Source organism: Microbulbifer elongatus, assembly GCF_020524885.1.
Classification (GTDB): domain Bacteria; phylum Pseudomonadota; class Gammaproteobacteria; order Pseudomonadales; family Cellvibrionaceae; genus Microbulbifer; species Microbulbifer elongatus_A.
This window is the reverse complement of sequence record NZ_JAIVKJ010000003.1, coordinates 222,844-280,514: the sequence shown is the minus strand read 5'-3', so window position 1 is coordinate 280,514 and position 57,671 is coordinate 222,844. Positions and strand designations below refer to the sequence as shown.

General features: G+C 57.4%; 50 protein-coding genes and 3 tRNA genes (1 of these 53 running past the window's edge). 14 read left to right on the top strand and 39 right to left on the bottom strand.

Annotated features, from left to right (window positions below; all coding sequences use genetic code 11):
• Positions 1 to 115 precede the first annotated feature (115 nt).
• Positions 116 to 580 (top strand): FKBP-type peptidyl-prolyl cis-trans isomerase, encoded by a 465-nt coding sequence (locus LC059_RS13200; RefSeq protein WP_226704338.1) that lies wholly within the window; start codon positions 116 to 118, stop codon positions 578 to 580.
• Positions 581 to 707: 127 nt separating this feature from the next.
• On the top strand, positions 708 to 1,508 hold the full coding sequence (gene tcdA / locus LC059_RS13195; RefSeq protein WP_226704337.1) for a tRNA cyclic N6-threonylcarbamoyladenosine(37) synthase TcdA: 801 nt from the start codon (positions 708 to 710) through the stop codon (positions 1,506 to 1,508).
• A 29-nt stretch (positions 1,509 to 1,537) separates the two neighbouring features.
• Here tcdA and LC059_RS13190 read toward each other — a convergent pair whose 3' ends face one another.
• From LC059_RS13190 to LC059_RS13165, 6 genes are all read right to left on the bottom strand, one after another.
• On the bottom strand, positions 1,538 to 3,205 hold the full coding sequence (locus LC059_RS13190; protein WP_226704336.1) for an aminotransferase class V-fold PLP-dependent enzyme: 1,668 nt from the start codon (positions 3,203 to 3,205) through the stop codon (positions 1,538 to 1,540).
• Between the two features lie 32 nt (positions 3,206 to 3,237).
• Complete coding sequence (locus LC059_RS13185; RefSeq protein WP_226704335.1) at positions 3,238 to 4,026, bottom strand: TatD family hydrolase; 789 nt, start codon at positions 4,024 to 4,026, stop codon at positions 3,238 to 3,240.
• 212 nt (positions 4,027 to 4,238) lie between these two features.
• Positions 4,239 to 5,102 (bottom strand): SDR family NAD(P)-dependent oxidoreductase, encoded by an 864-nt coding sequence (locus LC059_RS13180; RefSeq protein WP_226704334.1) that lies wholly within the window; start codon positions 5,100 to 5,102, stop codon positions 4,239 to 4,241.
• Positions 5,099 to 6,103, bottom strand: a complete 1,005-nt coding sequence (locus LC059_RS13175) for an SDR family oxidoreductase (protein WP_226704333.1) — start codon at positions 6,101 to 6,103, stop codon at positions 5,099 to 5,101. The genes LC059_RS13180 and LC059_RS13175 overlap by 4 nt, the downstream gene beginning before the upstream one ends.
• 49 nt (positions 6,104 to 6,152) lie before the next feature.
• The gene (locus LC059_RS13170; RefSeq protein ID WP_226704332.1) at positions 6,153 to 7,112 is read right to left on the bottom strand and encodes a bile acid:sodium symporter family protein; all 960 of its coding nucleotides are present in this window, start codon (positions 7,110 to 7,112) and stop codon (positions 6,153 to 6,155) included.
• Positions 7,113 to 7,125: 13 nt separating this feature from the next.
• On the bottom strand, positions 7,126 to 8,472 hold the full coding sequence (locus tag LC059_RS13165; RefSeq protein ID WP_226704331.1) for a flavin-containing monooxygenase: 1,347 nt from the start codon (positions 8,470 to 8,472) through the stop codon (positions 7,126 to 7,128).
• Positions 8,473 to 8,684: 212 nt separating this feature from the next.
• Between LC059_RS13165 and LC059_RS13160 the strand changes: the two genes are divergently transcribed.
• A complete protein-coding gene (locus LC059_RS13160; protein WP_226704330.1) occupies positions 8,685 to 9,680 on the top strand; it encodes a helix-turn-helix domain-containing protein in 996 nt (331 codons plus the stop codon).
• Between the two features lie 168 nt (positions 9,681 to 9,848).
• Here the strand turns inward: LC059_RS13160 and LC059_RS13155 are convergent, their stop codons facing one another.
• Positions 9,849 to 10,760 carry a heme-dependent oxidative N-demethylase family protein gene (locus tag LC059_RS13155; RefSeq protein ID WP_226704329.1) on the bottom strand — a complete coding sequence of 304 codons (912 nt, stop codon included), beginning with the start codon at positions 10,758 to 10,760 and terminating at the stop codon, positions 9,849 to 9,851.
• 42 nt (positions 10,761 to 10,802) lie between these two features.
• A complete protein-coding gene (locus LC059_RS13150) occupies positions 10,803 to 11,336 on the bottom strand; it encodes a hypothetical protein (protein ID WP_226704328.1) in 534 nt (177 codons plus the stop codon).
• A 235-nt stretch (positions 11,337 to 11,571) separates the two neighbouring features.
• Here LC059_RS13150 and LC059_RS13145 point away from each other — a divergent pair, with 235 nt between their 5' ends.
• The 3 genes from LC059_RS13145 to LC059_RS13135 all read left to right on the top strand — a co-directional run bounded on the left by LC059_RS13145 (position 11,572) and on the right by LC059_RS13135 (position 15,692).
• Complete coding sequence (locus LC059_RS13145; protein ID WP_226704327.1) at positions 11,572 to 12,147, top strand: hypothetical protein; 576 nt, start codon at positions 11,572 to 11,574, stop codon at positions 12,145 to 12,147.
• A gap of 525 nt (positions 12,148 to 12,672) precedes the next feature.
• The gene (locus LC059_RS13140; protein WP_226704326.1) at positions 12,673 to 13,803 is read left to right on the top strand and encodes a M14-type cytosolic carboxypeptidase; all 1,131 of its coding nucleotides are present in this window, start codon (positions 12,673 to 12,675) and stop codon (positions 13,801 to 13,803) included.
• 68 nt (positions 13,804 to 13,871) lie between these two features.
• A complete protein-coding gene (locus LC059_RS13135) occupies positions 13,872 to 15,692 on the top strand; it encodes a M28 family metallopeptidase (RefSeq protein WP_226704325.1) in 1,821 nt (606 codons plus the stop codon).
• An 85-nt stretch (positions 15,693 to 15,777) separates the two neighbouring features.
• On the opposite strand, the gene LC059_RS13130 is transcribed toward LC059_RS13135, so the two are convergent.
• The 6 genes from LC059_RS13130 to LC059_RS13105 all read right to left on the bottom strand — a co-directional run bounded on the left by LC059_RS13130 (position 15,778) and on the right by LC059_RS13105 (position 22,295).
• Positions 15,778 to 16,305 (bottom strand): phosphate-starvation-inducible PsiE family protein, encoded by a 528-nt coding sequence (locus tag LC059_RS13130; protein ID WP_226704324.1) that lies wholly within the window; start codon positions 16,303 to 16,305, stop codon positions 15,778 to 15,780.
• A 179-nt stretch (positions 16,306 to 16,484) separates the two neighbouring features.
• Entirely contained in the window at positions 16,485 to 18,182 is a 1,698-nt protein-coding gene (locus LC059_RS13125) for an AMP-binding protein (RefSeq protein WP_413231567.1), read from the bottom strand.
• A gap of 282 nt (positions 18,183 to 18,464) precedes the next feature.
• A complete protein-coding gene (locus LC059_RS13120) occupies positions 18,465 to 18,809 on the bottom strand; it encodes an SCP2 sterol-binding domain-containing protein (RefSeq protein ID WP_226704322.1) in 345 nt (114 codons plus the stop codon).
• Between the two features lie 103 nt (positions 18,810 to 18,912).
• Positions 18,913 to 20,706: an acyl-CoA dehydrogenase C-terminal domain-containing protein gene (locus tag LC059_RS13115; RefSeq protein WP_226704321.1), complete on the bottom strand. Its 1,794-nt coding sequence runs from the start codon at positions 20,704 to 20,706 to the stop codon at positions 18,913 to 18,915.
• A gap of 285 nt (positions 20,707 to 20,991) precedes the next feature.
• Complete coding sequence (locus LC059_RS13110; RefSeq protein WP_226704320.1) at positions 20,992 to 22,056, bottom strand: AraC family transcriptional regulator; 1,065 nt, start codon at positions 22,054 to 22,056, stop codon at positions 20,992 to 20,994.
• 32 nt (positions 22,057 to 22,088) lie between these two features.
• Complete coding sequence (locus tag LC059_RS13105) at positions 22,089 to 22,295, bottom strand: hypothetical protein (RefSeq protein ID WP_226704319.1); 207 nt, start codon at positions 22,293 to 22,295, stop codon at positions 22,089 to 22,091.
• A gap of 250 nt (positions 22,296 to 22,545) precedes the next feature.
• Between LC059_RS13105 and LC059_RS18005 the strand changes: the two genes are divergently transcribed.
• Positions 22,546 to 22,668 carry a hypothetical protein gene (locus tag LC059_RS18005; RefSeq protein ID WP_264189600.1) on the top strand — a complete coding sequence of 41 codons (123 nt, stop codon included), beginning with the start codon at positions 22,546 to 22,548 and terminating at the stop codon, positions 22,666 to 22,668.
• 49 nt (positions 22,669 to 22,717) lie between these two features.
• Here the strand turns inward: LC059_RS18005 and LC059_RS13100 are convergent, their stop codons facing one another.
• From LC059_RS13100 to LC059_RS13070, 7 genes are all read right to left on the bottom strand, one after another.
• Positions 22,718 to 24,154: a class II fumarate hydratase gene (locus tag LC059_RS13100; protein ID WP_226704318.1), complete on the bottom strand. Its 1,437-nt coding sequence runs from the start codon at positions 24,152 to 24,154 to the stop codon at positions 22,718 to 22,720.
• A 119-nt stretch (positions 24,155 to 24,273) separates the two neighbouring features.
• Complete coding sequence (locus tag LC059_RS13095; protein WP_226704317.1) at positions 24,274 to 24,708, bottom strand: hypothetical protein; 435 nt, start codon at positions 24,706 to 24,708, stop codon at positions 24,274 to 24,276.
• 226 nt (positions 24,709 to 24,934) lie between these two features.
• On the bottom strand, positions 24,935 to 26,971 hold the full coding sequence (gene ligA, locus LC059_RS13090) for an NAD-dependent DNA ligase LigA (protein WP_226704316.1): 2,037 nt from the start codon (positions 26,969 to 26,971) through the stop codon (positions 24,935 to 24,937).
• Between the two features lie 144 nt (positions 26,972 to 27,115).
• Complete coding sequence (zipA, locus tag LC059_RS13085; RefSeq protein ID WP_226704315.1) at positions 27,116 to 28,507, bottom strand: cell division protein ZipA; 1,392 nt, start codon at positions 28,505 to 28,507, stop codon at positions 27,116 to 27,118.
• A gap of 117 nt (positions 28,508 to 28,624) precedes the next feature.
• The gene (smc, locus tag LC059_RS13080; protein ID WP_226704314.1) at positions 28,625 to 32,128 is read right to left on the bottom strand and encodes a chromosome segregation protein SMC; all 3,504 of its coding nucleotides are present in this window, start codon (positions 32,126 to 32,128) and stop codon (positions 28,625 to 28,627) included.
• Positions 32,129 to 32,383: 255 nt separating this feature from the next.
• Positions 32,384 to 33,703 carry a c-type cytochrome biogenesis protein CcmI gene (gene ccmI / locus LC059_RS13075; RefSeq protein ID WP_226704313.1) on the bottom strand — a complete coding sequence of 440 codons (1,320 nt, stop codon included), beginning with the start codon at positions 33,701 to 33,703 and terminating at the stop codon, positions 32,384 to 32,386.
• Complete coding sequence (locus LC059_RS13070) at positions 33,696 to 34,226, bottom strand: cytochrome c-type biogenesis protein CcmH (RefSeq protein WP_226704312.1); 531 nt, start codon at positions 34,224 to 34,226, stop codon at positions 33,696 to 33,698. The genes ccmI and LC059_RS13070 overlap by 8 nt, the downstream gene beginning before the upstream one ends.
• Before the next feature lie 186 nt (positions 34,227 to 34,412).
• On the opposite strand from LC059_RS13070, the gene LC059_RS13065 reads away from it, so the two are divergent.
• The 3 genes from LC059_RS13065 to LC059_RS13055 all read left to right on the top strand — a co-directional run bounded on the left by LC059_RS13065 (position 34,413) and on the right by LC059_RS13055 (position 35,831).
• Positions 34,413 to 34,488 (top strand) — tRNA-Val (locus LC059_RS13065).
• Positions 34,489 to 34,536: 48 nt separating this feature from the next.
• Positions 34,537 to 34,613, top strand: a tRNA-Asp gene (locus LC059_RS13060).
• A 129-nt stretch (positions 34,614 to 34,742) separates the two neighbouring features.
• Entirely contained in the window at positions 34,743 to 35,831 is a 1,089-nt protein-coding gene (locus LC059_RS13055) for a PaaI family thioesterase (RefSeq protein WP_226704311.1), read from the top strand.
• 2 nt (positions 35,832 to 35,833) lie between these two features.
• Here the strand turns inward: LC059_RS13055 and LC059_RS18070 are convergent, their stop codons facing one another.
• From LC059_RS18070 to LC059_RS13000, 11 genes are all read right to left on the bottom strand, one after another.
• The gene (locus LC059_RS18070; RefSeq protein ID WP_226704310.1) at positions 35,834 to 36,433 is read right to left on the bottom strand and encodes an IMPACT family protein; all 600 of its coding nucleotides are present in this window, start codon (positions 36,431 to 36,433) and stop codon (positions 35,834 to 35,836) included.
• Positions 36,396 to 36,977, bottom strand: a complete 582-nt coding sequence (locus LC059_RS13045; protein WP_226704309.1) for a DsbE family thiol:disulfide interchange protein — start codon at positions 36,975 to 36,977, stop codon at positions 36,396 to 36,398. Before LC059_RS13045 ends, LC059_RS18070 begins: the two co-directional genes overlap by 38 nt.
• A 73-nt stretch (positions 36,978 to 37,050) precedes the next feature.
• A complete protein-coding gene (locus LC059_RS13040) occupies positions 37,051 to 39,054 on the bottom strand; it encodes a heme lyase CcmF/NrfE family subunit (RefSeq protein ID WP_226704308.1) in 2,004 nt (667 codons plus the stop codon).
• On the bottom strand, positions 39,051 to 39,500 hold the full coding sequence (locus LC059_RS13035) for a cytochrome c maturation protein CcmE (RefSeq protein ID WP_226704307.1): 450 nt from the start codon (positions 39,498 to 39,500) through the stop codon (positions 39,051 to 39,053). Before LC059_RS13035 ends, LC059_RS13040 begins: the two co-directional genes overlap by 4 nt.
• A 49-nt stretch (positions 39,501 to 39,549) precedes the next feature.
• Positions 39,550 to 39,783 carry a heme exporter protein CcmD gene (ccmD, locus tag LC059_RS13030; protein WP_226704306.1) on the bottom strand — a complete coding sequence of 78 codons (234 nt, stop codon included), beginning with the start codon at positions 39,781 to 39,783 and terminating at the stop codon, positions 39,550 to 39,552.
• 11 nt (positions 39,784 to 39,794) lie between these two features.
• Positions 39,795 to 40,553: a heme ABC transporter permease gene (locus tag LC059_RS13025; protein WP_319005114.1), complete on the bottom strand. Its 759-nt coding sequence runs from the start codon at positions 40,551 to 40,553 to the stop codon at positions 39,795 to 39,797.
• Between the two features lie 68 nt (positions 40,554 to 40,621).
• Complete coding sequence (gene ccmB, locus LC059_RS13020; protein ID WP_226704305.1) at positions 40,622 to 41,311, bottom strand: heme exporter protein CcmB; 690 nt, start codon at positions 41,309 to 41,311, stop codon at positions 40,622 to 40,624.
• Between the two features lie 49 nt (positions 41,312 to 41,360).
• Positions 41,361 to 41,993: a cytochrome c biogenesis heme-transporting ATPase CcmA gene (gene ccmA, locus LC059_RS13015; RefSeq protein ID WP_226704304.1), complete on the bottom strand. Its 633-nt coding sequence runs from the start codon at positions 41,991 to 41,993 to the stop codon at positions 41,361 to 41,363.
• 90 nt (positions 41,994 to 42,083) lie between these two features.
• Positions 42,084 to 43,862 carry an ATP-binding SpoIIE family protein phosphatase gene (locus tag LC059_RS13010; RefSeq protein ID WP_226704303.1) on the bottom strand — a complete coding sequence of 593 codons (1,779 nt, stop codon included), beginning with the start codon at positions 43,860 to 43,862 and terminating at the stop codon, positions 42,084 to 42,086.
• A 15-nt stretch (positions 43,863 to 43,877) separates the two neighbouring features.
• Positions 43,878 to 44,222 (bottom strand): STAS domain-containing protein, encoded by a 345-nt coding sequence (locus tag LC059_RS13005; protein WP_226704302.1) that lies wholly within the window; start codon positions 44,220 to 44,222, stop codon positions 43,878 to 43,880.
• 282 nt (positions 44,223 to 44,504) lie between these two features.
• The gene (locus tag LC059_RS13000; RefSeq protein ID WP_226704301.1) at positions 44,505 to 44,678 is read right to left on the bottom strand and encodes a PA3496 family putative envelope integrity protein; all 174 of its coding nucleotides are present in this window, start codon (positions 44,676 to 44,678) and stop codon (positions 44,505 to 44,507) included.
• Between the two features lie 465 nt (positions 44,679 to 45,143).
• On the opposite strand from LC059_RS13000, the gene LC059_RS12995 reads away from it, so the two are divergent.
• Positions 45,144 to 45,219, top strand: a tRNA-Arg gene (locus LC059_RS12995).
• A 32-nt stretch (positions 45,220 to 45,251) separates the two neighbouring features.
• Here the strand turns inward: LC059_RS12995 and LC059_RS12990 are convergent.
• Complete coding sequence (locus LC059_RS12990) at positions 45,252 to 46,280, bottom strand: isoaspartyl peptidase/L-asparaginase family protein (protein WP_226704300.1); 1,029 nt, start codon at positions 46,278 to 46,280, stop codon at positions 45,252 to 45,254.
• A gap of 92 nt (positions 46,281 to 46,372) precedes the next feature.
• A complete protein-coding gene (locus tag LC059_RS12985) occupies positions 46,373 to 47,269 on the bottom strand; it encodes a LysR family transcriptional regulator (protein ID WP_226704299.1) in 897 nt (298 codons plus the stop codon).
• Positions 47,270 to 47,408: 139 nt separating this feature from the next.
• On the opposite strand from LC059_RS12985, the gene LC059_RS12980 reads away from it, so the two are divergent.
• Entirely contained in the window at positions 47,409 to 48,629 is a 1,221-nt protein-coding gene (locus LC059_RS12980) for an acyl-CoA dehydrogenase family protein (protein ID WP_226704298.1), read from the top strand.
• A 113-nt stretch (positions 48,630 to 48,742) separates the two neighbouring features.
• Here LC059_RS12980 and LC059_RS12975 read toward each other — a convergent pair whose 3' ends face one another.
• From LC059_RS12975 to LC059_RS12955, 5 genes are read right to left on the bottom strand one after another with little or no spacing between them, the layout of a single operon-like run.
• Positions 48,743 to 49,906 carry a CaiB/BaiF CoA transferase family protein gene (locus tag LC059_RS12975; RefSeq protein ID WP_226704297.1) on the bottom strand — a complete coding sequence of 388 codons (1,164 nt, stop codon included), beginning with the start codon at positions 49,904 to 49,906 and terminating at the stop codon, positions 48,743 to 48,745.
• A 25-nt stretch (positions 49,907 to 49,931) separates the two neighbouring features.
• Positions 49,932 to 50,702, bottom strand: a complete 771-nt coding sequence (locus tag LC059_RS12970; protein ID WP_226704296.1) for an SDR family NAD(P)-dependent oxidoreductase — start codon at positions 50,700 to 50,702, stop codon at positions 49,932 to 49,934.
• A gap of 14 nt (positions 50,703 to 50,716) precedes the next feature.
• A complete protein-coding gene (locus tag LC059_RS12965) occupies positions 50,717 to 51,889 on the bottom strand; it encodes an acyl-CoA dehydrogenase family protein (protein ID WP_226704295.1) in 1,173 nt (390 codons plus the stop codon).
• 10 nt (positions 51,890 to 51,899) lie between these two features.
• Positions 51,900 to 54,053 carry a 3-hydroxyacyl-CoA dehydrogenase NAD-binding domain-containing protein gene (locus LC059_RS12960; RefSeq protein WP_226704294.1) on the bottom strand — a complete coding sequence of 718 codons (2,154 nt, stop codon included), beginning with the start codon at positions 54,051 to 54,053 and terminating at the stop codon, positions 51,900 to 51,902.
• Positions 54,054 to 54,091: 38 nt separating this feature from the next.
• Positions 54,092 to 55,300 (bottom strand): acetyl-CoA C-acetyltransferase, encoded by a 1,209-nt coding sequence (locus LC059_RS12955; protein WP_226704293.1) that lies wholly within the window; start codon positions 55,298 to 55,300, stop codon positions 54,092 to 54,094.
• A 481-nt stretch (positions 55,301 to 55,781) separates the two neighbouring features.
• On the opposite strand from LC059_RS12955, the gene LC059_RS12950 reads away from it, so the two are divergent.
• Both LC059_RS12950 and LC059_RS12945 read left to right on the top strand, forming a co-directional pair.
• Positions 55,782 to 56,957 (top strand): efflux RND transporter periplasmic adaptor subunit, encoded by a 1,176-nt coding sequence (locus LC059_RS12950; RefSeq protein ID WP_226704292.1) that lies wholly within the window; start codon positions 55,782 to 55,784, stop codon positions 56,955 to 56,957.
• Positions 56,958 to 56,970: 13 nt separating this feature from the next.
• Positions 56,971 to 57,671, top strand: partial view of an efflux RND transporter permease subunit gene (locus LC059_RS12945; protein ID WP_226704291.1) — the beginning only. It continues 2,461 nt past the right edge of the window; 701 of the gene's 3,162 nt are visible here — the first part of the coding sequence; its start codon is at positions 56,971 to 56,973; its stop codon lies beyond the right edge, outside the window.

Genomic DNA, 57,671 nt, shown 5'->3' with positions numbered 1-57,671 from the left:
ACGACCGGAGACGCCCCATACAATGCACCCCTCACACAGCCGTTATCCCCCGTTTGCTTTTCCTTCCGTAAGCGGTAAGCGCTACAACTCACTCTCAAGATACAAGAGATTGCCAATGAAAATTGCTAACCACAGTGTGGTGGAGATCAACTACACCCTGAAAGATGCCGAAGGCACCGTGATCGACTCCTCCGAAGGTAGCCAGCCGCTGAAATACCTGCAGGGTGTAGGCAACATCATTCCCGGCCTGGAAAAGGAAATGCTGGACAAGAGCGCCGGCGACAAATTCACCGTAGTGATCGCCCCGGAAGAAGGTTACGGCCCGCAGAACCCGGAACTGATCCAGACTCTGCCGAGCAGTGCCTTCGGCGGCGTAGAGAAGCTGGAAGTGGGTATGGCATTCCGTGCCCAGAGCACCGAAGGTCAGCCCATTGAAGTCGAAATCATCGATATCGACGGCGATCAGGTAACCATCAATGGCAACCACCCACTCGCGGGCGTGGAACTGCACTTCAGCATCGAAGTGGTATCCGTGCGCGAAGCGACTCCGGAAGAAGTTGACCACGGCCACGTACACTAAGTGACCGATAGGCAGGGCCGCTGTGGCCCTGCCAGCTCCCATCCCCGCCCCTCCCCGCTTACACTATACCGAGCACAGTTACCCGTCTGTCGAACACGGACCACGCACGTATTACCGGAACAAGACCATGTCTCTCAGCGACTCCTACCTGCAACGTTTTGGTGGCATTGCACGGCTCTACGGTGAATCCGCACTGGCGGTTTTACAGCGGGCACACGCGGTGGTGATTGGAATTGGTGGCGTCGGCAGCTGGACCGCAGAGGCACTGGCACGCAGCGGGGTCGGCAAGATGACCCTGATCGATCTGGACGATATCTGCATTACCAACACCAATCGCCAAATTCATGCGCATGCAGACACGGTAGGCGAAATCAAGGTCGCGGTGATGGCGGAGCGACTGCGCGGGATCAATCCGGAGATCGAGGTCCGCACCCACGAGGACTTCATTGCCAGCGATAATTTTGCCGAGCTCCTCGACCCGCAAAATGAGAGTATCGATATTGTGGTCGATGCCATCGACAATGCGCGGGTGAAGGCCGCACTGATTGCCTACTGCAAGGCGCGCAAGATTCGCCTCATCACCGTGGGCTCTGCTGGCGGCAAGAAGAATCCGGCCGACATTACCTCCGCGGACCTCGGGCGCACAGTCAGTGACCCGATGCTGGCAAAGGTGCGACAGCACCTGTACCGCTTCCACAACTTCCAGAAATCCAGTAAACGTCAGTTCGGTATCGACGCCATTTATTCCACTGAAGCGATGGTGTATCCGCAGCCCGATGGCGAGGTATGCCAGCAGAAAAGCAGTATGCAGAACGGTGTGAAGCTGGACTGCAGCGGCGGCTTCGGCGCCGCCACCATGGTGACCGGCACCTTTGGTTTCGTGGCTGCCGCAAAGGCGGTGGAGCGCCTGTTAAAGCACACAAAATAATAGCGGTTAGATACTCAGGGACTGAAGCCTCAGGCGCCCATCAACTCGAAGGCCCGCTCCAGCAATGCGCGAAACCCGTTGCTGCGGGATTCACTCAGCTGTTGCGCCAATCCCAGCTCATCAAACACTTCCTGCACCTGCTCCCTTGAAACGCTGCCGGATGGCTTGCCGTCGAGCAATGTCAGCAGAAGTGCCCCCAACCCTTTCACTACCCGGCTGTCGCTGTCGATGGCAAAACGGTGCACCCCCCGCTCGCAGCGATGCACCAGCCAGGCACTGGATTCACACCCCCGCACCAGGTTCTCCGGGGAACGGATGCCGTCCTTGCGAGAAACAAACCTGGCCCACGCCATCAGGGAACGGTAGCGGTCCTGCCAGGATTTCTTATTGCGCAGCGCTGCTACATCTAGCGACGACAGATCATCCGGAGACCAACTGCCATCAGCAACGGGGGCATGAACTTCTCTCACCGGTACCGCATCTTCCACTTCCAGATGCGCCAGAAACTCCTGCACTGCGGCAACAAACCGCTCAATATCCTCATCACTATTGTAGGCGGCAACCGACGCCCGCAGCGTGGCCGTGTGTCCGGCCGCGCGCAACAGCGGCTGAGCGCAGTGGTGCCCGACACGCACGGCTATATCGCGCCCGTCCAACCACTGCGCCAGGTCGATAGCTGCGCAGCGAGGATGGGTGAAGGTGGCAATGCCGAGGTTGTGCTCGCCCCGGCTCAATAAATTCAGCCCGGGAATTTGCCCGAGCTTCTCATGCAGCGCATGCACCAGGGACTGCTCATGCATGGCCATAGCCACGCGATCCTGCTTTTCCAGAAAATCCATACAGGCGCCGAGTCCGGCAATAGATGCCAGTGACGAAGTACCCGCTTCAAACCGGTGCGGCAGTTCTGCGTATTCACTGGCCAACAGATCGACACTGGCGATCATCTCCCCGCCCCCCTGCCAGGGTGGCAATTCCTGTAACAACTCCTCGCGACCAAATACCAGACCGATACCGGTAGGCCCGTAGAATTTGTGCGCAGAACACACGAAAAAATCACAGCCGATCGACGCCACATCCACCCGGTCGTGCGCCGCCAGTTGAGCGCCATCCAATACCCAGAACAGATCCTGGCCGGACAGAGCCGCGCGCAGCGCTGGCAAGTCCGTGCGTAACCCCAGTGCGTTGGACCCGGCGGTGACAGAGACGATTTTTGTACGTGGAGAAAGCACCTCTGCGATACGCTCAAACTGCGGTATCCCTCCCGTATGCGGGACGAAGCGCAACTGCAAGCCGCGACTGGCGGCCTGCATCTGCCAGGGCACCAGATTGGCGTGGTGCTCCGCGGTAGACAGAAGAATTTCATCCCCCGGGGAGAGCCGGCTGCACAGGCTGTGCGCCAGCAGGTTTAAACCTTCCGTGGCACCGCGAGTGAAAATGATTTCCCGCGGTGAGGCAGTGCCGAGAAATCTCGCCGCATCCCGTCGCACCTTTTCGACCATCTCCGTCGCGCGCCGTGCCAGGCGATGACTGGAGCGGTGGGTATTGGCATTGGTGTGTAAGTAAAAATCACTAATAGCCTGAATCACACAGGCGGGTTTTTGCGTGGTTGCCGCGTTATCGAGGTACACCAGATCGCGGTTTTCAGGTTGCGCGAATAGTGGGAACTGCTGTTTGAAGTTGTCAGCGAAGAATTTCATTGCGCTATTTATCCTGCCATTAATCGTACAACTCACAGAGCAAAGAGCGACCGGGCATTTTTTTCAGTTTGTGCGATCACCGCGTCCACTGACTCTCCCCGCAGTGCCGCCAGAGTCTCCGCCAGCGACGGCAGATACTCCGGACTGTTGCGCTGGCCCTGGCGTCCGGCGTGAGGCATATCCGGCGCATCCGATTCCAGTAGTAGCCTCTCGAGGGAAACACTGGCCACGGTGCCGCGCGTTTTGGCAGCACGCTCGTACGTAATGGTGCCCCCTACCCCAAGATAAAACCCGAGCTCAATGTAAGTTTCGGCAATTTCCCGACTCCCGGAAAATGCGTGAATCACGCCGCCTTTTTTTGGACGGCTATTCTTGAGCGCGCGAATTACCTCGTTGTGCGCACGCACGCAGTGCACTAATACCGGCAGGGAAACGGTATTGGCCGCGTCCAGCTGAGCCTCAAACACCGCTATCTGTTGCTCCATGGGTGTTTCGATATTTGCGTCCAGGCCGCACTCCCCCACCGCAACACAGCGATTTTCGATGCCGCTGCGCTCACGCTCAACTCGCTCCACTACCGCGCGCGACAACTGGGCCGGGGCAATGGCCAGGTCCTTGACCCACCAGGGGTGTACACCCACAGCCCCAAACCAGCCGGGCTGGGTTTTTACCAGCGCAAACAGATGTCGCCACTGGGGGATACTCACCCCCGGAATAACCAGCGTGTTGACACCCCGCGATATACAACGCTTCCAGACCTCGGCGCGGTCCGGGGCAAAGGCATCAAAGTCAAAGTGGCAGTGGCTGTCGACCAGCGGCATTGTGATTACCCGGTTGGCGAATGAGACGCCGAAACTGGTTACTGCACAGGGCTCGACGATTCGGTCGCATTGTAGGGTCTGCTCGCCATAAATTCGACAGCAAACAAGGAGGTAGAAACTGGGATAGAGGGGAAATGGAATAGCTATCCGCCGGAGTGACCCGGCGGCTAGTTCGGATGACCAGTCCTTGTGACTAGTTTCGGGGATGAACGCTAGGGATTGGCCTGCTGCGCGAGCTTTCGGCCCGCCTCCAGCTCCACGCGAAAGTTTTTCACCATCTGGCGCAAAAAGAGACCCGGAGCCAACTTGTACAGATAGGCACCCAGCAGCGACTTATCACGCGGGAACAATCGCTCTTTGCCCGAGGCTTGTGCGGCGACAATTTTCTCCGCCATCCAGTCCGCACTGCGCACCACACCAATGGTGCTCTGCGCGTGTTGCGCGCGCCCGCCGTCACCGGATAGGGCATTGGCATCGATGTTGGTAGCCACAAAACTCGGGTACACCATCAGCACGCGGATTCCCTCCTCGCGCACTTCCTCGCGGAAGGTTTCAAAGTACTGGTGCAGCGCACTTTTTGCCGCGCAGTAACCGGCGCGTCCCAGCACCGGCATCCAACCCGCCATAGAGCTGATATTAATCACGCAGCCGGCGGCAGAACGCAACGGCGCTAGCAGCCCCTGCGCAAGCTCAACCGGCGCATGGTAATCCACCGCCATCACCCGCCGGATAACCGCGTTGGACGTCTGGCAAGCGAGACTGCGGTGGGTAATACCGGCATTATTTACCAGCAGGTCGACATGGGAGTAAAGGTCGCACAACCGCTCGCATACATTCGCTATAGACACTTCGCAGGACAGATCGGCCTCAAATACATCAGCGTCGATACCTTGCCGCTCCAGTTCGCGGCCGCGAGCTGCCAGTGCCTCGCCATTCACATCGATCAGAGCAAACCGCAGCGGCGCGTTGCCCGTGTGTGACTTGATAAACGCCTGTACCAGCGCCCATCCGAGTCCACCGGCAGCACCGGTCACGACGATTATCTTTACACGGCTTTTACACTCGGACTTGTTCACGCCGGCTGCCCCTCAACTACCGTCTCATCGGCTGTATCGGGATAACTGACCTGCGCAGCATCGGCCGTTACCGGGATGCCCAGGGCCTCGCTGGCAAAATACGCGAAAGCTTCTGCGGAAGTTTTCTTTGGCTGATAACCCAGCTCGGATTTCAGACGGGTATTCAAGAGCACTGGCCGGTACTGGAGAAACATCACCTGGGCCGGTTGCACATTGCCCAGATGCAGATTGAAACTGATTCCCAGCAGAGCTTTCAGCATCCATACCGGCGGGCGTCGCACGGGCTTGCCCAGGAGGCGTGCGATTTCTGCCGGGGTCAGCGCGCCGTCACCTGCCAGATTGTAAATCCCGCTGGCGCCTTGCTTGACGCCGTACTCGATCGCACCGATGACGTCTTCATCCCAGATGAATACAAACGGGGAGTTGTGGCCGCCCGGATCGAGAATACTGGTGCCGGCAAACAGGTTGCTGATCTTGCTGTTGGTGGTGGCACCGATGATGGAACAGGGGCGGAAAATCAGCTGCTTGAGCTGCGGGTGCCGCTCGCGATATTCCGCAAGCATTTCTTCCACCAGGCGCTTGTGATCAGAGTAGGCAAACTCCGGGTTGCCGCGCAGGGGGTCACCCTCTTTCAGCCAGGCCGGGTTGTCGGCATGGTAGCCGTAGGCGGCGCCGCTGCTGGTCAGGGTCAGGTGCTCGACACCCGCTGCGACACAGGCATCGAGAACGTTGCGGGTGCCTTCCACATCAATGCGGTATTCACGCGCACGGTCACGCCCGGGGGATACCACGGAAGCGAGATGCACAACATGGGTAATATTCTCTGCACGCATCAACTCAACGAGCGCGTCGTCACAGATGTCCATGACAAACAGGGGGAATGGTGTTTCCCGCTTCTGGATATCCACCCCAACAACCGTCATTTCTTTGCTCAGAAGCGCTCCGAGCTGGCCGCCCACATAACCAGCGGCGCCGGTAATCAAGACCCTTCTTTCACTCATTTTGATACAACTCTTATTGTTCTATTGGCTTTACAATCCGCGTAAAAATCTAACTGGAATAGTCTGCGGCATCCCCGATTGCCGCCGTCGCCCTGCGGCGCTGACTGAAATTCCAGTAACCGGCAAGACTGAGCCCAGAGACGAGGTGCCACACACCCCAGAAGCCGGCGATGACCAGCATCTCCCCCGCCTGCGGATAAAATGTAAACAAGATTGCCAGAGCCAGCCCCGAGTTCTGGATGCCAACCTCCATGGTGACCGCCCGCCTGTCCCCCTGCGGCAGCCGTGCTGCGCGGCTGGACAAATCCCCGATCAAGAACGCGATCGCGTTGTGGGCGACCACAAGCACCAGCACGGATCCAGCGATCTGCAACGCTGTCTCCCAGTGCTTGCTGAAAGAAATCACCACGAAAAGGAGGAACACCAGCAGAGAAGCGCTTCGGAAGTAGCGCTCGCTGCGCTCGGCAAATTTGGGGAAATGGGCACCCACGATCATCCCCAGGATCATCGGCACCGCCAGCACCAGCACTACCATCATCACCACATTTTCCGCCGGCAGGGCAATGGCCTGAAGGGCTTCGCGGGTGTTGGGGTTGAGGCTGCCGTAGAGGGCAAAATTGAATGGTGTCATGATCACGGCGGCGAGGCTCGAGACCGCGGTCATACTGACCGACGTAGCCACATTGGCGCGCCCGATCCAGGTCATCACATTGGAGAAGGTGCCTCCGGGGCAGCAGGACACCAGGATCATGCCCAGTGCCAGGCCGGGGCTGATATCCAGCGCCCAAGTGCCCAGGCAGGTGATGGCCGGCAGCAACAGAAACTGCGCTACCAGGCCGGTAACCGGCGCCACAGGGCGACTGAGCACACGTCGGAAATCCGCGGTACGCAGGCCCAGCGATACACCAAGCATCATAAACGCTAGCACCGCATTCAGTGCCACCAGTGCCGCGGGCGACATCTGGAAGCTTTCAACGGAGGCTGTGACTATAGGATTCAATTCATTCATGGTCTAAGCGACCTCAACGGGTCGCCGGGGCCGGATTGGATGAAAAGTGTCCAGTATCCGCAACCGGTAGGTCTTTGAGCAAGTCTTTGGTGTGACCGGCCAGTGCTTTCAGGTAGGTGTCTTTGTGGACGTAATAGGCCATCCGCTCCAGCTTCAGGTAGTTCATACCGCCGTCTGCCCGGTTGCCAGCCTGTGCCAGCTTGGTCTGCCTCAACTTCTGCGCGGATCCCGCGCCGGCGGCCAGCTGCTTGATATACAGCGCAACCATTTCCGCCTGCTTGTTCCGCCCTTCCCAACCGAGACCGGCCGCTTCCACCATTCCCATCAGGAACAGGTTGTCGTATTCCGGGTGGAACACATTGAGGTACAAGCGAGGCGCATACTCGTCCCAGTTCAGGTGCGCGCGATCGATGAACGGGTAGTGCAGTTTGTATCCCGTGGCCATCAGGATCATGTCGTACTCGCCGGTGGAGCCATCGGTGAACGTCACCTTGTGGCCGTCCACTTCAGCAACGTCCTTGCGCGCCTTGATATCCCCGTGACCGATATGGTGCAGGATCAGGGAGTTGATCACCGGGTGCGACTCGAACATCTTGTAATCGGGCTTGGGCAGTCCGTACTGCTCCGGCGTACCCAGCATCAATTTGGATATCGCCGCACTGATGCGCTGCTGGATAAAGCGCGGCAATTTGATACGTCCACCCAGAGCGTCTGTGGCCTTGCCGCCGATAAATTTCGGCAGGAAGTAGTAGCCCCGGCGCAGGCTGATATCCACATTTTTCGCGCGGTGCGCCGCATCCACCGCGATATCCGCACCGCTGTTACCACAGCCCACAAGCAGCACACGCTTGTCGTCAAAAATAGCCGGATCGCGGTAATCGCAGGAATGCAGTAATTCACCGGCGAATTCCCCTGGCAGGGACGGCATATTCGGGTGGTGCAAGGTACCGTTGGCGATCAGCAGGCCACCGAACACACGGGTCTGCTCTTCGCCGTTGCGACGGGTGGTAATCTGCCAGTCTTCCCCTACCCGCTCACAGCTGACCACTTCAGTCTCAAACTCGTAGTGACGGTAGAGATCAAACTCCCGCGCATAGGCACGGAAGTACTCGCGCAACTCGCTGTGATGTGGGAACAGCGCTACATCGTCGCCCATCGGGAATTCCGCGAACTCGGTCATTTTCTTCGACGAGATCAGGTGCGCCGATTCGTACATGGTGCTGGTGCTGCTGTCGATATCCCACAGGCCACCCACATCGCTGTGGATCTCAAAGCCCACACAGGGGATTCCATGTTTGGATAGATTGCGTACACTGCACAGTCCCATGGGACCGGCGCCAATAACAGCGAAGGGCTTCATTATTTTTCTCCGGATCTTCTCGCAGATCTTCGACTTAGAGGCACCCGGACCGGCATTCCGGACGGGGCGCTCAACTCTCGTTCACACTTGTTCGACGGCATGTGCTCGACGACATGCAAATTGCCAAATTTCGTTGGCAATCAATATAACGTGACATCAGGAGGCGCCGTCGTCATAATCGGGCAGTCTCTGGTTAATTTCGGACAGGCGTTTTGAACACGACAGACAGCAGAAGCGTAACTCTTAGCTATACACGCGCAATTATCAGTGCTCTGGATCAACTTCAGCTAAAGCTCCCCAAAGAAGCTCAGGCCCTTCTGACCGCCATTAACGAGGAAGAAAGAGTCCCCATGCAGGTTCAGGAGGAGATCTGGCTGGCGGTGCAGGCCGCTCACCCGGACCCCCTGCTCGGCATCAGGCTGGGCCAGGCCATGCAGGGCAGCCAGATGGGACTGGTGGGCTACCTGCTGATGACCCAGAAAAACCTCGGCGCCGCACTCGACCAACTGCTAATCTACCATCCGCTCCTGGGCGAAGGCGGCCAGTTTGAGATGCGCCGCGGCAGCTTTTACGTGGACTTCTGCTACCGCCCCAACTACCTGCGCTGCGCCCGCCTGCGCGTGGAGACGGTACTCTCCATCTGCCTGGCCCAGGCCCGCGCCATGACCGGCCGCGAATTCCAGCCCCAGAGCATACAGTTTGCCTACCCCACACCGTCACTGGCGGTGCAACAGCAGTATCAGCAGTTGCTGCAGGCACCAGTGCAATTCAATGCGGAGTCCTCTGGGATCCGCCTGCGCCCACAAGATCTCGAGATCCCGCTTGTCGCGGCCGACAGGCAAGTGATGGCGCGCCTGAAACCGGAGGCAGACGCCCTGCTCAAGGCGCTGACCAGCAAAAGTCTGCAACTGCGCGTTGCCCACCTTTTGCAGCAGGAACCTCAACTCAGCCGCGAGCAGGTTGCCGCACGGCTATGCATCAGCCCCCGCCATCTGGGGCGCAAGCTGCTTGAAGAAAACGCCAGTTTCCGTGCCATACAAGACGAGGTGCGCAGCCACTACGCATGCCAGTGGTTGCGCCAGGGAGAGAAAACCAACGTGGATATCGCAGCGGCACTGGGCTACTGCGACGAAAGCGCATTCGGCAAGGCCTTCCGGCGATGGACCGGGCTCTCACCCAAAGCCTTCAAGGCACATGGCGCGGAGTGAACGTTAGCTGGTGAGCACACAGCAGGTCGCAAGAAATAGAGAGGTGAATCAGTGCGTGTCGGCTCTTTTTGAAAAGACGCCGGCCGCACCGTTTTTTTTGGAAAGACACTGAAAAGTGCTTAAAGCGGCTAAAGGCGCTTAACGACGCTTAACGACGCTTAACGGCGCTCAAAGATACTTGCCGAAGAATGCATCCAACTCTGCGCGCAGAGGGGCAAGAGACTTGTAGCGCGACTCATCGGGTGACATCGCGGCAACGGCCCCCCTCAAACTTGCCAGAGCGCCCGGGACGTCCAACAGATCCGAAAGCGGGTTGGTCATCACCCGAATGGAAAACACCACCGCACCGGTTTCCGGCAGACGCCGCAGGGACTGACGCTCGATACGCAGATACAACCCACCAGGAGTTTCCTTCTCCGCCTCCCCGCGCTGCAACAGTTCCGGCGAATCCACCACCGACCAATTGCCACGCCACACGGGATACGCTGGCAACAGATGATCAAAAAAACGCGCCACCTGCTCTCCCAACTTTTCACGAAATCCGGGTACTGGCTGATGAATAGTACTTAGAGGGCGGCCAATTTTTTCTTCAAGGCGCCAGTAACTGGGAGCGGCCAGGGACGCCGCCACCAGCTCGTAGCCGCGCGCGCCCGGTAACAGGATACAGAGATCATCGGCAACCCAGAGGCTGGTCGCCCAGAGCGGTTCACCACTCTCTGCGGCGGCCTCGGCGCCGGGCCAGCGAAGCTCCTGCCCCGCCCCCCGCCAACAGATATCACTGTTTGCCAGAGCGGAATAACCATCGTGATCCCGCAGAAGGTGTTTCGCCATCAATCCGGCCAGCTCGCGCTGCGCCGGCAAGGATTTTGGCAAGTGCGCAAACACCCGGTCACCCAAGCGGTGCCGAGCAGAGAGTTTGTTGTGGTGATAATGAGAAAGGCGGGAGCAGCCTTGCAGCCACTGAGTGGAAGACAGGCGATTGAGCCCCATATGCACAATATGCGGCTCCCTCAAAAACGGCAGCACCGCCGTGGGCGCGTTCAGATCCTGGGAAAAGCGGCGCGGGTTGTGCTGTGCCACAGCCCGCGCACCGGATACCAGCTCCGCCCTTAAACTCACCCGTCAGCGGGCCGCGGTTGCCTGCTGCGCCGAGCGCGCCTGGGAAAGAGCTGCCAGATCCTGCACCCAAACGATATCGGATGCGGCCACCTGCTGCCCCGTGTACTCGCCCAGTGCAGCACGCACCTGTTCCATATTGGTCATGTCGGCATTTTTATCAGCAGACAGCGCGTCCAGTGGCAGCTCGACCCAAGCCTGCCCGTTCTGATCGATGACTGGCTTGCCCTTTTCCAGCAGCTGCGCCAGCTCCTCACCCTTTTCACCGTTATCTGCAGCACTGATATGACGGTCGATGGCTGAACTGCCACCCGAAGGCAGATAAATGGTGCCATTGGTAAAGTCCACAGCGAACGCCACTACACCCGGCAGAATACCGAACAAAAGACCTGCGCCATTCAGAATGACGACGACCGGGTCGACCCGTCCACCACTCTGCCCTTTGCGCTCAGGGTACAGAAAATAACCACATGCAGTCATGTTCAGTACCAGGGTAAGCAGGCAGGAAACGGCCATGCCGCGCTTGATGGATGTCTTCATGAGATTGACTCCTATTGGATCGGATCACCGAATATTTCAGGGTGGGAAGAATACCTATTCAGCGACCGTACCGGAAGTGGCGTAAATTGAATCTTTGTGCGCCAGGTCTCAGGCATACCGAAACTTCGTCGCTATTCTGCGGATCATCAGTGCAGATATCGTCAATTCAGAACTGCATGGAATACACAACAAGCCCAACAATCCGCCCGACACGGGCAGAAATGGAGAAACCACTATGCCAGTCCATCTGAAACACGGCGGTGCACTGCTGCTAATCGCTTTCTCGCTGATTCTTAGCGCCTGCGCCGCACCCGGCCAGACACGGGACGACCAGCGGCAACACATCCAGCAAACCGAGCGCGAAGTCCTCAATGAGCTGTACCGCCTGAAGCCTGACCTGCGCACGGATGTTAAACAGGCGCCGGGATACGCGGTATTCAGCAACGTCAACGTCAACTTGTTGCTGGCAAGTGCGTCCACCGGCTATGGGGTTGCCGTCAGCAACGCGGGGGAGCGCACATACATGAAGATGGGCGAAGTCGGTGTTGGCCTGGGGTTTGGAGTCAAGGATTTTCGTGCCCTGTTCGTGTTTGACTCGCCGGAAGTCATGAATCGCTTCGTAGAACACGGCTGGTCATTTGGCGGGCATGCAGATGCCGCAGCCAAGGCACAGGACAAAGGCGTTGCCGTAGGTGGCGAAGTTGTCGCCGATGGGATGCGGGTCTACCAGCTGACCGAAAGTGGTGTCGCGCTGCAGGCTACTCTGAAAGGCACCAAGTACTGGAAAGACAGCGAGTTAAACTTTGACTAACGGACATGTTCAAACAGGCGCCCAGCAAGTCTAAGTTGCCCGGCTGTACAAAAGTTAACCGATTGCACGCCAACTTTACATTCTCCCACGGCGGCGAGATCGCAACATGCCTAAACTTTAAACAGCACCTGCTGAGGTATGTCAGGGAGCAGTACAACGTTTCTGACGATGTGGTTGTGGTTCGCACCGCGCATTGACCGGGGCAGTGAGAAGTCGTCATTGGTCTGACGCCAGAAATTTCAGGGAGCAGTAGTCTCAGCAGGTGCCGCCATGGATTGGCAGGGGCGCGGTGTTCGCAAGAGCGCCGCGCCTTTTTAATTCGGGGTCTTATTTCGGCGCCTTCATTCAGTGCCGCAAAAATTTTTCGACGCCACCGCCTCTCGATATTTTGTTCTCAAAATCTATACCCGGGCAGACATTTCCTTCAAGCTACCCAGGGCTACCCTGAATTTTGTATCCGAATCTGTATCCTGCATTATAAAGCCTTTAAACACCCTTTCCCCAAGACTACTGCGGAGCCTACGCATGCATATCAGCAGCGCCTTTGACAGCGGCAATATCAAGGTGATCGACAAGAACAGCACCCCCGTCGAACTCGCCATTCGTATCGACAACCAGTCGGACTTTTACCAGTGGTTCCACTTCCGCCTCGAGGGCGAGGTCGGTAAGGAGTACCCGCTGCGTATTTCCAACGCAGGCAAGGCCGCCTATCCAGAAGGCTGGGAAAATTACCGGGTGTGTGCTTCCTACGATCGCCAAAACTGGTTCCGTATCGACGCACAGTACGATGGCAAAGTGTTGGACTTTACCGTGGACCTGGAACAGCCCAGCATTTACCTGGCCTACTTCGCGCCCTTCTCCTGGGAGCGCCATTTGGACATGATTGCCTGGGCGCAGTCTGACGAGCGCGTGCAGGCAGAAACGCTGGGCCTGACCCTGGATGGCCGCGACATGACCCTGCTCACCATCGGCAACCCGGACACCGCTAAACGCAAGGTCTGGATGATCGCCCGTCAGCACCCCGGTGAAACTATGGCGGAATGGTTTGTGGAGGGTTTTCTGGACGCCTTGCTGGATGAGTCGAACCCGTCTGCAATGCAACTGTTGCAAGACACCGTATTTTACGTGGTGCCGAATATGAACCCGGACGGCAGTGTGCGTGGTCACCTGCGCACCAATGCGGCCGGTGCCAACTTGAACCGCGAGTGGCAATCACCCAGTATGGAGCGCAGCCCGGAAGTCTATCTGGTGCGTGAACGCATGCTTGCCACCGGTGGCGACATGTTCCTCGATATTCACGGTGACGAGGCGCTACCGTTTAACTTTGTCGCTGGCTGTGAAGGCATTCCCGGCTATGACGACAATCACGCGGCCCTGGAAACCACTTTCAAGCAAGCCTTTGAAAACGTCAGCCCGGATTTCCAGACTGCTCAGGGCTACCCACTGGACAAGCCCGGCGAGGCAAACATGACCGTGGGCACCAACTGGTGTGGCCACCAGTTCCGCACGCTGGCGCTGACCCTGGAGATGCCGTTCAAGGACAATGACAACCTGCCGGACCCGATTGAGGGCTGGTCCCCATCGCGCTGCCGTAACCTGGCGCGAGATATGCTTTTCCCAATCCGCCAAACACTGGCATTTATGGACAATAAGTGACGAACACTTTCGAATAAGCAAAACGCCGATAACCTATAAATTCGATAACCTATAAAAAAGGAACCTGTATGCATTCTCCTGATCACTGGCGGCGCCTCGCGCTGCCTCTGGCCCTTGCGGGATTCACTGCACTCGCAGCGTGCAGCAAAGACGGGACTGCGCCCAGCGCAGAACAGGCGGCTAAGCCCCAGCAAAGCGAACAAACCGAGCGCGCAGAAGGCGGTCGTGAGGTTCCACCGCCAAAAGAAATGCCGACAGTTGCGCCTGTTACCGAGCCGACCCTCAATGATGCTGAAAAAGCGGAAGTTGCTGAGATCGCCAAGGACCTGCACAAGCACATCGCCATCCTCGCGTCCGATAAGTTCGAGGGTCGCGCACCGGCAACCAAGGGCGAAGAGCTGACCATCAATTACCTTGCCGACGAATTCAAAAAGCTGGGGCTAAAACCCGGCGCCACCGACGCGGACGGAAACCCCAGCTGGTTCCAGGACGTCCCGGTAGTGGAAATGCAGATCGAAAGCACACCGCTTGCGATCAAAGGCAAGGGCTTTGAAAAGACGCTGCAGCCGCGCACCGATATGGTGGCCTTTACCCAGCGTCAAACGCCCGAAAGCCAGATAAAAGACAGCCCGCTGGTGTTTGTCGGTTACGGTATCGTTGCACCGGAAAACGACTGGAACGATTACGCCGGCCTCGACATGCAGGGCAAGACGGCAGTAATCCTGGTCAACGACCCCGGCTACGCCACCCAGGACAAAAACCTGTTCAATGGCAACGCCATGACCTATTACGGTCGCTGGAGTTACAAGTTTGAAGAAGCCGCGCGCCAGGGTGCGGACGGCGCCATCATCATCCACGAGACCGGCGCCGCCGGCTATCCCTGGGAAGTGGTAAGTGGCAGCTGGTCCGGCGCCCAGATCAGCCTGGAAGCGGAAGACAATAACGCCGACCGGGTTGCCGTGGAATCCTGGATCACCAATGACGCTGCGAAATCACTGTTCAGTGCCGCCGGCCTGGACCTGGCGCAGGAGATGGAAGCGGCCAAGCAACGGGGGTTCAAAGCAAAACCACTGAATCTTACTGCTTCCGTGGACCTCAAGAGCAAAGTGCGCACCTCCAACTCCCGCAATGTGGTGGCAAAAGTCGAGGGCTCCAAGTACCCGGATGAAGCGATCATCTACACCGCTCACTGGGATCACCTGGGTATCAACGAGCACGCGGAAGGAAGCGACCACGTTTTCAATGGCGCTGTTGACAACGCCACTGGTACCGCAGGCCTGCTGGCCATGGCCCGACAGGTCTCGCAAATGGAACAGTCGCCGGAGCGCTCTTTGCTGTTTGTGGCGGTCACTGCAGAAGAGTCCGGCCTGCTCGGATCAAAGTATTACGCTGCCAATCCCGTAGTCCCACTGGAAAAAACCGTGGCAGGTATCAACTTCGATGCCATGGGCGTACTCGGCCCAATGCGTGATGTGATCGTGGTTGGCTACGGCAACAGCGAGCTGGAAAAGATCCTGGAAAAAGTCGCCGGCACCCAGGGGCGCTATCTGGCGCCGGAAGACCATCCGGAGCGCGGCTACTTCTATCGCTCCGACCATTTCAGCCTGGCCAAAAAAGGCGTGCCGATGCTCTACTTCGACTCCGGTACCGACAGCTTTGAGCACGGCCGCGAGTGGGCACAGAAGAAGGGTGATGAGTACACCGCAGAGCACTACCACAAACCCGGCGATGAATATGATCCCGAGTGGAATATGGAAGGTGCCGCGCTGGATCTGGCACTGGGTCTCGACATCGGCCTGGCCCTAGCCAACAGCCGCGACTGGCCAAACTGGTACCAAGGCAACGAGTTCCGCGCCATTCGCGACAAGAGCGCAGAGAGCAGGAAGTAACGCCTCTCACAACGCGGAACCTACTACCGAAAGGGCGCCCTATGGCGCCCTTTTTATTTGCTATCAAGCTTAGCCGGAACGCAGCTCACTCCTCTCGCGGCTTTGGATTTGGTATACCCTGCGGGGGACAATGGGTGCCGTGAGCCGGTGCTTCTTTCTTGGCAACCAGCCAGTAAGTAACCCCCAGGGCCAGTGTCGTTACGGCAATGCCAAACACATATAAAGGCCCGGTATCTTCCAGGTCCAACACAATGACTTTCCGCGCGATGGCCATCAAGGCAGTCGCCACCACCAGCTGGATCGGGATTACGTTGGAGCCTAGATAGAGACGGATATTGATAAAGATCTCGATGGAAATCAGGGAGAGCATAACGGCCCCAAATACATCGAACAGATCGTTGTAATCCAGCAGCAAAAGGGGCTCCATCGACAGGCGCTGGTACAATACCCATACCACATCCGCCACACTCCACATAATGACCATTGCCATCAGAATGGCGAGAAAGCGGATGGAGCCGCGGATAATAATATGCAGCACCCGGATCAGGGGGTCTTCGTGCTCGGCGGGCAGCTCTTCATGGAGTATCACCGGCCGCCTAGGTTCCTGCTCCATCGCGTGTCTCCAAGTATCAGTGCACCCCTAGTTATAGCGCAACAAATCACTCCGGGCTGACTCAGACACACCAGATGAAGCGTTCGGAGCTGCAATCGCGGCGCGCTTCCACAAAAAAACCCGCTGCGAGCAGCGGGTTTTCGAGGAGTATTGTGGGACCCGGCTTCAGGCCCAGACAATCACGCGCTGGCCACTTCCTCCAGCTTCTTCATTTCTTCATCGCGCAGTTCACGACGCAGGATCTTGCCCACATTGGTCTTGGGCAAATCTTCGCGGAACTCGATATTTTTCGGCACTTTGTACGCAGTCATGTTCTCTCGACAGTAAGCCACGACTTCGTCCGCCGTCAGAGATGCATCGGCCTTCACCACGAACAGTTTCACCGCCTCACCACTGCGCTCATCAGGGATGCCCACGGCGGCAGCCTCACCCACTTTCGGGTGTGCGGCTACGATATCTTCGATTTCGTTCGGATAAACGTTGAAACCGGAAACGATGATCATGTCTTTTTTGCGGTCGACGATCTTGATGTAGCCGTCGTCCTGGATCACTGCCATATCGCCAGTTTTCAACCAGCCCTCGGAATCGATAGTGTCCGCAGTGGCTTCCGGACGCTCCCAGTAGCCTTTCATCACTTGTGGCCCACGAACACAGAGCTCACCCGGAGTATTGTTGGGCAGATCATTGCCGTTTTCATCGATGACCTTCACTTCGGTACCCGGTACCGCGGTTCCCACGGTGCCAAGCTGTACTGCATCCGCCGGATTAAACGAGACAACTGGAGAGGTCTCGGTCATTCCGTAGCCTTCAGTCACCACACAGCCGGTCATTTTTTCCCATTTCTCTGCCGTCGCACGGGTCAGCGCCATACCACCGGAACAGGTAGTGTGCAGCTTGCTGAAATCCAGGTCGACAAAATCCGGGCACCGCATCAAGCCATTGAACAGAGTGTTCAAGCCGACAAACCCGGTGAACCGCTTGCCCTTGAGGGTTTTCACGAAGCCCGGAATATCGCGCGGGTTCGGAATCAACAGAGTGTGGTTGCCGGTGGTAAACAGGCACATGCAGTGAATGGTAAACGCATAAATGTGATAAAGCGGCAAAGGTGCAACGTAGTACTCTTCCCCCTCTTTCATGGAATCGCCCAAAGCCTCGCGTACCTGCTCCATGTTCGCGACCAGGTTCCGGTTGGTCAGCATCGCGCCCTTGGCTACGCCGGTGGTGCCTCCGGTATATTGCAGTACGGCAATATCGTCAGGCGAGCGCTGCACGTCTTGATGTGGCTTGCTCGCGCCGGTAGACATGGCATCTCGAAAATCCACGCGATTGGCAAAGTTGAACTCCGGCACCATTTTCTTGATGTACTTGGCGACACTGTTAATCAAGATGCGCTTGAGCGGTGGGTGCAGGTCCGCAATCTCAGTAACAATCACCTGCTCCACACCCGTTTCCGGAATAACCTCGGACGCGGTGTCCGCGATATTCGCCAGAACCACCAGCGCCTTGGCACCAGAGTCATTTAGCTGGTGCTTGAGCTCACGCTTGGTATACAGCGGATTGGTATTGACTACGGTAAGCCCAGCACGCAGGGCGCCGAAAACCACAACCGGGTACTGAAGAACATTCGGCAGTTGCACTGCGATGCGATCACCGGGCTTGAGATTCGTCTTGTGCTGTAGGTAGGAAGCAAAGTTGGCACTGAGACGATCTATATCGCCGACCGTCAGGGTATGCCCAAGACAGGTGAAGGCCGGTCTTTCGTCGTATTTGGCCGTAGCAGTGGAAAACACGTCAAGAATACTGCGTTCGATGTCCAACTTATTTCTCCCAATATGTTGTTTTTGTGGTGCTGCCCGCGTGCTGCGGCACGCCCTCATACCCGGGGATTATCAATCAGGTTACAGACTGAAGATACCATGACGTGAAAATTAACCAACCGCCAGAATCCGGCAGCTGCCAACCTCTTTGTGGTACCCATGTCTATATAGACGAAATCTTCAGGACAGGGCCTTTGCGGACAGATAATTATTTTAAGTTTTGATAGTAATTCGGTGAATGACGCTATTCGTGGCAAATAACGCGCCTGAATTTTCAGAGCCCGCCACCTGCATGGAATTTTTCTTATCAGGGCCGCCAGAAGGCACGTCAACCGACGTCCGCTATGAATGCGCGGGAAAAAGATCCGCCAGCGCTGCTGCAAGCTCCCGGTTACCCGTGTAGCGGATATCACCGAGCAAAAATGCATGGCGGGCACTCAACTGGCCATCGGTAATATCCCTCAAGGTGTTGTAGGACATTTCCAGTTCCAAATCTGCCTCATCGGTCACACCCGAGACCTGCTCGGCTTCGATGTCACTGACCTTTCCATTGGCGGTACTCGGATTCCGGCGATCTACCCGCAGGTAAAAGTCACTGCCATCGGGCAATCGGAACTGTACCCGAGCGGTATTTGGCAGACAAGTCAGCTGCTGCAGCCGCTCAATGATTTGCGCGGGTAATTGCATCGGCACTCCGGATAATACTGTCCGCCTTTTACCGCCGTTGGCAAAAGCCGGATTCAAAAACACCGCCGATGTTTCCAGCGGCGGTGTTTTCCTTACATCAAGCTCAGAAGACGAAGTGATCCGCGTCCAGGCTCATCAGGTTGTCGGCGCCACTCTGCATAGCGGCGGCGTGCGTTGCAGTGCGCGGCAGAATCCGGTCGAAGAAGAATCGAGCGGTTGCCAGTTTCGCGCGGTAGAAGTCCTCTTCCGCGGTACCCGCAGCAATCTGCTCATTCGCCACTTTGGCGGACAGTGCCCACAGGTACGCCTGCACCGCATAACCGGAGTACATCAGGTAATCCACGGAGGCAGCACCCACTTCATCAGGGTTTTCCATCGCCTTGACGCCCACATTCATGGTGAGCTCGCCCCACTCCTTGTTGAGTTCCTGGAGCTTGGCGACGAAAGGCGCCAGAGCTTCATTGTCCACTTCCGCCTGGCAGAACTTGTGCACGATTTTGGTGAACTTGCGCAGAAGCTCGCCCTGACTCATTAGTACCTTACGACCCAACAGGTCGAGGGCCTGAATACCGGTAGTACCTTCATAGATAGTGGAGATACGGGAATCACGGACGTTCTGTTCCATGCCCCACTCGGCAATATAGCCGTGGCCACCGAAACACTGCAGGCCGAGGTTGGCAGACTCGTAGCCGGTCTCGGTCAGGAAGGCCTTGGCGATCGGCGTCAGGAACGCCAGCAGATCGTCAGCGTCTTTGCGCTCTTCCTCGGAGCCACTCTGGGAGCGATCCACCTGCTGTGCACACAGCAGCACCAGCATGCGACCACCTTCGGAGAAGGCTTTCTGAGTCAGCAGCATACGGCGCACATCGGGGTGCACAATAATCGGATCTGCCGCGCCCTGCGGGTTTTTAGGGCCGCTCAGGGAGCGCATCTGCAAACGATCCTTGGCGTACGCCAGCGATTTCTGGAAACCGGCTTCCGCGTGCGCCACGCCCTGCAAGGCAGTACCCAGACGCGCGGTGTTCATGAAGGTGAACATGCAGTTCAGGCCCTTGTTCGGCGGGCCAATCAGGAAACCTTTGGCGCCGTCAAAGTTCAGCACCGCAGTGGCGTTACCGTGAATACCCATCTTGTGCTCCAGGGAGCCACAGGTCACACCGTTGCGCTCACCGACGGAGCCGTCTTCATTCGGTAGGAATTTGGGGACGATAAACAGGGAGATACCCTTGGTGCCCGCAGGCGCATCTGGCAGGCGTGCGAGTACGATATGCACGATATTTTCTGCCATATCGTGCTCACCGGCAGAGATAAAGATCTTGGTACCGGAAATGGAGTAGGAGCCATCGGCATTGGGTTCAGCCTTGGAGCGCAGGATCCCCAGGTCGGTACCACAGTGCGGCTCGGTCAGACACATGGTGCCGGTCCAGCTGCCCTCGACCAGCTTGGTCAGGTAAGTATGTTTCTGATCATCGGTACCGTGGGCTTCCAGGGTGTTCATAGCACCGTGGGACAGGCCCGGGTACATACCCCAGGACCAGTTGGCGGTACCCACCATCTCGCTCAGAATGGTTCCCAGAGACGGCGGCAGACCCTGGCCACCGTGATCCACATTGTGTGCCAGAGACGGCCAGCCGGCTTCTACGAACTGCTGGTAGGCCTCTTTGAAGCCCTCTGGAGTTTTGACTTCACCGTCATTCCAGGTACAGCCCTGCTGGTCACCAATCTGGTTCAGCGGCGCCAACACGTTTTCACAGAACTTGGCGCCTTCTTCGAGGATGGCGTCCACTACGTCCGGACTCGCATCTTCGTAGCCCAGCGTTGCATAGTGCTGATCCCAGCCAAACAGTTCACGCATGGCAAAGCGCATGTCGCGCAGCGGAATCTTGATCTCGCTCATCCTGTGTACCCTCTTTCGATATTTGTCGTCGGTGGTCCGGGTCACTGCACCCGGGAGTCGCCTCGAATGGCGAAAATTGCCATTTTTGCGAGTGACTCAACTTTTGGTTTTATTCATATTAGTTGCAAATCGCCAAGGCTCACTATGGCGAAAAGTGCCCAAACCACTAACAAAATACGGCGGGCAAGGGAGTGAAAAATGACTGACGCGGCAGTCAGCCAAATGGCGCGAGGCACTGCGCCAGACTGGTGCAGGAAAGCGATGAGTAGCGGCTAGTAGTAAAAATCAGAGACCAGCGGAAGTGGAGCGCGGGCTTTTGCGATACTCACCGGGTGTAACTCCGGTCCACTTTTTGAATGCGCGGAAGAAGGCGCTGGCCTCATCGAACCCGAGCATTTCCGCAATCTGGGTGTTGGATAGATCCGGACAACTGAGATAGTGGAATGCCGCTTCCATACGACACTCATCTTTCAATTTCTGGTAAGACGTACTCTCTTGCTGCAACTTGCGACGCAATGTGGTCACAGACATGTTTAACCGCTCCGCCACCGCCTCTGCAGCCGGCATGGACTCGCTCACGTCGCGGTTGAGAATAGTCTTAACCTTGGTCTTGATGCTGTTGGCGCTGCCATCACTGATCACCAGATGGTAGGGCGCAGTGCGAATAAAGTCCTCTACCGTCTGCGGACTCTGCACAATCGGGTAGTCCAGATAGCGACTTTCATATTCGAGCGCATTGCCGGGCTGATCAAACAGCAGTTCACCCGCTTCACTTTGCGCGAGCGCAAGAAACTCCTCCGGACAGGGGAAAGAAAAATGCAGCTTGGCCAGCGGAATTTCGCGGCCGACCAGCCAGCAGTAGAACCGGTGCCACACCGCCAGGGTGGTACGGATCACCCCGGGGGTGGTTTCCGAGATCAGCTGATCAAATTCCCCAGGCTCCAGAGAACTGATCCCCTCAATTACCACGCGGTCTTTATCCCCCTGCGGGTAAAGCACCGGCTTTACCCGGAATCCACGACAGATTTCCATAAATTCCGCGCTGAGCGTGATTGCCTGTCGCACCGTAGCGCAGTTCACCACCGTCAGGCACAACAGGCGAAAAGACCCGGAACGTACGCGCCCACCGCTCAACATGCCAAACCACTCATCCTGGGCGAGCCACATCACGCGCTGATACAGGCGTCCGTATTTCACTGCGGAAAAAGCCGCAGTGTCTTCCAGGTCGCCCTCTGAAATCCCCACCGATGACAGGAGCTCAGCTCGGTCACAGCCGTGACTGGAAGCCTCTTCCAGCAATCGCTGCACGTAAGCGATGGGAATACGAATATCGTCGTTGGTACTTTCCATTGTTTGCACTGGCAATCCGATCCCGGTGTTTATTACTTATTGCGACGATTGCGCAACCAACTCAACAGTGCACCGAAACCGAATGCCGCAGCGACGATCACCACCAGAAAAATCAGCATCAGCACCAGATAGCTGAGCACATCGGCCACTGGCAAATCCCAGCTCCAGATGGCCGCAGCAATAAACGCAATGCAGGCGAGCACGCTGGTTATGAACGAACGACGGCGTTTTGAGGCCATAACAGAGACACTTTGGCTGGAAAATGAATGATTGGTCGACGAACTGCGACCACACTACCCTTAACAATATATAGAGGGGTTCCGACTCCGACGACCATTACAGAATCGGCGCCCGATGACCTCTCCGCAGATGTGCAGCCAAGGAGCAAGATAGAGGGGCAGATGCCGGATACGGCGCAGAATCGTGCAGCATCGACCGCACGCTGTCAACGAGGCCGGCCAACGACGCCACAAAGGAGAGAACCAGAGTATGCACAAGCGACTACTCTACCGACGCGAAGACAGGAATATTCTGCGCAGACTGGCTATCTGGGTGGAGTGCTTGACGCTGGTCATCGGCACCATGCTGCTGGGGATTCTACTACTCAGTTAATCGGTCGCAGCGACGGCCTCATCCTCTCAGGATTAACACCTTGAGCGCATCACTCTCCATCAATGATCCCGCCCTGGCTCAGGCGAGCCGGATCCAGTAGCTGTTTCAGCTCGTCCTCCCCGAGTTCCGTCATCTCTATGGCCACGTCCAGTACCGGGCGGCCGCTCGCGTATGCGGCCTTGGCAATTTCAGCCGCTTTTGTATAGCCAATCACTGGATTGAGAGCGGTTACCAGAATCGGATTTTTCGCCAGAGCCTGCTGCATCTTTGTGTCATCCACCGTAAAGCCAGCGATGGCCTTATCTGCAAGCATCCGCGTGCTGGAAGCGAGAATGCGGATACTCTCCAGCAGAGAACAAGCGATGACGGGCAACATGACATTCAACTGGAAATTACCGCTCTGCCCCGCAACCGTGATGGTCGTGTCATTTCCCATCACTTTCGCGGCCACCATGGCAACAGACTCTGCAATGACCGGGTTAACCTTGCCCGGCATAATGCTGCTGCCGGGCTGCAATGCCGGCAACGCAATTTCACCAAACCCGGCGAGCGGACCACTGTTCATCCAGCGCAGATCATTGGCGATTTTCATTAGTGCAACCGCGAGGGTTTTCAGCTGCCCGGAAATCTCCACGGCAGTATCCTGGCTGGCAATCGCGGCAAAAGGGTTAGCCGCTGGCCGCAGGGACACACCGCAATCGGCGCTCAGTCGTCGCGCGAAAAAATCAGCGAAGTCTTTGTGCGCGTTCAGTCCGGTGCCGACCGCAGTGCCCCCCTGTGCAAGCTCTTCCAACCGGGGCAGCGAGTCTTCAATGCGCGTTTTACACGCGCGAATCTGTGCTGCCCAGGCGTTCAATTCCTGCGAGAGTGTAATGGGCACCGCATCCATCAGATGAGTGCGACCGGTTTTGACGACGCCCTCGACAGAACTTGCCTTTTCTTCAATGCCCTCTATCAGGTGCAGCAACGCTGGCAATAGTTTGTTTTGCAACCCGAGCAATGCGGACAGGTGAATGGCTGTGGGAATCACATCGTTGCTGCTCTGGCACATATTGACGTGATCATTGGGGCCGACTTCTAGACCACTCTGTTCACTCGCCATGTGCGCCAGTACCTCGTTTACGTTCATGTTGGTACTGGTGCCGGAGCCCGTCTGGAAAACATCTACCGGAAACTGCTCAGCGATATCCTCTTCACTCAGCTGGTCGCAAGCGTTAACAATGGCAGCGGCCATTGGCTTATCAAGCAACCCCAGATGCTGATTGGTCTCTGCCGCCGCCTTCTTGATCGCCACCACCGCGCGTAAAAAATCCGCGGGCAACGGGATTCCGCTGACCGAAAAATTATCCACGGCGCGCTGGGTCTGTGCACCGTATCGGGCGCGCCCGGGAACACGGACTTCACCCAGGCTGTCTTTTTCGATACGGAAGTCGTTAGATGAATCTGGTGATTTTGTAGACGGGTTTTCAGGCAAGCTATCTGACATGGGGCACCCCCGGTCGATGTGAAGACTGAATAGAATAGTAGCTGTTGTCGGTCGGGAACCTGGGACTATCAGAGCAGGATAGCGTGTACACACTCAGGCCACACGCTTTCGCGGCCAGGTCACATGCTTACACGGCCTTCCTGGGTCCATTCACAGCGTACCTGCATCTCCCCACATCCTGGTTCATGGTAGAGACCTGCGGCTTCCCAGGTAAACGAGTGGGTGCCTGAGAGCTCGGTCTCAAGGTGCACCGTTGCGGACACCCAGTACATGCTTTGCAGGAGCTCTTCGAATTTCTGGATCCAGTGATTCCACTCGTATTCGACCGCCCGATAGGACGCACCGAAGTGAATGACATCGGTCTGGTACTGGGACTGCTTGACCTTGATGGTGGGTATGGAAAACATATCACGGCAAAGAAATGGCCACTCGTCAGCACTGGGCAACGCCAGGATAGACTCGCGATTGACCCGGCGACGGTCACTGCCGCCGGTCAGGCTGTTACTGTCTTTAATACAGCCGTAAACAATGGATTCCTGATCGCCCTGAATCACTCTGCGCTACCCCTACGCCGCCACTACAGCACCAACGGTACTGCCAGCAGGCCAATTCTTAAAACTAGATTGGCCAACTTTAACGGCGCGGAAGCCAGAATTCTACTGCCGCAAACCGACAAATTTGTATTCCGGTCGCATTTTCAATGTCAGCGAGTGATCAATTCCATGTGGCTGGATGGACTTCGCTTATCCACCCAGCAAATTGTGTAGAAATCGAACGGCGTTAGATCTCGATGCCCTGCTCTCGCAGCATTTCCATCAGTGCTTCTTCATCCAGAATTGGCAACTCAAGCTCCCGAGCCTTGTTCAATTTTGAACCGGCGCCGGGACCCGCCACTACGGTATGGGTATTGGCGGAGACACTGCCTGCCACCTTGGCACCCAGACGCTGCAGGTAGTCCTTGGCCTCACTGCGAGAAAGTGTTTCGAGCTTACCAGTAAGCACCCAGGTCTGCCCCGCCAACGGCTGGCTGCCCTCCTCCTGGACCTCGGCCTTCCAGTGAATCCCGGCCTGCTTCAGCGCCTCAATCTCTTCCAGGTTATGCGGCTGCTCAAAAAACTCAGCCACATAATGGGCAACCACTGGCCCCACATCTTCCACCTGCTGCAGTGCCTCGCTATCCGCCTGCATCAGATGATCCAGGTCACCGAAATGCCGCGCCAGATTGCGCGCAGTGGCCTCTCCCACTTCGCGGATACCCAGCGCATACAGAAACTTGGGCAAGGTGGTGCTTTTGCTCTTTTCCAGTGCATCCAGCAGGTTCTGAGCGGACTTCTCTCCCATCCGCTCCAGCGCCATCAGAGGCTCCAGGGACAGGTGGTAAAGTCCCGACACTGAATTGAGCAGCCCCTCATCAACCAGCTGATCCACAATCTTGTCACCCAGGCCATCGATATCCAGCGCCTTGCGCGAGGCAAAATGTTTGATCGCCTGCTTGCGCTGGGCGCTACAGATCAAGCCGCCACTACAACGCGCCACTGCCTCACCGGGGGTTGCCTCAACCGGCGAATCACACACCGGACAGTGTGCTGGAAATTCAATATCGCGGGCGTCGTCAGGACGGCGGCTCTCGACCACGGAAACCACCTGCGGAATCACATCGCCGGCGCGGCGGATTATCACCGTATCGCCCACCTTCACCCCGAGCCGCGCAATCTCGTCGCGGTTGTGCAGGGTGGCGTTGGATACGGTCACGCCACCCACAAACACCGGCTCCAGCCGTGCCACCGGCGTCACCGCCCCGGTGCGCCCAACCTGAAATTCGACATCCAGCAAGCGGGTCATTTCTTCCTGCGCGGGGAATTTGTACGCGGTAGCCCAGCGCGGCGCCCGCGCCACAAACCCAAGCCTTCTTTGCAATGGGATGCTGTTGACCTTGAAAACGATACCGTCGATATCGTAGGGCAGCTGCGCGCGTTTTTCGCCGAGGCTGCGATAATACTCGAGGCACTCACCGATATTTTTCGCCACCGCCATTTCGCTGTTGATGCGAAAACCCCAACGATTCAGCAGCTCGAGAACCGCCGAGTGACGCTCCGGCAATTCTCCGCCCTCTACTACACCGACACTGTATACGCACAATTCCAGTGGCCGCTGCGCTGTAATGCGGGAATCCAGCTGGCGCAGACTCCCAGCGGCTGCATTGCGCGGGTTTACAAAGCCCTTTTCCCCAACCTCCCGCGCTCTTTCATTCAACGCGTTAAATCCGGCCTTCGGCATATAGATTTCGCCGCGCACCTCGAGCAACGCCGGTACATCCTCCGCGAGCAGCTTGAGTGGCACGGAATAGATAGTGCGCACATTCTGGGTGATATCTTCACCGACGGTGCCGTCACCGCGGGTAGCCGCACGCTCGAGAATACCATTGCGGTACAGCAGGCTGACCGCAATTCCATCCAGCTTGGGCTCGCACGCATATTCCACTGGCTCACTGCTGTTCAGGCGGTCGCGGATTCGGCGATCGAAATCTTCCATCTCTTCATCGTTGAACGCATTATCCAGCGACAACATGGGCATTTCGTGACGAATCTGGGTAAACGCCGCCAGGGGTTCCGCTCCCACCCTTTGGGTAGGTGAATCAGAGGTAATCAGTGCGGGGTATTCGCTTTCCAGTGCCTGTAGTTCACGCAGACAGCGATCGTACTCCGCATCGGGAAGATCCGGCGTATCGAGCACGTAATATTGGTAATTGGCGTGATTGAGGATTTCGTGCAACTTTTCTGCACGCTGCTGCTTTTCCTGGGGAATGCTCTTTGTCATTTTTTATCCGCAAAAACTGGGAATTCTTGCCGGTGGGGAGTTGGCATTTTGGGCGTAAAAGCCAGCCTGCAGGCGAATAACCAAGTCCATGCAGGACTGCGATTCGCCCTAAGGCAAGCTCTTACAGGTAAATCTGCATGGATGTCAGGCTTGGGCGCGAGCCAGCGCTTTACGACGCTGGAATTCCATCACCCGTTGGCGATAGTGCTCCGCGGTCTGCGCAGTAAACACGCTGCGGTTCTCGTCTTTCAACTCGCCGCCCAGCTGTTCGGCAATATTGCGCGCGGTGGACAACAAGGTATCAAAGGCCTTGAGTGCCTCCACTTCCGCAGGTAGCGCGAGAAACAGGCTGATGCCGGGAGTGGTAAAGTCTTCCATGTCCGACATATCGAAGGTGCCAGGAACCACGATATTGGCAAGGCTGAACAGCACCGGGCCCTCGCCCACATCACCGCAGTGGTAGTGGAAGATATTCATATCCCCAAAACGCAGACCGCTGGAAAGCAATACCCGCAACAGGTCGTTGCCCTCAAAATAGTCGCCATCGGGGGCCATAATGTTGAGGATCAGCACCTCTTCCACTGCGCGCTCCTTGCGCGTATCGGCGGAGGAATTTTTGCCGCTCGCCGGCTTGCCACTGGCGCTCCCGCCATGCTCTTTGGCCGGGCGGGCCTCACGGGAAGGCGATACCGCCTTTTTGAGATCCGGGAATTTCAGGTCGGGCAATTTGATTTCGGGTGCGGACCAACCGGATTTTAGCGGTGGCGCAGTTTCTTCGCCTTCTGCGGGTATGTCGTCACCAGAAGTGGACATAGCCTGCAGGGATTCCAGGCTGACCGATTCATCCAGAGACGGCTCGCGGCGGTCGCTGGTCAGCGGCTCTTCAGACAGGCCCGACACTGCGTCTGCAGGCGGCTGGGGAGCAACATCAGCATGTGCCCCGGTTGTTTCAATAGGCGAATCCACCACCGAATCCATCAGCATCGGCACCTGCTCTTCCAGGTTCAGAGAGGTCTGCTCGGGCACAGTCGGTCGCGGCCCCGCCTCTACCGGCGCGGATTCGCCATCGCCACGCTCAGGCTTGCTGCCGGCCAGGGGTTTGCGGGAAGACTGAAAGTTCTGCTGAACCTTGCGATTCACCTGGGTTGCATCCTCCGGCTTTCGCCGCTGAACCACACGCACCGTACCCGGCAGCTCCGCCGAAATCTGGCGGCGCTTTTCTGCCTCTTCCGGGTCTATGTATTCGAGTTCGGATTCCGACGGTTCAGACACTGAGAATTTCGATTTCTCACGGCTTTGAGGTGTGCGTGCGGGACGCTGCTCGGCGTGACCAGCACCTGCGCGCTCGGCCACCTGCGTCGGGCGCGGGGCCGACAGGATATCGTCGTCGGTGGAGTCCATGTCCCTGCGCATGTTTCGGGACAGGTTGCGGGATACTTTCACGCTATCGCGGTGTTTCAGGTACGCGCGGCGCGCACCGTCCAGCACCACACCGAGTAGTACCAGCACCAGCAAATTGATCAGCCAGTTGTCCATTGCTGCTTCCCTCTCCCTAAGCCGACATCCATCGAACCTGCAGGGCCAGATTCCACATGTTGTAACCCACCGGGATCTTCCTGTCCAAACAACCCAGTTTATTTAGTACGCAGACCATTACGCAGACGCCAGCTCCGCGGCCTCTTCCACATCCACCGATACCAGGCGGGACACGCCCGGCTCATGCATGGTCACACCCAGCAGCTGATCGGCCATCTCCATGGCAATCTTGTTGTGGGTAATGTAGATGAACTGCACGTGCGCGGACATTTCTTTCACCATGCGCGCGTAGCGGCCAACGTTGGCATCATCCAGTGGCGCGTCTACCTCATCCAGCATACAGAAAGGTGCCGGGTTGAGGCGGAAAATAGAGAATACCAGCGCGATTGCCGTCAGCGCTTTTTCCCCACCTGACAGCAGGTGAATAGTGCTGTTTCGTTTGCCCGGTGGACGCGCCATGATCGCGATACCGGTATCCAGCAAGTCGTCGCCGGTCAGCTCCAGGTAGGCGTGACCGCCGCCGAACACTTTCGGGAACAACTCCTGCAGACCGCTGTTGACCTGATCAAAGGTCTCCTTGAAGCGGGTACGGGTTTCCTTGTCGATACGGCGAATCGCATTTTCCAGCGTTTCCAGCGCGTCGGTGAGATCGTCGTACTGGCGATCCAGGTAGTGCTTGCGCTCGGATTCCTGCTTGTACTCGTCGATCGCCGCCAGGTTAATCGGGCCGAGTCGGGAAATACGCGCTGCCACCAACTCAATATCCTGCTGTACGGCTTCGATTGTCAGCTCTTCCGGGAGTTCCTCTAGCAGGGCTTCCACATCGTGATCCGCTTCCCGCAACTGCTCTACCAGGCCGTTGCGCTGGGTTTCCAGTGTCTGGGCAACCAGGCGCTGCTGCTCCAGCTGGGCGCGCACGCCCTGAAGGGCCGATTCTGCCTTGTGGCGCTCCTGCTCCTGATTGCGCAGGCTGGACTCCACTTCCTCGAGTTTTTTGCGCGCTTCGCCCAGCTCGTTTTCCACGTCGATACGCTGCGCCAGTTTCTCTTCCAGCTCCGCCTGAAAATCCTGCGAGGGATCCTGGGCTTCTTCCATCTGCAGTCTCAACTGCTCGCGACGTTCCTGCAGGCGCTCGACCTGCTCGCGCAAAACTTGCAGGGTGCGCTCAAGGGAAACTTTCTGGGTGCGCACGGACTGTTCGCGCATGGCCAGCTCGTGGGCGCGGTCCTTGTCCTCACGGGCGCGCTGACGCGCTGCATCCAGGGCCTCACGCAGCTCTTCACGGCGGGCAAGCAGGGACTCGCGGCGATCGGTGTCGTCGCTCATGGCCTCTACGGCTTCCTGCAGCTCAATACGCGCTTCGGAGATGGCTTCAGACTCCATCTCCTTCTGTTCTTTGACTTCGGTGATTTCCTGTTCGATGCGACGGCGGCGCTCGTCCATCTGCTCCTGACGGGCACGCTGGGCGGAAAGCTGGCTGCGCAGATCGCCGGTGCGGCGGTTCAGCTGCTCGGCATTGTTGCGAGACTGCTCGATGCCCGATTCCAGTTCACCGGCGCGGGTGCGCAATTGTTCGCGCTGCTCGGACAGCTCCTCGATGCGCGCCTCGCACTCGGCCAGGGATTCTTCCAGGCTTTCAAGTTCCTGTTTGCGCGCAAGCACACCCGCTTCCGCATCGGCACCGCGGCTGACACGCAGCCAGTTGGGGCCAACCCAGAGGCCGTCACGGGTGACGATGGATTCACCCGCGCGCAATTGCGCCCGCTGCGCCAGCGCAGTAGTGAGGTCGTCCGCTGTGTAGATACCATCGATCAGGCCAACCAGGGACGCCGGCCCCTCGACCACCTCTGCCAGCTTGGGCAGACTGCCAGCAGCGACAGAAGCTACGTTCTGGCCGTCGACGAACACCGCCTGGCCGCCCTCGAAGCTGCCCAGGGATTCCTGCAGAGACTCAATCTGGTCGATGCACACTGCCTGCAACTGGGCGCCCAGCACGGTTTCCACCGCGGTCTCCCAACCAGACTGCGCGCTGATCTGCTCGGCCAGGCGCGGACGATTCTGCAGCGCCTGCTGCTCCAGCCAATTGGCCACGGATTTGCCCTGCCCCATGGCAGCCTGCTGTAGAGCCTCCAGGGAAGCCTGGCGGCCGCGGCTGGTCTGAAGTTGCAGCCGCTCCTTATCCAGTTCGGAACCGAGCTCGGTTTCCTTGCGGCGCAGGTCGGAGAGCTGCTCTACCTGCTCGGAGATCGACTCGCGCAGTTCCGCCAGCTGCATTTCCAGTTCAGCCAGCTCTTCATTCTGCTGTTCCAGTTCACTGTCGTCACCAGAGCCAGACAGGCTCTCGCGCTCGGTCTGCAGTTTACTGATACGGTCCTGCAATCGCTGGGTAGAGGTTTCCAGATGCTGGATACGGGATTGCTGCACTTCGGCCTTTTGCCGGGAACCGGATGCACCCTGGTTAAACTGATCCCATTCGTTCTGCCAGTCGCGCATCTGGTCTTCTGCGGTCAGCAGAGCCTGCGCAGACTCCTCTTCCGCGGCCTGCACCATCTCCAGGTCCGGCACAATGACTTCCAGCTCTGCATCAAATTCAACCGCTTTTTCCTGGTCTGCCGCCAGCAGTGATTGGGACTCACTGTATTCCTGTTCGGTGCGCGAAAAATCCGATTGCAGCTGGGTGTTGCGCTCGCGAGCGTGGGAAATGCTCTGCTCCAGGCGCGCGATATCCGCACCCACCGAGTAGAAGCGTCCCTGTACTTCGTTAAAGGCATCGGACAGGTCGTGATACGCAACACGCTGCTCTTCGATACCGGTATCGCAGCTCACTTGGCGGGTGACCAACTCTTCCACGGTGAGTTCGAGTTCGCCAATCTGCTGCTGCTTGGCCTTGGCCTGATCATCCAGGTCCTTGTATTTAAGGGCCTGCAGGTGCGCCTTGTGGGTGCGCTCTTCGTCTTTGAAGCGACTGTATTTTTCTGCCGCCGCGGACTGGCGCTCCAAACGCGCCAGCTGGCGATCCAGCTCATCACGAATATCGGTGAGGCGCTCAAGGTTTTCCTTGGTCCGGCGCATACGGTTTTCGGTGTCGCGGCGACGCTCCTTGTACTTGGAGATTCCGGCGGCTTCCTCGATAAATACCCGCAGCTCTTCCGGCTTGGCCTCGATCAACTTGGAGATCATGCCCTGTTCGATGATCGCGTAACTGCGCGGCCCCAGGCCGGTACCGAGGAACAGGTCGGTCACGTCCCGACGACGACACTTCTCACCGTTCAGGTAGTAATTGTTCTGGCCGTCGCGAGTCACCTTACGCTTTACGGAAATCTCGCTGAATGCAGCGTACTCCCCGGCCAGTTTGCCCGCGGAGTTGTCGAACACCAGTTCGATGGAGGCCTGCCCCACCGGCTTGCGGCCGCTGGAGCCATTGAAGATAACGTCGGTCATGGAGTCGCCGCGGAGGTTCTTCGCGGAGGATTCACCCATTACCCAGCGCACCGCGTCGATGGTGTTGGACTTACCACAACCATTGGGGCCGACCACGGCGCTGAGGTTGGAGGGGAAGTAGACGGTGGTCGGATCGACGAAGGACTTGAATCCGGCCAGCTTGATACACTTCAAACGCATGGTCTTGAAACTCGGTAATACCCGGCGCCCGTACGGTCACACTTGCTGCCGCCGAACGCTCTTCATTTTGATCTCAGAGGGGATCCGGCTCGGTACATAAAAAGCACAGCCAGATCGCCGATTTGTCTTTGCAAACCGCCGATTGTACATGGCTGCGGGCACGGTTTCAGCGCTATTTTTGACCGAGCCACCCGCACCGCCATGCCACACGCCCCTGGCAAGTGAGGAAGCGGCATGGGGTCGAGCGGGTGGGGATCAGATCTGCTGGTCGATCACGATATGGACGGGCTTGCCCCAGTTAGCCCGGGACAGGGTCTTAACCCCTCCCTGCCAGTCACCGGGCGCCGGACGCGCATTGCCGCCGATGGCCAGGCGCGCCACAAGCTGCACCTCGTCCACGGTTTTCAGACTGCGCCCGGGCATCATCGCGCGGGACTCATCCAGCACTACCTCCGCAGGCAAATCCGCCGCGGAAAGACGAACGATCGCCAGCGGCATGGGACTCTCCGCGGTGCGCGCGTAAATGAATACAGGGGTATCCGGGGAAGACTTGACGGCATCCGAAAGGGCAACGGTGACGGCAATACGATTGGCCGAATCCTCGACGGGGCCAGCATCTGCCACCGCTGCGGCATCCGCATTCGCGCCACTTGATGCCTCACCGGACGGGACTTGCTCGCTTTCACCCTCGCTTACCACCAGCTGACCGCCGGCCGCGGCGAGCGCCTTTTCGGCACGCGCGACCCCGGCGGCCAGAGCTTGGGCCGCATTGGAACCCGGAGTCAACTGCGCCAGGGCCTGCTGCCAGTAGGACTTCGCCGCACCAAAGTCCTCGCGGTCAAATGCCGCGATACCGGCAAGTCCAAGCGCGGTGGTGTTCCCGGGCTGGGCCTCGAGCACCTGATTGACCTCACTCAATACATCCGGAGACATCTTTGACCCGTTGGCAAAGAACAGTGCCTGGGCAAGCTCCGCGCGGATATTGGCCGCCTGTGGTTCATGAGTCACGATATAGCGGTATTCGGCCACGGCGCCCTGAATATCGTTACTCACCAGCAGGCGCTGAGCGAGCACATAGCGGCTCGACAGATCTTGGGGATGTGTCTTCGTGCGCTCGCGCAACCCCTGGGTAATCCGCGCTTCAACCACCATATTCGATTGTCCGGATTGGCTCGCAGCAAGATCCCGGTGCAGCGCGAGATCGTCATGCGCACCCCAGTAGAAATACAAACCTATAGCGGCAAAAGGCACCACAAACGCCAGCGCGAACAATAAACCGCGACCGCCATTGCGGGCAGAGGAAAACGTGTAGGCACCGCCCTCTTCCGCCAACAGCTTGCGCGCAAGTTCGGTTTTCAGCGAAGCGTACTGCGCCTCGTCCACGGCGCCGCTCGCCCGGGAAACTTCCAGCTCGGCCAGGTGCTCTCGGTAGAGCTCGGCCTGCGCACTGGTATCCACATCAGAATCCATGCGGTCATTTGCCTTACCCCTGAACCTGCCCGTGAACACAGGCCAGGCAATGAAGGCCGCCAAAGGCAACAGCAGCAGCGCCAGTATCAACCAGAGATCAATCATCGTTTTTACTTCCACCCTGTTCACCAGCACTCAGCAACTGCGCCAGCCGCTGTTGCTCTTCTACGCTCAATTCCTCGGACACCTCACTCTGCCTGCCGCCACGACCACCGCGGGAACGCGCCACAATCACAATCAGTGTCAACAATCCCAGGGCAGCAAACACGCCCGGCGCCACCCACAGCGCGACCGTATTGCGCTGCAACGGGGGGCGATAGAGCACAAAGTCTCCGTAGCGCGCCACCATGTACTCGTTAATTTCCTGATCACTGAAGCCCTCTTCCAGCAGCCTGCGGATTTCCCGGCGCAGGTCCGTAGCCACCATCGAGTCGGAACCCGCCAGATTCTGGTTCTGGCATTTGGGGCAGCGCATTTCCTCAATCAACACCTGATAGCGCGCTTGCAGTTCAGGAGTCGACAGTTGCTCCACCTCTACCGAGGCGCGAACAGCAGAAAAAGGCGTGACCACAATAAGCAGCAAGGTCAACACGGCGGCGAGCGATGATGTTTTAGCGATCTTCGGCACTGAATCTCTCCGGCGGAAACTGCGCGGATTATAGCAGTGCCACGGCCTCCCTACACGCACTGCAGAAGCGCACGGTCAGGGCCTGTATCTGGCCGCGAATCGGCTTAACCCATTGAATCTCAAAAAAATTTTCAAAAAGCGTTGACGCCCCAAAAAATATCATTACTATACGCAGCTCCTGACGCGGGGTGGTTAGCTCAGTTGGTAGAGCGGCGCCCTTACAAGGCGTAGGTCACAGGTTCGACCCCTGTACCACCCACCACTTCCTTTAGTCTGCTAGGCAGATTTTGCAAAGGAGAGTCAGGAATGCGGACCGGTAGTTCAGTTGGTTAGAATGCCGGCCTGTCACGCCGGAGGTCGCGGGTTCGAGTCCCGTCCGGTCCGCCATATACAGAAGAGGCTCTCACGAAAGTGAGAGCCTTTTTTGTTTGTCCACTCGCAATCTCCATTCCACAGAATTAACACCAGCGACCACCAGACCCTACCATTTCTCCGACAACTGACGGAGAGAGAGCGATGCCCTACATCACCGATGAGCCAGCGCGCGGTGCAATAGCCGACCTGCGGGCGCTACAACAGTCTGGCCTGCAAACCTTTAAGCGCTATATCCACGGTGAACTTCCGGTGCCACCCATCTGGCGCCTCACTGGAATGCGACCAACCGAAGTTGGCCTGGGCAAGGCAAATTTTTCCATGCCCATAACGCCCTGGCTCGCAGACGGTACCGGCATTTACTGGGGCGGTCTTTTCGCACTGTTTGCGGACTCGCCACTGGCCTCCGCTATCTGGACCACGCTACCCGCGGGAAAAGTACTGGCCACTTCCGAACTCAACATCAGCTTCCTGCGCCCGATCACCAAGCAAACCGAGACCATTATCGGCCACGCAAACACCGTGCACTCCGGCAGCCAAGTGGGCCTGTCTACCGTGCTGATCACCGATCAACAAGGACGCTCGCTCGCATTTGGCAGTTCCCGCTGCCTGATTGCCGACTTCCCGGTTGACCCAGATGCCTCTTTTCCCGAACCAGACCTCGGCCCAACCGATACCGTCGACCCCTATCTCAGAGATGTACCGGCAAGCGACTTTTGCAACCTGCAGGAATTTGGAAAATGGACACCCATTGATTTACAGCGCGCAACCATTCAAGAAAATCGCACTCACCCCATCTGGCAGTTTACTGGCTACAAGCCCACCAGAGTCGAGAGCGGATTCTTCCAGGCCACACTCCCATCCTCCCCATGGTTTTCCAATGGCAGCCTCTCAATTAATGGTGGCCTACTGGCCTGGGCTGCCGAGTTCACCATGGGCGCAAGCGTATATTCCACCCTCGCCCCTGGGGACTTGATGGCGAGCCTGGACATGCACATTCGATTTACCCGCCCTGCCAGCATAGGCACTGATCCGCTTACTCTTACAGGAAGGGTGCACCATCTGGGGCGCCAGTTACGCGTAGCATCCAGTGACATTGAAAATGCCGAGGGAAAGAGGGTCGCAATGGCGACAGGATCCGCGCTGGTAATACCGGGCGGAGCAAGAATGCTCAGTGAGGGGATGAAACCTGAAGATATCATTGCCAGCGCTACCGCTATGCAGCGGAAATAGAATCAATCCAGCTCGCAGGTTTCGATACTCTCAGCATGAAGCTGCGCCCTGAGCGCAGGCCATTGATCGAGGGGGAGCCGGACCGGAATACCCACCCGGTCCGTGTAATTCGGCTCGGCGCAACTGCCACCGCACTGCGCAACCAGAAACCGCACCCGAGACTCTTCGGCAAAGCCACAGGTCACTTGAATCGACACCAGGGGAATGAAAACCTTCAGCTCGACAGACTGCAACGCGGCCCCCACTGCGCCGCGATACGCGCGCATCAGACCGCCAACACCTAGCTTGGTGCCGCCAAAGTATCGCGTCACGATGGCACCCACATTGCCCACTTCCTGCTTAAGCAACAATTCCAGCATGGGCCTGCCAGCGCTACCGCCGGGCTCACCGTCATCGTCCGACTGCATGACCTCCGGGTTGGCCGGGTTGCCAATGACCAGCGCGGTACAGTGATGGGAAGCATCCGGGTAACGCACACGGATACGTTCAAGCTCACGCAAAAAAGCCGCCTTATCAGTGACTGGTCCCAACCAGCAGATAAAGCGGCTCTTTTTTTCTTCCGTCTCAGTTACAACGGGTGAGCAGGGAATCTGATAGCTCACCGGAGAAATCGTCCCATTCCTGATTCTGTAATCGTTGGTAGAGGGGCTGCAGCTTGGTCTGCCAAACCTTATCGTCCACTACGCCCACGTGCTTGCAGCGGATAGTGCCGCCCGCATCCACAAGAAAGGTTTCAGGCGCACCGAATACACCCAGGTCCATCGCCAGGCGCCCTTCTATGTCAGACACGGAAAACAGATAGGGGTTGTGGAATTTTTCCAGCCATTTCTGCGCGGCCGCGTTGTCGTCTTTCAGGTTGATACCCACGATCGGGACACCATCGGCGGCCAGGTCATTGAGGTAGGGATGCTCCACTCGACACGAAATACACCAGGTCGCCCATACGTTCAGCAGCATGGGCTTTTTGGGCAGATCGGTTTTTTTCCGCTCGCGGTTGGACTCCACATCCAATAGCGCAAATTCCGGTACCGGCTTGTTCACCAGTGCAGAGGGCATATCCTGCGGATTCAGAGACAGGCCACGCCAGAATAGTAGCGCCAGCGCGGCAAAAACAATCAGGGGTAGAAACAGTTTCAACCTGGCCATTCAGGTAAGCAATCCTTGTAGTTCAGTCCGACGTGAAAATTCCGAGAGCCTGGGAGCACGGGACTGGCCGGGCTCAAGCCCCGGCCAGTGAGCCCCCTGCCGATGCACCAGCGGACACCTTACTTGCGCGCTTCGCTTTGACCTTGCGATAACGCTTGTCCGCGACCGCAATGGCGCCGCCCAGCGCCATCAGCGCCGCACCCAGCCAGATCCACACGACAAAAGCCTTGTATTGCAGGCGCACAGCCCAGTCGCCACTCAGGTTTTCCTTATTCATGGGCTCTCCGAGGGCGACATACAAATCGCGGAAAATTCCGCTGTCGATTGCCGCTTCCGTCATCACATTCCCACCGGAAAAATAGCTGCGTTTCTGGGGTTTCAATTCCGCCACTACGCGGCCACTACTCCGCACCGTCAACGCGCCTTCGGACGCCCGGTAGTTGGGCCCGCGAACCTGGCGCACGCCCTCAAACGTAAACTCGTAACCCGACATTTCTGCACTCTGCCCAGGAGACATACGCAGATCTTTTTCCACGCTGTACACGGTGGTCAAAGCCACACCAAGCACGGAAATCGCGAGACCGATGTGCCCCATATGCATACCGTAGTAACTCGCGCGCTGACGCTTGAGCCCAACCCAGAGGGTATCGGCATTGCGGGACTTCGCCAGCATGTCAGCAACACTTGAGGCAATCACCCACAAGCCAGCGAACACTCCCAGCATCGCACCCCAGTGGAAATCGCCCGCCAGCAAAGTCACTACAGGTGCGGCGATGGCAGCAACCAATACCGGCAGACCCCATGCTCTCAACAACTTGCCCGTCTGGCTGTCTTTCCAGTTGGCGTGGATACCAAGTCCCAGCAACACGCTCAGCACCAGCATCAGTGGCACAAAGAACATATTAAAGAACGGCGGGCCCACACTGATCTTGCCCCAGTTCAAGGCATCTGCCAGTAGCGGATACAGGGTCCCGGTGAGCACAACCGCCATGATCAGCATCAGCACGACATTGTTGCCCAAAAGGAAGGTTTCCCGGGACTTCGCGGAAAATACACTACCGGCACTGACGGCCGGGGCACGCAACGCAAACAGCAGCAGCGATAGACCTACAACCACCGCCAGGAAAGCGAGAATAAACCCACCGCGCAGAGGATCTGTGGCAAAGGCATGCACGGAAGTCAGCACGCCGGAACGCACCAGGAAAGTGCCAAGTAGACTGAGGCTGAACGCGAAAATGGAGAGCAGGATGGTCCAGCTGCGGAACAGTCCGCGCTTTTCGGTAACCGCCAGGGAGTGCAACAACGCAGTACCCACCAGCCAGGGCATAAAAGAGGCGTTCTCAACCGGATCCCAGAACCACCAGCCGCCCCAGCCAAGTTCGTAATAGGCCCACCAGCTCCCCAGGGCGATACCAAGAGTCAGAAAGGACCAGGCCACCGCGGTCCAGGGACGGGCCCAGCGAGCCCAGGCACTGTCGAGCCGCCCTTCGAGCAAGGCCGCAATAGCAAACGCAAAGGCGACCGCAAAACCCACATACCCCATGTACAACAAGGGGGGGTGAATAATCATGCCCGGATCCTGCAGCAGCGGATTCAGGTCGCTGCCATCGCCGGGCGGGAATGGCAGGATTCGGTCAAACGGGTTGGAGGTAAGCAGGATGAAAAGAAAGAAGCCGATCAGCAACATGCCCATCACGGACAGCACCCGCGCCACCAGTACATCCGGCAGTTGCCGACTGAACAGCGCTACCGCAGCAGTCCAGCCCGCGAGCATCAACAACCACAATAGAATGGAGCCCTCGTGGCCGCCCCAAACGGCGGTGACCTTGTAGACCATTGGCAGGATGCTATTGGAGTTCTGTGCAACATAGGCGACAGAGAAATCACTATTTACAAACGCAACCACCAGGCAGGCAAACGAGAGTGCGGTAAAGGCCAACACCCCCATCGACAGGGGCCGCGCGGTATCCATCCAGAGCACACGGCCAGTGTAAGTGCCGAGCAGTGGCACCACTGACAGTGCCACGGACAACAGCAGGCCGACGATCAGGGCAAAGTGGCCCAGTTCAGGACTCATATCTTGGCGTCTCCCTTGCAGTCCGCCTTGCCGACCATGGTGTCTGCCACTTCCGGCGGTGTGTAGGATTCATCGTGCTTGGCTAGCACCTGGTCGGCACGTACATAACCGCCCTGCTGCAATTTACCGGTGACCACCGCGGCCTCCCCTTCGGCAAACAGGTCCGGCAGGATCTTGTCGAACACCACTTCCACCTCAGCCTCACCGTCGGTCAGCGCAAAGCGCACGTCGAGGGAATCATCGTCGCGAAGAATACTGCCCGGCACTACGCAACCGCCGGCGCGAATGCGTTTTTCCAAGGGGACTTCGCCCGCTACAAAGGCGCTGGGTGCATAAAAATAGTCCATGTTTGCGCGCATGGCGTAGGTGACAAAGCCTACGGCGACACTGGAAAGCGCCACCAGGAGTACCACCAGAATCAGACGTTGTTTACGAGCTGGGTGCATGGTTGACCTGTTATCAATCAAATTAAAAACGGTTGCGACGGGGATCGCCTCAGGCCGGTGTCACCGGCTCCTGTTGCACTTCGCGCTGTTTTGCAGTGCGGCGACGGGCCTCTTCCTGACGGAGCTGACGATCGAACTCCTGGCGCAATTTTTTCTGACGCAGTACAGGCACAGCAACCAGGGCAACCAGTACCAGCAGAGCCACCCCATAGGCGGCCCACACGTAAGGGCCATGCCCATTCATCGCTAGAAAGCTGGAAAAGTTTTCAAACTGAAATTCCATGGACACTCCGTTTATACCTTGGCCGCAGGCGCAGACTGCCCGAGCAGCTCACGCACCCACTGGGTACGCCACTCGCGCTGCAGTATCAGACTGCGGGTGTGCAGGGTCAGCACCCAGGCGTAGAAGAGGTAGAAACCGGCGATCATGGTAATCAGCGGATAGAACATGCTGGGATCGATAGTGCTGGCTTCGGTGAGTTTCAGGGTGGCCGGCTGGTGCAATGTGAACCACCAGTCAACAGATTTGTAGATGATTGGGATATTCACCGTGCCAACCAGAGCCAGCAATGCGCTGGCCTTGTCCCCGGATTGCTCGCGAGCGAAAGCACCCGACAGCGCCATCACACCGAGATAGAGGAAGAACAGGATCAGCATGGAGGTAATGCGGGCGTCCCACACCCAGTATGTGCCCCAGGTTGGCTTGCCCCAGACCGCGCCGGTAAATAACGCGATAAAGGTGAGCGCCGCACCGATGGGCGCCGCCGCGCGCATGACCACGAAAGACAGCTTCATCTTCCAAATCAGGCCGATGGCACCGCAAATAGCCATGATGTAGTAACCCGCAAGCGCGAGAAAGGCCGCCGGCACGTGGATATAGATGATCCGGTAGCTGTTGCCCTGCTTGAAGTCCTCAGGCGCGAAACCCAGGCCCCAGGCGATACCCACCGCGAGCAACAGAAGGCTTGCAGTACCGAGCCACGGCAGCCAGACGCTGGTTTTCTGGTAAAACCAGCGCGGCGACCCCAATCTGTGAAACCATTGCCAGGACAAAATACGTACTCCTATGCCCTTCTCTCACCCATTTCCCGTACTGCTTTTGTGAAATGCACGTAGAAGGGTCAGTTTTCGAGACTGATTCGGATGGCGCCCGCGGCCGCCAGCGGCGCCAATGCCGCAGCGGCAGCCAGAATTGCACCAAGAATCGCCATTTGTGGGCCGTAACCGTACCCATCCAATGCCGCCTGCACCGCGCCGGTGCCGAAGATTAACACGGGGACATAAAGGGGCATAATTATCAGCGCCAGCAACAGGCCCGGCCGCCGCAATGCGACCGTTAAAGCAGCCCCCACCGCGCCAATCAGACTGAGGCTTGCAGTGCCCAGTGCCAGGGATACAAACAGTGGCCAGTAGCCCGCCTCCCCCAGGTTCAACATCATTCCCAGCAGCGGAGACAACAGTGCCAGAGGCATACCCGTGACCAACCAGTGCACGACAACTTTGGCGAGCACCGGGAAATACAGCGGCTGAGGCTGCAACGCCAGCTGCTCCAGCGAGCCATCCTCGTAATCGCCGCGAAACAGTGACTCTTGAGACAGCAATGTCGCCAGCAGGGCCATCACCCAGATCAGGCCCGCAGCCATGCGCGCGAGCATTTCCGGCTCGGGGCCAATCCCCAGCGGCATCATTGCGAGCACGGTGACAAAAAACAGCAGCGGATTGACGATATCCGAGCGCCGTCGCACCGCGAGGGTAAATTCCGTGCGCAACAGGGTGTAAAAACCCGGAACCCGTGGCGGGACGGATTTCACAGACCCAGAGTCCCTTTTGGACAAATCGGGATTGGCGCGATCAAATGGCTCAACTCGCATACGCCTGCTCCAGGTTTTCTTCGGGGCAAGGCTGGAAGTCGGCCAGATTGAGCTTCTCCAGCGGCGCGACGTCCACCGGCTGATGGGACGTCAGCAGTACACTGCCACCGCGCTGGAGATGGTCGCGCATTTGGGTTTCCAAACTGGCAACACCAGCAACATCCAACGCCGCAAGAGGTTCATCGAGAATCCACAGCGGCGCAGGGTCTGGCAGGTAAAGGCGCGCCAGTGCGACCCGACGATTCTGGCCAGCGGAAAGTTGCTGACACAGCACATCCTCAAACCCATATAGCCCTACTGCATCCAGCGCCATCATCGCATCACTGCGAGAGGCTCCATACCAGGCCAGGTTTTCTAGCGGAGTCAAACCGCGGCGGACGCCCGCATTGTGACCGATATAAAGTAATGAGGTACGCAGTTCGGGGAGGGATTTCGGGAAAGGCGCTCCCTGCCAGAGGATATCGCCGGTGTAATCGGAGGCTGTGCCAATCAGGGTGCGGATCAGAGTGCTTTTACCAGCACCATTGGCGCCTACTATTTGCAGTGCAGCTCCGGTGTTCAGGGTAAACTCGAGCCCCTCAAACAAGACGCGACCATCCCGCTCACAGCTGAGCCCGCTCACACAGAGTGTGAGCTCTCGGACAGTATTTGTTGCCGTATCCGGTTGCGCAGACACTCTCGCCCACCCTAGCTGATGAAAAACTAGCCGGCATTATACCGGGAGTGACGGGTTTTGCATGGCATTACCGTGTACATCGCCAGTATCTCGATCCACGGCAGTCCCGCCCCAGCGGACGGTTGCCTCCACACGGCTGCACCCCGGCTGGTAGCTTACTTCATCGCACACCGTCTGAAGCAGGTTGAGCCCCCGCCCTGCATAAACACCTGACGGCTCCTGAATTGCAGGGAACCCCGAGCCACTGTCTTCTACCACCAGCGTCAGCGTGCCCCCGGCGTCACCCTCGCTACAGGTAAGCGAGATGCTCACCCAGCCATCCTTTAGCTGGCCACGACGTTCCGCCATCAGGTCATAGTAGCGAACAAAACCATCATCGGTCGCTTTAATGGACGAATCCAGTTCCAGAACGCCGTGCTCCAGCGCATTGCGAAACAACTCCCCGAGGGCAATGGCCAAGTCTTCCTGGAAGCGCGCAGCACCGGGCATTTGCGCCAAAACACTCAACACATGGGGCAGCGGGTCCGCCGCACGCAGCTCCTCATGGGATAACTGCAAATTGATAGACCAGTTACCCAACCTGCTGCCCCGGCGATTTTCCGAATAGTCGCCCGCCGGGCAACCACTTTTGCGAAGCGACACATGACACAGGTTCAGCTCAACCAGGGACAGGTCATCATGCTGCTCCGCAGCGTGCGCATTGACCGCTACCAGAATCTGGTCGAACGCTTGAGTGCTCTCGACACCATCTTCACGCAGTAGCTTGAGCAGACGATTCTCACCAAAATGTTCACCCTTGTTGTTGCGGGCCTCGTGGATTCCATCACTCCAAAGGTAAAGCCGATCCCCCGGCAGAATTCGGACATTGACGATAGAAGTTTCAATCTGGTCAGTCGAAAGCACCCCAAACGGCAAGTGACGAGACTCGAGCAAATGCAAATCGCCGCTGGTGCGCTTTAGGCAAGGGCTTGGCATTCCGGCATTGAGGATACGCAAGTGGTTGCGGCGCGGGTCCAGTTCCAGCATGACCAGGCAGCAGAACATCTGGCGGGGCAAAATATGGTATAGCTTGCGGTTGATTTCCCGTGCCACCCTGCTCATGGAAAACCCGCGCGGCATCATCGAATAAAAGATGGAAGTCAAGGGCACCGCACCCACTGCTGCCGCCAGTCCATGGCCCGCGAAGTCGCCCAGCATCAATACCAGTTTGCCGTCCGGGGTGCGTGTGGCCGCAAGTAGATCGCCATTCAAAACGGCTCGGGGAGAAAGGTGGTAACGAATTGCCGGGGTATCGTCCAGGCAGCTCTCATTGCCCAGATTCCCGAAAATTTCCCGCGCGCTGGCCTGCTCTTGTAGAAAATCCGCGTGATGCCGCCGCAAGCGATCTCGCTGCGCCATCAACGAACGGCTGAATTCACAAAAACGCCGGATGGAAGCGAGCTTCAGCTGTACCAGCGGATGGCTGTAGGGCTTGGTTAAAATATCGTCACAGGTGGTCGGAGGGACTGGCAGCGCGTCCTGACCGGTCAAGTCCAGCACGAAGAGAATAGGGACCGGTTCCACCCCACCACTTTGCCGCAGCTGGCGGACATCACCGGGAGAAGCAGTCGCAGCAGCAACCGGGCCGAAGATCACCAGATTGGGTAAAAACTCGCTGTAAGTCTCCTGCGCAAGTTCCGCCGACGGCACACAGTGCACGATTGCCGGTGACATGCCCCCCGAGGAATTGGTGTATTCACAACTATGGATCAGTTGCCGCAGCTCACTTACCTCGGGGGTATCGCTTTCGACAATCAGGACCCGGAAGGCATTCATCGGGAGTGGGAACCTTCAGCGTATGCTGAAAATTCGATCAAAGTTGGACACAGAGAGGATATGGGAAACGTGGGCATTGGCGTTCATCAGCTCTACCGTAGGCTGAACACCTTCAGCCCCCACTTCCACACAGTAATCTCGCAACAGCAAGAGCATTCCCAGCGCCGCGCTATCCAGGTGATCGGTTTCGGAGAGGTCAACCAGGAAAATCCTCGGAGGTGGAGACACATTTCGATACGCCCGCTGAAATTCCCGGTGCATATTGAAATCAAAATTGCCCGCAACGCGAATAACCAAAGCATCCCCGCTATCGGAGACTTCCGTGGTCACCCTGCTGTCAAACCTGTCGGAAACTACCATCTGAAGGTCCCTTTTTCCTTCCCTTTCCTGACGATTACGTACCAATATACACCCCTCAGGGGAGTGTGAAAACTGGCGTATGGCCTGGCGGGATCTGCCACGGGATTGCCTCTCAGCACTCGGGAGAGCCACAATCGAAAAAGGGTGCCCTTGGGCACCCTTTTATAGAGCCTGCCGCAGTTGCCAGAGACACAATGCTCGTGGACGTTCGCGCAGTTGTTTTAGATCATTAACCCGGAGATACCCCGGTCGGTGTTAAAAGGCCTGTAGATTCCAGTGGGCTCAGAACTCGTACTGATAATCCATCAGTTCCCTTCGTAGACGCATCTCCTCCAGCCGGTCTTCGACCATCCGGCGGGCATCTCTAGGGCTCTGTGGGGTATACAGCAGATCCTCTACCGTTGAGGAATCGCCTTCATCAAAATCCATGTCATTTTCGATAACGTTGCCGCTCATAGAAAACTCCATAATCTCGATCTGCCAGGGCAGAAACACTTTGTCTGTTTTTGTTGTGCAATCGCAGAGTAGCCAGCACTGACTTCACCGGTCAAGCACCTTTTGCACCGCGGAAACAAGTTTTTCGAGGAGGGTTACACCGCCGCAACTTGCGCAGACGACCGTCGCGAAAAGCATCTCCCCTACTGCCCACAGCTGGCGCAAAAATACCTGCAATTTATTACCAAATCGCGACAGTTTTCCTCATTTTTTTTGCGGCACAGTCACCGGGTCACTCACCGCGACAGCGGTGAATTCTGGTAACCAACTGTGCCGGAGCGTTACCCTTGGTGACAGGTGATAGTTCGAAGCGGAATTGCGTCGCACTTTGGGTGAGATAAGTGACAGTCAGCCGGGAAAACTGTCGAGGCGATACGGGCCATGACAGCCGCCGCGACAGTCGTTAAAATGAGCGCCCTTCTGACCGCCCCCGTCGGTTAACAGGATAAACCACGGACCTCCTAAGTCCGGACTGGTGGTTCGAGTCCACCCGGGGGCGCCATATTCTTGTACGTTTAGTAGGCTGGCCCGGGTTCAGCGGCTGCCAAAGATCGCAACCTCGGCCGGTTGCCCCGCCACCCTACTGGCCCGGTACATACCCTTGGTATTGAACGTCAGCGCAATGTTGCCCCTTGCGTCCAGCACGATCACACCCCCGGTACCTCCCACTGGCATCAGTACCTGTTTGATCACCTCATCAGCGGCTTGTACCACAGACTTGTTCTGGTATTCGACGCGGGTACAGATATCGGCAGCGACGTTGTAGCGGATAAAGTATTCGCCGTGGCCCGTCGCAGAAACGGCACAGGACCTGTTGTCGGCAAAGGTTCCGGCACCGATTACCGGAGAGTCGCCAATACGACCATAGCGCTTTGCGGTCATGCCACCGGTGGAAGTGCCTGCGGCCAGGTTGCCCTGCTGGTCCAACGCCACGGCGCCCACTGTGCCCATGCGGAAGGGAACCGGCAAAGCCTCTACTGCCGCTCGGTAGTCCTTGTCCTGCTTGTTTTCCCTATCGAGCTTTTCCTTTGCCCGGTCCAGTTGCTCCCGGCGCTGCTCAGTATCAAAGATCTTGTTGTCCACCATCGGCACGCCACGGCTTCTGGCAAACGCTTCGGCGCCCTCTCCGGAAAGCATTACAAATGGAGAGTCCTCCATCACCATACGCGCAAGGTTGATGGGGTTGGCAACGTGTTTCACTCCGGCCACGGCGCCCGCCTGGCGGTCCCGACCATCCATGATCGAAGCGTCCAGCTCATGGGCCCCGTCATAGGTGTACACCGCACCTCTGCCCGCATTGAACAAGGGTGAATCTTCCATCACATTGATCGCAGCCACGACCGCATCGAGGCTGGCGCCACCCTTTTCCAATACCGCGTAGCCCGCATTCAGAGCCTCCTCAAGCTTTGCCCGATAGGCCGCCTCCTTCTCCGGAGTCATTTTTGACTTTTCGATGGTGCCGGCACCACCGTGAATGGCGATAGCAAACCTTGCCGACTCGGAGGCGTGCGCAGTCGAAAACAGACATAAGAGACAAGCGGCTATCCAGATCAGTTTGTTCATTATATTTTCCGGGTGTTATGAGGCTGTTACTCAGCAAAATAAATCCGGCAACTGGTGCACGCCAGTGCCGCGTTGTCGTATCCCACTTTGCGTTAAAGCACCTGGTGACACACTCGCTCAATCATTTCCCGCATCCACAGGCTCGAGGCATCTTCCTCCGCGCTGCGATGCCAGAACAGGTGCCATCGGAGCGTTTCCATCTCGAACGGCAGTTCCTTGACCTCCAGTGGCAAAGTGTTCGCCAATACGCGCGGAACTGTCCATAGCAGATCGGTGCCCTCGGTGATGCGCGCAGCAACAAGGTAGTTCTGCACGCGCATGGTGATGTTGCGGCAAATCCCGGCATTATGCAGCGCCAGCTCCACTTGGCCCCGCCCCTTGCGCCGACTGGAAACATGCAGGTGTTCCGCAGACAGATAATCATCTAGCGAAAGATCGGAGCCTGCCAGGGGGTGATCGGGCCGCATGGCGACCACATAGGGTAGCTCCGCAAGGTATTTGTGTCCGAGTTCCCGGGCATTGAGCAAGGGCGCGTCCAGTAGCAGGTCAATCGCGCCCGTATTCAGCTCTGTGGCGGCGGTATCTCGCTCTACGTAGTAACTGGTAATGGACACTGCCGGCGCCACCGTTCTGACCTCTTCATATAGGCGAGGCAATAGCAGTGATTCCGCGAGGTCGTTCATCCCCAGTCGAAAAACTTTCTCGGAACGTGCCGGGTCAAACCGGGCAATACCACCCACACTGCGCCCAAGCAGTGCCAGCGCATCGCGCACATCCCGCACCACGCTATCTGCGACCGGGGTCGGGCTCATGCCTTCGCGGGTTTTTACAAAGAGGTGATCATCAAATGTCTGGCGCAGACGGCTCAGAGCGTTACTCACCGCAGGCTGGGTGAGGTTGAGCAACTGGGCCACCCTGGTCACGCTGCGCTCACGATAAAGCGCATCGAATACCACAAACAGGTTCAGGTCTACCTTGTCCAATCGCATTCGTTCCCCCCTCACGCATCACTTAAATCAATTCAAGCGCATAAGCTTAATAAATTGGGATGATTCCATGCATTTTTTTATAGTGCCCGAATCACCCTGTCAACGACAGTTTGACCATACCTGTCAGCCGGAGAGGCACATGTTCCAATTCAGCGACCTATCCATGACCTTGCAACACCAGTTGCAGGTTTTTTTTAAACGCCACATCTATCCCAATGAAACCCCGCACCGCGAACAGCTTGCGCGTGCTGAAAAACGCTTTGCGCCCATGCCATTGATGGACGAACTGAAGCAGCGGGCAAAAGACGCGGGGCTGTGGAATCTATTCATACCCACCGCACACGGCGAATACAGCGAGTTTGGCGGCCTTTCCAACCTCGACTATGCACCACTGGCAGAACAGATGGGGCGGGTTATCTGGTCACCGGAAGTGTTCAACTGCAATGCCCCGGACACCGGCAATATGGAAGTGTTCATGCGGTATGCGTCACCCGAACAGCGAGAAAAGTGGCTGACACCACTTCTGAATGGCGAAATACGCTCATCCTACGCAATGACCGAACCCCAGGTAGCCTCCTCCGACGCCACCAATATCGAATTGCGTATTCAGCGCGACGGCGACGAATGGGTGCTGAACGGGCGCAAATGGTTTATCACTGGCGCCCTGTACGAGCGTACGAAAATCCTGATCGTCATGGGAAAGTCTGATCCGGACAATCCAGATCGCCACAAGCAGCAAACCCAGATACTGGTGCCGAAAGACACACCAGGAATTACCCTGGTTCGTCCGCTTACCACCCTTGGCTACGACGACGCCCCTATCGGCCATGCGGAAATTCATTTCAATAATGTAAGGGTACCGCTGGAGAACGTACTACTGGGCGAAGGCCGCGGCTTCGAAATTGCCCAGGGCCGCCTTGGCCCCGGCCGTATCCACCACTGCATGCGTCTAATTGGCGCTGCACAGCGCGCGCTGGAAGAAAGCTGCAAGCGCGTCGAGAGCCGCACCACCTTCGGTCGCAAACTGAGCCAACACCAATCTGTACGCGAGGATATCGCTCGCAGCTTCGCCGAAATCCAGATGGCGCGCCTACTGGTGCTCCAGACCTGCCAGAAAATGGATGAGGTTGGCGCACGGGAATCGAGGGACATGATCGCCGCCAGCAAAATCAGCGTGCCGAAAATGGTTCAGGAGATTCTCGACCGCTGCATGCAGATGCATGGCGCTGGCGGTCTCACCGAAGACTACTTCTTCGCCGAAGCCTTCAACTACGCCCGCTGGTGCCGCCAGGCCGACGGCCCCGATCAAGTCCACCAGATGGCGTTAGGCAAGCAATTGATCGAGCTTTATGGCGAGTAGAGGTTAGAGAGAGATTTGACAAAGGGAAATGCGCACTTCCGAACGATCCACGTTGATGGTGCGATCTTTCGGTCGATCGCTTACAGGAGTGCCTCAAATAGCTTCATACGAAGTTACGCCGTTTCTTTCGCACTGGAGCAGTCAATCGTACCCTCCGCTTTTAATTGATCAATATCCTCGCCACAAACACCTATAGCGGCGAGTATTGAGCGAGTGTCCGCCCCATGCTGACGACAACCGTGCAATACCGACGAGGGCGTGCGACTAAATCGAGGTGCCGGCGCCGGCTGCAGGTAACCATCGATGGGAAGGTAGCTATCCCTTGCGCTGTTGTGCGGATGATGCGGTGCCTCGCTGGCACTCAGTACCGGTGAGACGCAAGCGTCACTGTCCTCCAGTAGGGCACACCACTCGTCGCGGGTTTTCTGGCGGAAGGTAGCAGCCAGCTCCTTCTTTAGAGCTTGCCATTGGCTGGGATCGCTCTGTGCGCTGCTGTTGAATACCGTTTTGTCCAGCCCCATCAGCTCCACAAACTTGGAGAAAAACTGGGGCTCGATGGAACCCAATGCCAGGTATTTTCCATCGGCAGTTTCGTAGGTGTCGTAAAAGAATGCCGCACCGTCCAGCAAGTTGGTCCCGCGCTCGGCCAGGTTCCACAACCCAACCGCATTGAAGCTGTGGCACATCCACATCAAATTGGCGACACCATCCACCATGGCCGCATCCACCACCTGGCCTTTGCCCGAGCGTCCGGTTTCCAGCAGTGCACCGAGGATACCCATCACCAGAAACATCGAACCACCACCAAAATCCCCTACCAGATTGAGCGGCAATACCGGCTTTTCGCCTTTCTGGCCGATGGCGTGTAGCGCACCCGTCAACGAGATGTAATTGATGTCGTGACCCGCGTTTTTTGCCAATGGGCCTTCCTGCCCCCAGCCGGTCATGCGCCCATAGATCAACTTCGGATTCACCTCGAAACAGGGCTCTGGACCTATACCCAGCTTTTCCATTACACCGGGACGAAAACCTTCGATCAGAACGTCCGCAGTGGAAACCAGCTTGAGAAGCAGCTCCCGGCCGCGATCACATTTCAGGTCCAGTACCACGGACTTCTTGCCGCGACGGCTCATATCTTTAGCGTACATGGGATCGGTTTCCACACTGCGATCCACACAGATCACTTCCGCCCCCATGTCGGCCAGTAACATACCGGCCATGGGGCATGGCCCCATACCCGCCAGCTCAATGACCCGAAAACCACTCAATACACCCATGACAGTCTCCTGTTACCCGTACCGATCAACGTGGTTGCATGCGGATACCAGCATCCATGCGAATGCACTCGCCGTTGATATAATCGTTCTCTACGATATGTGCTGACAGGGCGGCAATTTCACTGGTTTTACCCAGTCGCTGGGGAAACACTGTGGAAGCTTCCAATGACTTGTAATAGGACTCTTCCACGGCTTCGAACAATGGGGTGTGGATCAACCCCGGAACTATGGTGTTCACGCGGATACCGTAGCTGGCCAGCTCGCGCGCCATGGGAAGGGTCATGCCAACCACTGCGCCTTTGGTTGCGCTGTAGGCTACCTGACCAACCTGACCTTCATAGGCCGCAACAGAGGCAGTGTTGATGATAACGCCACGCACTCCGTCTTCGTTCACCGGCTCGTTCGCTGCCATGCGCTCGGCGGCGAGGCGTGCCATATTAAAAGTACCCACCTGATTGACCATGACCACTTTCATGTAGCTGTCCAGGGGATGCGGGCCGTTTTTTCCGTAGGTTTTGCAGGCTGAGCCAATGCCAGCGTAATTATTGAGAATATGCAGTGCCCCGAAGGTGTCGATCACCTGGGTGACAGCCTCTGCCACCGACGCTTCATCAGCGACATTCACCTTGCAAAACATGGCGCGCTCACCTAACGATTCTGCAAGTGCCAGCCCCCCATGTTCATCCAGGTCAAAAATCGCCACATTGGCACCGTCGGCAATATAACGCTCGACTGTAGCCTTGCCGAGACCAGACGCTCCGCCAGTAACAATGGCTGTTTTATTCTTGATATCCATAGAAATTTCCTCACTCAAAGTCTGTCGACAAACGGCTTGTAATCCTGCTGCAGGAACTCCCGGCTGATCAGCAGTTTCATCACTTCAGAAGTACCTGCGTAGATGCGGGTAATACGCGCATCGGTGTACATACGGGAAATTGGGTATTCGTCCATATAGCCGGAACCGCCATGTAGTTGTACCCCTTCATCCACAACACGGCACAGAAGCTCGCTGGTAACCAGTTTGGCCTTTGCTGCATCCACCGCGCTCAACTCACCAGAGTTCACCGCAGCCACACACTGGTCGATATACACCTGCTGCATATCCAGATCCGCCCGCAATTCCGCCAGCTTGAACTGGGTGTTTTGAAAGTCGGCAAGGGTACGCCCGAACATCTTGCGCTCGCGCACAAATTCCAGCGTGATATCAAATGCCTTTTGGGCTGCAGCAATAAATTCCGTGGCGGCGATAAGACGTTCTTCGGCCAGTGCTTCCATCAGGTGCGAAAAACCCTTGCTTGGATCACCGAGCACATTTTCTTTTGGTATGCGTACGTTGTTGAAAAACAGCTCGGCAGTATCCTGGGCCTTCTTGCCCATCTTTTTCAGGTTGCGGCCACGCTCGAAGCCCTGCATACCTCGCTCCACCAGAAACAAGCCGATTTGCCGAGGGTTGTTTACCGGGTCAGTCTTTGCAGCAACGATAATCAGGTCCGCATTGATACCATTTGAGATAAAGGTCTTGCTGCCATTCAGCAAAAAGTGATCCCCCTGATCGATAGCCGTTGCGCGCATACCCGCCAGATCACTCCCTGCATCCGGCTCTGTCATGGCAATGGCGAGAATGGTATCGCCACTGACGCAACCCGGCAGAAAACGCTGCAACTGTGATTCAGTACCGAAGCGCTTCAGGTAAGGGCCCACCAATCGGCTGTGCAGGGTCGTGTACCAGTCACCCGTGAGCGCATACTGGTTCTCTTCGATAATGATCTGTTCGAAACGGAAATCATCATCACCGAGGCCACCGTACTGTTCATCCGGCCATACCATAAGGAAGCCCATTTCCCCCGCCTTGCGGAACGCCTGTCGATCGACGATGCCTGCCTCGCGCCAGACCTCCATGTAAGGCAGGATTTCGTCTAGTAAAAACTTGCGGTAGGCGTCCCGGAACATCACCTGTTCTTCGGTGAAATTTCTCTTAAGCATTCCAGCGCCCTCAACGGAAGACCTGACATTTGTCCAGGGTTTCCTGAACAATGGACGGCGGCAGGAAGCGGTCGCCGTACTCCGCCGCGAGTGCGTTGGCGCGGTCGATAAATCTCTGCAGGCCGTAGGTGTTTACAAACTGAATGAAGCCGCCAGTCCACATGGGGGCGCCGATACCCAACAGTGAGCCCACATTGCCGTCTGCCACGCTGCGCAATACGCCTTCCTGCAGACATTTCAAGCTTTCAACTACCTGACGGAACAGCAGTCGGTCCTTGATGTCGTCGTTGGGCAGGGACACATCGGCGTTGAAGTACAGCTCGTAGAGTTTCGGCCAAACCTGCTTACTGCCGTCTTCTGCGTATTCGTAGTAGCCGCCGCCGTGATACCGACCACCACGGCCAAACTCGCTGATCAAGCGCTCACAAACCTCGATATTGCCGCTGTTATCCCCCTTACTGCCGAGCACACCCATCTCACGATGAGTTTCCGCGGCTTTGCGAGTCAACTCCTGACTCACTTCGTCCTGAATGGCGAGCGGGCCGACGGGCATCCCCACCTGTTTGCCCATGGCATCAATCAGTACCGGGTCTACCCCTTCCACCAGCAGGCGCGCGCCTTCATCAAGGAAGGTACTGAATACGCGGGAAGTGAAAAAGCCCAGTGAGTCATTCACCACAATCGGGGTTTTGCGAATCTGTTGGGCGTAATCAAAGGCCTTGGCCAGGGTTTCGTCGCTGGTCTGTTCACCGCAGATAATTTCAATTAGCGGCATCTTGTCCACGGGCGAAAAGAAGTGGATACCGATAAAGTTTTCCGGCTTCTTGCTCACTTCCGCCAGCTGACTGATGGGTAGCGTCGAGGTATTGGAGCCGAAGACACCGCCATTGGTGAGGAAAGGTTCCGCTTCCTGGGTGACTTTTGCTTTCAGCTCGATATTCTCAAACACCGCCTCGACAATCAGGTCGCAGCCCTTCAGGTCTTCGTAGCTATCGGTGGCCTTGATCCGGTCCAGCAGCTGCTTCTTGTCCTGCTCGGAAGCACGGCCACGATCAATTTGTTTGTCCAGCAGTTTTGCAGAGTACGCCTTGCCTTTCTCTGCCGCTTCCACGCTGATGTCTTTCAGTACCACCTCGATGCCACTGCGGGCGGAGGCATAGGCAATCCCTTGCCCCATCATGCCCGCACCAAGGATGCCGACTTTTTTCACCAGGAACTTTTCGACGTCTTTCGGGCGGCTGGCGCCACTCTTGACACTGTTCATCTGAAAGAAGCCTGTGGTGATCATATTCACCGCCTGCGGGGTGGTGATCAGATAGGCCAGCGCGCGGGACTCGTAGCGCAGAGCAGTATCGATATCCACGGTTACCGCCTGGGCGGCTACATCGAGAATTTTCTCCGGCGCCGGCAGCAAACCTCGGGTTTTCTTGAATAGCATGGCCGGGGCGCTGGAGAGAATGGCGCTGACCTTGGGGCTCCAGATATCACCGCCGGGCACCTTGTGACCTTTACAGTCCCAAGGTTGCTGGGCGGAGTCGGGATTCTCGGCAATCCATTTTTTCGCAGCACTAACCAGATCTTCGGTGACCTCGACCAGCTGATCCACCAACCCTGCTTGCAATGCGTCCTGGACTTTCATGTGCTTCCCTTCCAGCAGGATTGGCAGCGCCTTTTCTAGACCCAACATGTGAATTAAGCGCACCACACCGCCGCCGCCCGGGAGCAGCCCCAGTGTCACTTCCGGCAGTCCAATGGAAACCTTTGGGGAGTTCCACGCAATACGATGGTTGCAGGCCAAGCAGATTTCCAGGCCGCCACCAAGGGCCGCACCGTTGATTGCCGCCACTACCGGTACCGGTAGTTTTTCCAGGCGACGCAGTGGCGCCTTGACGCCGCTCTCGATCATTTCAAACTGCTCTGGTTCTCCGCCCGGCGCCACGCTGCAAAGCGCTTTCAGGTCCCCACCGGCAAAGAAGGTACTTTTGGCAGAGGCCAGCACTACACCGCTCAGGCCCTTTTCTTTCTCCAGCCGGTTCAGGGTTTCTGCCATACCCTGGCGATACTGCTCATTCATGGCATTGACCGGGCCATCCAAACCCATGGTAACCGTCACTACACCCTTGCTGTCTTTGTCGTAAATAAATCCGTGGAATTTCTCAGCCATTTTTCTCACCGTAAATATTTGTCGTTAACCGAAATGTTTTACATACGTTCGATAATGGTGGCGATGCCCTGACCACCGCCCACACAGAGCGCGACCAGGCCGCGCTTCAAGTTGCGACGCTCCAGTTCATCGAGCATGGTGCCTACCAGCATCGCGCCCGTTGCCCCCAGGGGGTGCCCCATGGCAATTGCGCCACCATTTACGTTGGTGATTTCGTGAGAGATATCCAGGTCCTTCATAAACCGCAGTGCAACCGCGGCGAAGGCTTCATTGATTTCAAACAGGTCGATATCGGCAGTGGTCATACCGGCTTTTGCCAGTGCCTTCTTTGCCGCTGGCCCCGGTCCAACCAGCATGATGGTTGGGTCAGTGGCGAGTACTGCAGTCGCCACGATACGACCGCGGGGCTTCAAGCCAAGATCCTTGCCCGCCTGTTCACTGCCGAGCAACACCGCCGAAGCGCCGTCGACGATGCCGGAGGAATTGCCGGGGGTATGTACGTGGTTAATAGCGGGCAACTGGGGGTATTTTCGCAGCATCAGGTCATCGAAACCGATACCGCCCATGGGTGCAAAAGACGGCTTCAGTTGACCGAGAACCTCCAGGGTAGTGTTCGGCTTGATGAATTCATCCCTGGCCAGAATAGTCATACCGTTCAGGTCTTTTACCGGCACCACTGACCGGTCAAAGTAACCTTCATTCTGCGCTTTGGCCGCGCGCTGCTGGGAGACGAGCGCGTAGCGGTCAACATCTGTGCGATCCCAGCCTTCGATAGTGGCGATGGTGTCGGCACCGATGCCCTGGGGTACCGCACCGTCGTGCACATTCACTTCCGGATCGTTCAGCCAGGCCCCACCGGCAACCCCCATTGGCACGCGGGACATGGATTCCACACCACCGGCAACCACCAGTTCTTCCCACCCGGAGGCTATTTTCATCGCGGCGATGTTAACGGCTTCGAGACCGGAGGCGCAGAAACGGTCGAGTTGCACGCCGGCAACGCTCTCGTGCCAGTCAGCGAACTGCACGATGGTCTTGGCTATGTCCCCGCCCTGCTCACCGACCGGGGAAACACACCCCATTACCACGTCGTCTACACGGCTCGTGTCGAGGTCGAAGCGCTGCTGCAACTCACGCAACAGGCCGGCGCCCAGTGCCACAGGTTTGACCTCGTGCAGCGAGCCATCTTTTTTTCCCTTGCCCCGCGGAGTTCGAATGGCGTCGTAAATGTAAGCGGTATGAGTCATCGCTGATTCCTATTATGTCGAATATGCCGAAGTAGCTTTTGCAACTAGAAAGATGAACCTTTTAAGCATTATCGTGCGCGCAAACATGCCCCAACAAGAACATACCGCACCTTAAATTGACATTTTGTTCCCAAGGCACACTATTGTGCGAACGCGAAAATGACCACCCAGATCAAGGGTAATTCCGTGCGGTTGGCACAAATCCCGTCGATAGCGCACACGAACCAGCAGAGCGCCCAATTCACGTGCCACACTTGCCTTAACTTAGGCATCCAATTCCACTTCGAAAAAATTTTTCGCCCTCCCTGCATCCAAATTCTTGTCCCGACCGGTCAATACCAACGTTGGCAAAGGTATTCACCGCTGAACCCACTCCTTCTGGCTCCACTCCATTGTCAGGCACTGGGGATCCGGTGTTTTATGGACACCACAAACCAACGGGACTGTTGGCGTAAAATTAAAAACAGGCAAGATCAGATCAATGAACAAGAAATATTTGAATGCGGCAGCACCGGTGCTGGTGCTCGCACTCGGGTTTGGCGCGGTACAACTCATGTCTGCCTCCAAGCCCGCACCGGAGAAGAAAGAAGAAGAGCAGCGGCTGATCTCTCTCGCCTTCACCGAGGCCAGGGAAGAGAGCGTACACCTGAGTGTCAGTACCCAGGGGGTAGTCCGCCCGCATACGGAAATTGATCTCACTCCGGAAGTTTCCGGCCGCATCGTGTCTGTCGCCCCAGGCTTCGCCGAGGGTGCCGGATTTGAGCCCAATGAAGTCCTGATCCAGCTGGACGACTCCGATTACCAGCTCGCCCTTGCGCGCGCGGAGGCCGGGGTGGCGCAGGCCGAAGTCCTGCTGCTCCAGGCACAGGCCGCAGCCACCATCAAACGACAGCAGTGGCTCGACCTGAACCCCAACAAGGAGCCCACCCCCCTTCAGGTCAACAAGCCTCAGGTCCTGGAAGCGGAGGCCAACCTGCGTTCCGCAAAGGCCGAGCTTGCGGATGCAAAACTGAACCTGGCGCGCACCAAAATCCGCCTGCCATTCCGCGGGCGTGTTGCCAGCCGGGATATCGGTGTGGGCCAGTACGTGACCTCCAGCACGGTACTCGGTCGCGTCTTTGCCACAGACCGCGTGGAGATTCGCCTCCCACTGACTGATGCCCAACTGCTGGAACTGGACTTGCCGATGGGCTTTGTCGCCAGTAAAGGAAACCCCGGCCCGTCTGTGTCGCTGTCGGCACAGATCGGTGCCGACATGCAAAACTGGAGCGGCCGTATTGTCAGAACACAGGCGGCGGTGGACCAGCAGACCCGCCTTATCTATGCGGTCGCAGAAGTTCAGGACCCCTATGGTGAAGGTGCCAGTAACGGCACGCCGCTCGCGGTAGGACTGTTTGTTACTGCAGAGGCGGAAAGCACGCAAGAGCGCACCGCTGTGGTAGTCCCTCGACAGGCGCTGCGCAGTGCCGACAAGGTCTATGTGGTGGATGAAAACGATCAGCTGGATATCCGCACCGTAGACGTGTTGTCGACCTCCTCGCACCGGGTGGTCCTCGCCGGAGGACTTGCCGATGGCGAGCGTGTTGTGACCTCCCCCGTCGCCAATGCGGTGGATGGAATGCAGGTTCAACCCGTCACTCACCTGGCAAGAAACTAACGGAGCCCAGCAAATGAACAGTTTGATTGCATGGTGGGCGCGCAATCCCGTTGCCGCCAATCTCGCCATGATTTTTATTTTCGTGGCGGGCGTGATTGGATTTAAAAGCATGGAGCGGGAGATGGACCCGCAGGTGCGCTTCCCGGGGCTTGAGATCCGGGTTTCCTGGCCCAGCGCCGCGCCACAGGAAGTGGAAGAACAGATTGTCGCCCGCATCGAGGAAGCGGTGAGCGACATGGACAACATCGAGTGGGTGCGCTCCTCCTCGTCCGAGGGCTCCGGTGAAGTCTATATCCTGGCCGAGAGCAACGTGGACTTCTCACGCTTTATGAACGACGTAAAAATCCGCGTCGACGGCATTTCTTCGTTCCCGCGAGATATCGAACCGCCACAGGTTCACCAGTGGGTAAACCGCCAGGAGTTTATCCGGGTAGCAGTGCACGGTGACCTTGGTGAGCGTGAGCTGAAGCGACTGGCAGAACAATTGCGACGCGAGGCTGCCACCCTGCCCGCAGTTTCCTTGGTAAACCTGTTCGGCACTCGTATGGAGGAAGTCTCCATTGAGGTTAGTGAAGAGGCCCTGCGACGCTACGGCATGACCTTTCAGCAGGTGGCCGATGCTATCCGCGCTAGCTCCATCAACCAGTCCGCCGGCACGGTGCGAACCGATGTCGGCGCCTACCAGCTGAAAGTCCGCAACCAGGCCGACTCAGA

Excerpts from the sequence above, each read along its gene's own strand:
- LC059_RS13200 (WP_226704338.1), top strand. The coding sequence starts at position 116 with ATGAAAATTGCTAACCACAGTGTGGTGGAGATCAACTACACCCTGAAA.
- tcdA (WP_226704337.1), top strand. The coding sequence starts at position 708 with ATGTCTCTCAGCGACTCCTACCTGCAACGTTTTGGTGGCATTGCACGG.
- LC059_RS13190 (WP_226704336.1), bottom strand. The coding sequence starts at position 3,205 with ATGAAATTCTTCGCTGACAACTTCAAACAGCAGTTCCCACTATTCGCG.
- LC059_RS13185 (WP_226704335.1), bottom strand. The coding sequence starts at position 4,026 with ATGCCGCTGGTCGACAGCCACTGCCACTTTGACTTTGATGCCTTTGCC.
- LC059_RS13175 (WP_226704333.1), bottom strand. The coding sequence starts at position 6,103 with ATGAGTGAAAGAAGGGTCTTGATTACCGGCGCCGCTGGTTATGTGGGC.
- LC059_RS13170 (WP_226704332.1), bottom strand. The coding sequence starts at position 7,112 with ATGAATGAATTGAATCCTATAGTCACAGCCTCCGTTGAAAGCTTCCAG.
- LC059_RS13165 (WP_226704331.1), bottom strand. The coding sequence starts at position 8,472 with ATGAAGCCCTTCGCTGTTATTGGCGCCGGTCCCATGGGACTGTGCAGT.
- LC059_RS13150 (WP_226704328.1), bottom strand. The coding sequence starts at position 11,336 with ATGAAGACATCCATCAAGCGCGGCATGGCCGTTTCCTGCCTGCTTACC.
- LC059_RS13145 (WP_226704327.1), top strand. The coding sequence starts at position 11,572 with ATGCCAGTCCATCTGAAACACGGCGGTGCACTGCTGCTAATCGCTTTC.
- LC059_RS13140 (WP_226704326.1), top strand. The coding sequence starts at position 12,673 with ATGCATATCAGCAGCGCCTTTGACAGCGGCAATATCAAGGTGATCGAC.
- LC059_RS13135 (WP_226704325.1), top strand. The coding sequence starts at position 13,872 with ATGCATTCTCCTGATCACTGGCGGCGCCTCGCGCTGCCTCTGGCCCTT.
- LC059_RS13130 (WP_226704324.1), bottom strand. The coding sequence starts at position 16,305 with ATGGAGCAGGAACCTAGGCGGCCGGTGATACTCCATGAAGAGCTGCCC.
- LC059_RS13125 (WP_413231567.1), bottom strand. The coding sequence starts at position 18,182 with ATGAGGGCGTGCCGCAGCACGCGGGCAGCACCACAAAAACAACATATT.
- LC059_RS13120 (WP_226704322.1), bottom strand. The coding sequence starts at position 18,809 with ATGCAATTACCCGCGCAAATCATTGAGCGGCTGCAGCAGCTGACTTGT.
- LC059_RS13115 (WP_226704321.1), bottom strand. The coding sequence starts at position 20,706 with ATGAGCGAGATCAAGATTCCGCTGCGCGACATGCGCTTTGCCATGCGT.
- LC059_RS13110 (WP_226704320.1), bottom strand. The coding sequence starts at position 22,056 with ATGGAAAGTACCAACGACGATATTCGTATTCCCATCGCTTACGTGCAG.
- LC059_RS13105 (WP_226704319.1), bottom strand. The coding sequence starts at position 22,295 with ATGGCCTCAAAACGCCGTCGTTCGTTCATAACCAGCGTGCTCGCCTGC.
- LC059_RS18005 (WP_264189600.1), top strand. The coding sequence starts at position 22,546 with ATGCACAAGCGACTACTCTACCGACGCGAAGACAGGAATATTCTGCGC.
- LC059_RS13100 (WP_226704318.1), bottom strand. The coding sequence starts at position 24,154 with ATGTCAGATAGCTTGCCTGAAAACCCGTCTACAAAATCACCAGATTCA.
- ligA (WP_226704316.1), bottom strand. The coding sequence starts at position 26,971 with ATGACAAAGAGCATTCCCCAGGAAAAGCAGCAGCGTGCAGAAAAGTTG.
- zipA (WP_226704315.1), bottom strand. The coding sequence starts at position 28,507 with ATGGACAACTGGCTGATCAATTTGCTGGTGCTGGTACTACTCGGTGTG.
- smc (WP_226704314.1), bottom strand. The coding sequence starts at position 32,128 with ATGCGTTTGAAGTGTATCAAGCTGGCCGGATTCAAGTCCTTCGTCGAT.
- ccmI (WP_226704313.1), bottom strand. The coding sequence starts at position 33,703 with ATGATTGATCTCTGGTTGATACTGGCGCTGCTGCTGTTGCCTTTGGCG.
- LC059_RS13055 (WP_226704311.1), top strand. The coding sequence starts at position 34,743 with ATGCCCTACATCACCGATGAGCCAGCGCGCGGTGCAATAGCCGACCTG.
- LC059_RS13045 (WP_226704309.1), bottom strand. The coding sequence starts at position 36,977 with ATGGCCAGGTTGAAACTGTTTCTACCCCTGATTGTTTTTGCCGCGCTG.
- LC059_RS13040 (WP_226704308.1), bottom strand. The coding sequence starts at position 39,054 with ATGAGTCCTGAACTGGGCCACTTTGCCCTGATCGTCGGCCTGCTGTTG.
- LC059_RS13035 (WP_226704307.1), bottom strand. The coding sequence starts at position 39,500 with ATGCACCCAGCTCGTAAACAACGTCTGATTCTGGTGGTACTCCTGGTG.
- ccmD (WP_226704306.1), bottom strand. The coding sequence starts at position 39,783 with ATGGAATTTCAGTTTGAAAACTTTTCCAGCTTTCTAGCGATGAATGGG.
- LC059_RS13010 (WP_226704303.1), bottom strand. The coding sequence starts at position 43,862 with ATGAATGCCTTCCGGGTCCTGATTGTCGAAAGCGATACCCCCGAGGTA.
- LC059_RS13005 (WP_226704302.1), bottom strand. The coding sequence starts at position 44,222 with ATGGTAGTTTCCGACAGGTTTGACAGCAGGGTGACCACGGAAGTCTCC.
- LC059_RS13000 (WP_226704301.1), bottom strand. The coding sequence starts at position 44,678 with ATGAGCGGCAACGTTATCGAAAATGACATGGATTTTGATGAAGGCGAT.
- LC059_RS12990 (WP_226704300.1), bottom strand. The coding sequence starts at position 46,280 with ATGAACAAACTGATCTGGATAGCCGCTTGTCTCTTATGTCTGTTTTCG.
- LC059_RS12985 (WP_226704299.1), bottom strand. The coding sequence starts at position 47,269 with ATGCGATTGGACAAGGTAGACCTGAACCTGTTTGTGGTATTCGATGCG.
- LC059_RS12980 (WP_226704298.1), top strand. The coding sequence starts at position 47,409 with ATGTTCCAATTCAGCGACCTATCCATGACCTTGCAACACCAGTTGCAG.
- LC059_RS12975 (WP_226704297.1), bottom strand. The coding sequence starts at position 49,906 with ATGGGTGTATTGAGTGGTTTTCGGGTCATTGAGCTGGCGGGTATGGGG.
- LC059_RS12970 (WP_226704296.1), bottom strand. The coding sequence starts at position 50,702 with ATGGATATCAAGAATAAAACAGCCATTGTTACTGGCGGAGCGTCTGGT.
- LC059_RS12965 (WP_226704295.1), bottom strand. The coding sequence starts at position 51,889 with ATGCTTAAGAGAAATTTCACCGAAGAACAGGTGATGTTCCGGGACGCC.
- LC059_RS12960 (WP_226704294.1), bottom strand. The coding sequence starts at position 54,053 with ATGGCTGAGAAATTCCACGGATTTATTTACGACAAAGACAGCAAGGGT.
- LC059_RS12955 (WP_226704293.1), bottom strand. The coding sequence starts at position 55,300 with ATGACTCATACCGCTTACATTTACGACGCCATTCGAACTCCGCGGGGC.
- LC059_RS12950 (WP_226704292.1), top strand. The coding sequence starts at position 55,782 with ATGAACAAGAAATATTTGAATGCGGCAGCACCGGTGCTGGTGCTCGCA.